This is a genomic window from Pseudomonas sp. GW823-FHT03E05 (assembly GCF_058796855.1).
Genome location: NZ_JBXAJB010000002.1, coordinates 967,166 through 1,024,836 on the forward strand (window position 1 = coordinate 967,166; position 57,671 = coordinate 1,024,836).

A 57,671-nucleotide genomic window follows, 5' to 3' on the forward strand; every position below is an offset into this window, starting at 1 on the left:
TGGCTGGGCACGCTGTACAGCTGCGACGCCATTGGCGGCAACAACTACTCCATGTGGTGCAACCCGCAGTACGACAAGCTGATCAAGCAGGCCAAGGTCGTCACCGACCGTGAACAGCGCAGCCTGCTGTACAAACAGGCCCAGCAACTGCTCAAGCAACAGGTCCCTATCACACCCGTGGCCCACTCGACGATCAACCAGCCGCTGAGCGCGAAAGTCGAAGGTTTCAAGGTCAGTCCTTTCGGCCGCAACGCCTTTTCGGGTGTCAGCCTAGCCCCATAACCGATGAGCCAAAACCCTGGGGGCGATTTTCGCCCTCACGCAGACGCTTTGCCTGAATTCGGCGATCAAGCCACATGCAAACGTTTGCGATGCCTTGAATGAGTTCCAAAAACCAGCCGGCCCAAAAAAACCGGCATTTAAAAAAGAAAACAAAGGAGCTTCACCCATGAAACTGAGCAGCAGCGCATTGTTAGCCTTGGCTATCAGTAGCATCACCGCCTCGGCCTATGCGGAGAACGTCAGCCAGGACTTCGTCCCGACTGAACTGAACGCCACCAGTGCCCAGGCTGAGACCAAGGGTTTTATCGAAGGGCAGAGCCTGTCGGGTACCACGCGCAACTGGTACGCCAACGAGCTGAAACGTCGTAACGACCGTTTTTCGTACAACCACAATGGTGTAGAGACCTCGACCCCGCGCCGTATCAACTGGGTCCAGGGCACCATCCTCAACTACACCTCGGGTTTCACTGAAGGCACCGTTGGCGTCAGCACGGAAGTCGCCGCCTACAACGCTATTGCTCTGGATCGTGACCGCAAGGATATCGCCGGCAAGAACAACCGCACCCTGACCCACTCCGACGGCGACGCCGTGGGCCAGTGGAGCAAGCTGGGCCTGGCCAACGTCAAGTTCCGCGTGTCCAACACCACCCTGACCGCCGGCCGGCAGAACTTCAGCACGCCGATCGTCGACGTCATCGGCAACCGTCCGCTGCCTTCGAGCTTTGAAGGGGTGAGTATCCACAGCGAAGAGTTCAACAACCTGTCGTTCGACGCCGGCAGCTTCGACCGGGTATCGCCACGGACCGAACAGAGCCTGTCCAAGTTCAGCTCCGAGTACAACAGCAACGGTGCCGAGACCGATCGCGTAAGCCTGGTCGGCGCCAACTACCAGCCGCTGAAAAGCCTGAAGACCAGCCTCTACGCCTCCAAGGTGGAAGACTTCTGGAACCAGTACTACTTCGGCGCCACCCACGAGCTGGGCGACAGCTCGGTGCTGAGCCTGACCACCGGCCTGAACTATTACAAGACCGTCGATACCGGCAAGAAGAAGATGGGCGAGATCGACAACGACACCTACTCGCTGTCCCTCGGACTGACCCACCAGGCCCACAGCCTGACCTTCTCTTACCAGGAAATTAACGGTAACGAGTACTTCGACTACCTGCACGAAACCAACGGCATCTACCTGGCCAACTCCCTGCTCTCGGACTTCAACGGCCCGAACGAGAAATCCTTCCAGATCGCCTACGGCCTGAACATGGCCGAGTACGGCGTGCCCGGCCTCAAGTTCAACATCTACCAGGCCCGTGGCTGGGGCATCGACGGTACCCACTACAACGGCACCGCCTACAGCGGCGTCAAGGCAGACGGTACGGTCTATGGCGTACGCACCATGGACGGCGAGCACCACTACGAATACGGCATCGGTGCTTCCTACGCCGTACAGAGCGGCCCGCTGAAAGCCACCGCGATCCGTGCCACCTACACCACGCACCGCGCCAGCGAGAACCAGGCCGACGGCAACATCAATGAATTCCGACTGGTTACCACCATTCCATTCAATATTCTCTAACCCACCAGTTGAAGGGCGGATTCATGACGAATCCGCCATTCAAGCTAATCTGGTTCAATCGATTGCAGAGGGTTCCTGATGAAAATGCTTCCCCTGAAAGCGGCCGTTGGCGCCGCCCTGCTGAGCGTCGCCCTGGGCGCCACAGCCAAACCCTTGGTGGTCTGTACCGAAGCCAGCCCGGAAGGTTTCGATATGGTCCAGTACACGACTGCAGTCACGGCCGACGCAGTGGCGGAAACCATCTTCAACCGCCTGGTGGACTTCAAGCCCGGCACCACTGACATCGAGCCGGCCCTGGCCGAATCCTGGGACATCAGCCCCGACGGCCTGCAATACACCTTCCATCTGCGCAAGGGCGTCAAATTCCACAGCACCGACTACTTCACCCCAACGCGCGAGATGAACGCCGACGACGTGCTCTGGAGCTTCCAGCGCCAGCTGGACCCGAAGCACCCCTGGCATGACAAGTCCAGCGTGGGCTTCCCCTATTTCGAAAGCATGGGCTTCAAGGAACTGCTGAAAAGCGTCGAGAAGATCGACGACCACACCGTGGTCTTCACCCTGACCCGCCGCGAAGCCCCTTTCCTCGCCGACGTGGCCATGGCCTTCTCGTCGATCTTCCCGGCCGAATACGCCGACAAGCTGCTCAAGGAAGGCAAGACCTCTGAGCTCAACAGCAAGCCCATCGGCACCGGCCCGTTCATCTTCACCCGCTATGCCAAGGACGCCCAGGTACGCTTCAAGGCCAACCCGGACTACTTCCGCGGCAAGCCGCCGGCCGACCCGCTGGTGCTGGCGATCACCACCGATAACAACGTGCGCCTGCAGAAACTCAAGGCCAACGAATGCCAGATCGCCCTGTACCCCAAGCCCGATGACATTCCCAGCATCAAGGCCGACGCCAACCTCAAGGTCGACGAGCTGGCCGCCATGACCACCGGCTACATCGCCATGAACACCACGCGCAAGTACATGAGCGACGTGCGAGTGCGCAAGGCCATCGACATCGCCTTCGACAAGGAAGCCTACGTCAACAGCCTGTACGGCAAGGGCAACGCCCTGGTGGCCAACGGCCCGTATCCGCCGACCCTGCTGGGCTTCAACAACAGCCTGAAGAACCCGCCCCGGGATCTGGACAAGGCCCGCGCGCTGCTCAAGGAAGCCGGCGTACCGGAGGGTACGGTTATCACCCTGTTCACCCGCAACGGCGGCGGCCCGACCAACCCCAACCCGATGCTCGGCGCACAGATGATGCAGGCCGACCTGGCCAAAGTGGGCCTCAAGCTCGACATCCGCGTGATGGAGTGGGGCGAGATGCTCAAGCGTGCGAAAAACGGCGAACACGATATGGTGTCGGCGGGCTGGGCCGGGGACAACGGCGATCCGGACAACTTCCTGACCCCGAACCTGAGTTGTGACGCGGCGAAAAACGGCGAAAACTACGCCCGCTGGTGCAACAAGACGTTCCAGGATCTGATCGACGAAGCACGCTCCGACGCTGAACCCGCCAAACGCGCCGAGCTCTATGAAAAGGCCATGCTGGTTTTCGAACAGGATCAACCGTGGATCCCCATGGCCTATCCGAAAATGTTCACCGCCATGCGCAAGAACGTCGAGGGTTATCACATTAGCCCCCTGACCACTAACAACTTCGCTACCACCCAAGTGAAGTAATAAGAAACGCCCGCCGTCCTTGACCCCAAGGATGGCGGGAACGCCTAACCGGCTGATTGAGGTACTTCAGAAGATGTTTAGTTTTATTGCCCGCCGTGTGGGGTTGCTGATACCCACATTCTTCGGCATCACCTTGCTGACCTTCGCCTTGATACGCATGATTCCCGGCGACCCCGTGGAAGTCATGATGGGCGAGCGTCGGGTCGACCCTGAGATGCATGCCCAGGCAATGGAACGCCTTGGATTGAACAAGCCGCTGTACGCCCAGTACCTGGACTACATCGGCAAGCTGGCCCACGGCGACCTGGGCGAGTCCCTGCGCACCCGCACCAGCGTCTGGAGCGAATTCACCTCGCTGTTCCCCGCGACCCTGGAACTGTCCATGGCCGCCCTGCTGTTCGCCGGTGTGCTCGGCCTGCTGGCCGGGGTGATCGCCGCCTTGAAGCGAGGGTCGCTGTTCGACCATGGGGTTATGGGGATCTCGCTGGCGGGGTATTCGATGCCGATCTTCTGGTGGGGCCTGATCCTGATCATGTTCTTCTCGGTAAGCCTGGGCTGGACCCCGGTTTCCGGGCGTATCGACCTGCTCTACGACATCGAGCCGAAAACCGGCTTCATGCTCATCGACACCCTGCTGGCCAAAGACACCGACGCCTTCTTCGACGCCCTGCAGCACCTGATCCTGCCCGCCATCGTGCTGGGCACCATTCCGCTGGCGGTGATCGCGCGGATGACCCGCTCCTCGATGCTCGAAGTGCTGCGTGAGGACTACATCCGTACCGCCAAGGCCAAGGGCCTGTCGCCGGCTCGGGTGGTGTTCGTCCACGGCCTGCGCAACGCGCTGATTCCGGTGCTGACCGTGGTCGGCCTGCAAGTCGGCACCCTGCTGGCCGGTGCGGTCCTGACCGAAACCATCTTTTCCTGGCCGGGCATCGGCAAGTGGCTGATCGAGGCCATCGGCGCCCGGGACTATCCCGTGGTGCAGAACGGCATCCTGCTGATCGCCTGCCTGGTGATCATGGTCAACTTCGTGGTGGACATCCTCTACGGCTTTGCCAACCCACGCATCCGTCATCAGCGCTGAGATCAAGACTAATGAGCACTCCAACTTCCTCAGTAGCAGTCGATCAAAGCCTGCTCTATCCGTCCGTCTACAAAGAATTCTGGCAGCACTTCTCCCGCAACAAGGGCGCGGTGGCCGGCCTGCTGTTCATGCTGCTGATCGTGTTCTGCGCACTGTTCGCGCCCTGGGTGGCGCCGCACAACCCCAGCGAGCAGTACCGCGACTTCCTGCTGACCCCTCCGGCCTGGCTCGAAGGCGGCCAGATGCAGTTCCTGCTGGGCACCGATGAACTGGGCCGCGACCTGCTCTCGCGCCTGATCCAGGGTTCGCGCCTGTCGCTGCTGATCGGCCTGTCGTCGGTGGTGATGTCGCTGATCCCGGGGATCCTCCTCGGGCTGTTCGCCGGCTTCTTCCCGCGTTTGCTGGGCCCGACCATCATGCGCCTGATGGACATCATGCTGGCCCTGCCATCGCTGCTGCTGGCCGTGGCCATCGTCGCCATCCTCGGCCCAGGCCTGATCAATACCGTGATCGCCATTGCCGTGGTGTCCCTGCCGTCCTATGTACGCCTGACCCGCGCAGCAGTGATGGGCGAACTCAACCGCGACTACGTGACCGCCGCGCGCCTGGCCGGTGCCGGCCTGCCACGCCTGATGTTCATCACCGTGCTGCCCAACTGCATGGCACCGCTGATCGTCCAGGCCACCCTGAGCTTCTCCTCGGCGATCCTCGACGCCGCCGCCCTGGGCTTCCTCGGCCTGGGCGTGCAACCGCCGACTCCGGAGTGGGGCACCATGCTGGCCTCGGCCCGGGACTACATCGAACGCGCCTGGTGGGTCGTGAGCCTGCCGGGCCTGACCATTTTGCTCAGCGTGCTGGCAATCAACCTGATGGGCGACGGCCTGCGCGATGCGCTGGATCCGAAACTCAAGAACGCCGCCTGAGGAGATTCCCATGTCACTGCTAGAAATCAAGAATCTCAATGTCCGTTTCGGCGACGCCACTGCGGTGCCGGTGGTCGATGGCCTCGACCTCAAGGTCGACAAGGGCGAAGTGCTGGCCATCGTCGGCGAGTCCGGCTCCGGCAAATCGGTGACCATGATGGCCCTGATGGGCCTGATCGAGCACCCCGGCATCGTCACCGCCGATGCCCTAAGCTTCGACGGCCGCGACATGCTCAAGCTCAGCGCGCGCCAGCGCCGGCAGATCGTCGGCAAGGACCTGGCCATGGTCTTCCAGGACCCGATGACCGCGTTGAACCCCAGCTACACCGTGGGCTTCCAGATCGAGGAAGTGCTGCGCCTGCACCTGAAGATGTCCAGCAAGGCCGCACGCAAGCGCGCCATCGAACTGCTGGAAAAGGTCGAGATCCCCGGCGCCGCCAGCCGCATGGACGCCTACCCGCACCAACTGTCCGGCGGCATGAGCCAGCGGGTGGCAATCGCCATGGCGATCGCCGGCGAGCCCAAGCTGCTGATCGCCGACGAACCCACCACCGCCCTGGACGTGACCATCCAGGCGCAGATCATGGACCTGCTGCTGAACCTGCAGAAAGAGCAGAACATGGGCCTGGTGCTGATCACCCACGACCTCGCCGTGGTCGCCGAAACCGCCCAGCGGGTGTGCGTGATGTACGCCGGCCAGGCGGTTGAGGTGGGCCAGGTACCGGAGCTGTTCGATATCCCCGCGCACCCCTACAGCGAAGCGCTGCTGGCGGCGATTCCCGAGCACAGCCTCGGCGCCACTCGCTTGTCGACCCTGCCGGGCATCGTCCCCGGGCGCTACGACCGGCCTCAAGGCTGCCTGCTGTCGCCGCGCTGCCCCTACGTGCAAGACAACTGCCGCGCCCAGCGCCCCAGCCTCGACCCGAAAGCCGCCAGCCTGGTGCGCTGCTTCTACCCGCTGAATCAGGAGGTGGCGTAATGGCCGTCGTTCTTACCGCCCGCGACCTCACCCGTCACTACGAAGTGTCCCGTGGCCTGTTCAAGGGCCACGCCACCGTGCGCGCACTCAACGGCGTGTCCTTCGAGCTGGAAGCCGGCAAGACCCTGGCTGTGGTGGGTGAATCCGGCTGTGGCAAATCCACCCTGGCGCGGGCCCTGACCCTGATCGAGGAACCGTCTTCCGGCTCGCTGAAAATCGCCGGCCAGGAAGTCGCCGGTGCCGACAAGGCCCAGCGCAAGCAACTGCGCAAAGACGTGCAGATGGTGTTCCAGAGCCCTTATGCCTCGCTCAACCCGCGGCAGAAGATCGGTGACCAGCTGGCCGAGCCGCTGCTGATCAACACCAAGCTGTCGGCCGCCGAACGCCGGGAAAAAGTCCAGGCGATGATGAAGCAGGTAGGCCTGCGCCCCGAACATTACCAGCGCTACCCGCACATGTTCTCCGGGGGGCAGCGCCAGCGTATCGCCCTGGCCCGGGCAATGATGCTGCAGCCCAAGGTGCTGGTGGCAGACGAACCGACCTCGGCGCTGGACGTATCGATCCAGGCCCAGGTATTGAACCTGTTCATGGACCTGCAGCAGGAATTCAACACCGCCTACGTGTTCATTTCCCACAACCTGGCAGTGGTGCGCCACGTGGCCGACCAGGTGCTGGTGATGTACCTCGGCCGGCCGGTGGAAATGGGCCCCAAGGAGGACATCTACACCCGCCCCCTGCACCCCTACACCCAGGCCCTGCTGTCGGCGACACCAACCATCCACCCGGACCCGGACAAGCCGAAGATCAAGATCGTCGGCGAGCTGCCCAACCCGCTGAACCCACCACCGGGCTGCGCCTTCCACAAGCGCTGCCCTTATGCCACCGAGCGTTGCAGCACTGAAGAGCCGGCCCTGCGCCAGCTCGACAGCCGCCAGGTGGCCTGCCACTACGCCGAGCAATTCGTGCTGTAGCGGCCATGAAAAAGGCGCTCCCGGATGCCTCCGGGAGCGCCTGAACCTTGTTCGACCCGCCCCCGGCGACAGATTGCGCATCAGTCCGTCGTCGGGGGTTTCTTTTAGCCCTGGCTGTCGCCGTCATCCTCGTCGGTGGTCTGGTCGTCATCGCCGGAACTGCCACCCTGACCTTCATCGCCCGGCTCCGATTCGGACTTGGCAAGCATCTGCACCGGTGCGCTCTGGCTCGAGGAGTAACCCGGCTCGCTCACCTGCATCAGGTTGTGGGCCCAGGCCGCCGAGGTTCCGAGCGACAGCATCACCAGCACTTTGATCAACAGCACAACGCGTTGGAAAATTCTCATAGCCGATTCCATCCTTTCATAGGTGAATCATCGATGGCTGCGCGCCAGCCTTGCGGCGGCCACAGCACTGTCTGAAACCTAGTCGTGATATCCCGGCTTTTCCAGATAGCTCCCTATCGATTCCCGAGCCGCCAAAGCCCTTCCGACTAACGGCGCTCCCTTAAGAACACCACAATCCGTAGGAGCCGGCTTGCCGGCGAAGAAACCCGCAAGCCAGGCACAACAGCGTCCGCCGCCTTCGCTGGCAAGCCAGCGCCTACGGGGTGGCGGCAGGCCAATCCTGCGCGCAAAAAAAAGCCCCGCTGTCTGCACAGAGGGGCTCGGGGGTGACCGGCGAACTTAGTGGTGTTCGCGGGTGGCGCGGAATTTCACGTCCGGCCAGCGCTCTTCCATCAGCGCCAGGTTGACCCGGGTCGGCGCCAGGTAGGTCAGGTGGCCGCCGCCATCCAGGGCCAGGTTTTCCACCGCCTTGTTGGAAAACTCTTCGAGCTTCTTCTTGTCGCTGCATTCGATCCAGCGGGCGGACCACACGGTGATCGGCTCGTAGGAGCACTCCACCTTGTATTCCTCCTTCAGGCGGCTGGCCACCACGTCGAACTGCAGCACACCCACGGCGCCGAGGATGATGTCGTTGCTGCGCTCGGGGAAGAACACCTGGGTCGCGCCTTCTTCGGCCAGCTGTTGCAGGCCCTGGCGCAGTTGCTTGGACTTGAGCGGGTCCTTCAGACGCACACGGCGGAACAGCTCCGGGGCGAAGTGCGGGATACCGGTGAAGCCCAGCGCCTCGCCTTCGGTGAAGGTGTCGCCGATCTGGATGGTGCCGTGGTTGTGCAGGCCGATGATGTCGCCGGCATAGGCCTCTTCCAGTTGCTCACGCTCGGAGGAGAAGAAGGTCAGGGCGTCGCCGATGCGCACGTCCTTGCCAGTGCGCACGTGGCGCATCTTCATGCCTTTCTCGTACTTGCCCGAGCAGATACGCATGAAGGCGATGCGGTCGCGGTGCTTGGGGTCCATGTTCGCCTGGATCTTGAAGATGAAGCCCGAGAACTTCTCTTCCTGGGGGGCCACGCTGCGCTCGTTGGCAACGCGGGCCAGCGGCAGCGGCGCCCAGTCCACCACGGCGTCGAGCACGTGGTCGACACCGAAGTTGCCCAGCGCGGTCCCGAAGAACACCGGCGTCAGCTGGCCATCGAGGAACTCCTGCTGGTTGAACTCGTGGCAGGCGCCCTGCACCAGTTCCAGCTGCTCGATGAAGCGCTCGTACTCGTCACCCAGGTGGGCCCGGGCTTCGGCGGAGTCGAGCTTTTCGATGATCTTGGTTTCGGTGCGCTCGTGGCCGTGGCCCGGGGTGTAGACGATGATGTAGTCGCCGGCCAGGTGGTACACGCCCTTGAAGTCGCGGTAGCAACCGATCGGCCAGGTGATGGGGGCAGCCTTGATCTTCAGGACCGCTTCGATTTCGTCCAGCAGTTCGATCGGGTCGCGAATGTCCCGGTCGAGTTTGTTGATGAAACTGACGATGGGCGTGTCGCGCAGGCGGCAGACGTCCATCAGGGCGATGGTCCGTGGCTCTACGCCCTTACCGCCGTCGAGCACCATCAGCGCCGAGTCCACCGCGGTCAGGGTGCGGTAGGTGTCTTCCGAGAAGTCTTCGTGGCCGGGGGTGTCCAGCAGGTTGATCATGTGTTCGCGATAGGGGAACTGCATGACCGACGTGGTAATGGAAATACCCCGCTGCTTCTCCATCTCCATCCAGTCGGAAGTGGCGTGGCGGTCGGACTTGCGCGATTTGACGGTACCCGCCACCGCAATGGCCTTGCCCATCAGCAACAGCTTCTCGGTGATGGTGGTCTTACCCGCATCCGGGTGGGAAATAATGGCGAAAGTGCGGCGTTTCGCGACTTCGGCGGCCTGTTGGGTCATGGGAAATCGCCTGGCGGTGATCAAAAAAGGGCGCAGATTATAGCCCAGACATAGCCTTGCGGGCCACAGCTCACCCCGTCGCCCGGGCGACCGGACGGCAGATTAACGGTGGCTAAATGCTGCCAATTATGGAACCTTTTAAAACGTGGAGACGTCCACTCCCCTGTCACGCACTGTCGTCAGGGGCTGAAATATCAGCAAGTTAGCTTGACGAAGCTGCGCTCATGGCCCGTTCACCCGCCGCTCTGCCGGCGCTCGACGAGCTGCTTTTCGCGCGTATTTTCCCGGCAGCCAGGAATGGCCCTGCCACACGGGAAAGTGCCCGCCGACCGACAAAAAGGAGTCCGCCTGTGGCTATTCGCTATGGCAAAGGGCTGATAGGAGGCGCTGCGGTAATCGCCCTCCTGGCCCTGCTGGTCCACTGGATCGGCATCACTACGATCGAACACTACCGCGACGATCTGTTGTTCTACCTGCAAGCCCATCTGTTCCTGGTCCTGGCTTCAATGCTAGCCGCGCTGGTGGTGGGGATCCCCGCCGGCATCGTCCTCAGCCGCCCGAGCATGGTCGGACGCGCCGAACGCTTCATGCAAGTGTTCAACATAGGTAACACCGTCCCTCCCCTGGCCGTCCTGGCCATCGCTCTGGGGATCCTCGGCATCGGCAGTGGCCCGGCCATTTTCGCGCTGTTCCTCGCCTCCCTGCTGCCCATCGTGCGCAACACCTATGAAGGCCTGAAGAACGTCCAGGGCTCCCTCAAGGAAGCTGCGGTCGGCATCGGTATGACGCCACGCCAGGTGCTGTGGAAAGTCGAATTGCCCAATGCCGTGCCGATCATCATCGGCGGTGTGCGGGTGGCCCTGGCGATCAACGTCGGCACCGCGCCCCTGGCCTTCCTGATCGGCGCCAACAGCCTGGGCAGCCTGATTTTCCCCGGCATCGCCCTGAACAATCAGCCGCAACTGCTGCTCGGCGCCGCCTGCACCGCGCTGCTGGCCTTGCTCCTCGATGGCCTGGTGACCCTGGCCAGCCGACTTTGGCTGGAACGTGGTCTGCGCCCGTCTTAAGCCCGTCAGAGCCAAGGAACCGACATGAAGAAATTAAGCCTGATACTCGGCTGCGCCCTGCTTTTCAGCACATTGGCCCACGCCGTGGAAAAACCGCTGATCCGCATCGGCGCCCGGGTCTTCACCGAACAGACCCTGCTGGCGGAGATCACCTCCCAGTACTTGCGCAGCAAGGGCTACGACACCCGCGTCACCGGGGGCCTGGGCAGCAACCTGGCCCGCAGTGCCCAGGAAAGTGGCCAGTTGGACCTGATCTGGGAATACACCGGAGTCTCGCTGGTGGCCTACAACCACATCGACGAGAAACTCGACAGCGAACAGTCCTACGCCCGGGTGAAAGAACTCGATGCGAAAAAAGGCCTGGTCTGGCTGTCACCGTCCAAGTTCAGCAATACCTATGCCCTGGCGCTGCCAGAGAACGTGGCCAAGGAACATCCGCAGATCAATAGCATCAGCGACCTGACCCAGGCCCTGGCCGAAAACACCAAGGAAAACCGCCTGGTGGCCCTGGACACCGAGTTCGCCAACCGCTCCGACGGCATGGCCGGGATGGTCAAGCTCTATGACATGGCCCTGACCCGCAAGAACACCCGGCAGATGGACGCCGGCCTGGTCTACACCGCCCTGCGCAACGGCCAGGTGTTCGCCGGCCTGGTGTACACCACCGACGGGCGCCTCAATGCCTTCAAGCTCAAACTGCTGGAAGACGACAAGCACTACTTCCCGGACTACACCGCCGCGCCGGTGGTACGCCAGGCCTACCTCGACGCCCACCCGCAACTGGCCGCCGAGCTCAAGCCGCTGGCGGCGCTGTTCGACGACGAAACCATGCGCCAGCTGAACGCGCGGGTCGACGTCGACCATGAAAGCCCATCCGCCGTGGCCGCAGATTTCCTGCGCCAGCACCCGATCAACTAAAGAGGAGAAGACATGGAATTCCTGAACGCCTTTTCCCATCTCGATTGGGCCCAGGTCCTGCACCTGACCTGGCAGCACATCACCCTGGTGGGCATCGCCGTCACCCTGGCCATCGTCTTCGGCGTGCCCCTGGGCGTGCTGATGACCCGCTTCCCGACCCTTGCCGGCCCACTGCAGGCCAGCGCCACCGTGCTGCTGACCATTCCGTCCATCGCCCTGTTCGGCCTGCTGCTGCCGTTCTACTCCAAGTTCGGCCAGGGCCTGGGCCCGCTACCGGCTATCACCGCGGTGTTCCTCTATTCCCTGCTGCCGATCATGCGCAACACCTACCTGGCGCTGACCGGCGTCGAACCGGGCATTCGTGAAGCCGCCCGCGGCATCGGCATGACCTTCGGCCAGCGCCTGCGCATGGTCGAGTTGCCGATCGCGGTGCCGGTGATCCTCGCCGGGGTACGCACCGCCGTGGTGATGAACATCGGCGTCATGACCATCGCCGCCACCATCGGCGCCGGCGGCCTGGGCGTACTCATTCTTGCTTCCATCAGCCGCAGCGACATGTCGATGCTGATCGTCGGCGCCGTGCTGGTCAGTCTCCTGGCCATCTTCGCCGACCTGCTTCTGCAATGGCTGCAACGCTCGCTGACTCCAAAAGGACTCCTGAAATGATCGAACTTCAAAACCTGACCAAGACCTTTCGCAGCAACGGCAAGGATGTCAAAGCCGTCGACTCGGTAAGCCTGACCGTCAATGAAGGCGAGATCTGCGTGTTCCTCGGGCCCTCCGGCTGCGGCAAGAGCACCACGCTGAAAATGATCAACCGCCTGATCATGCCCACCTCGGGCAAGGTGCTGATCAATGGCGAGGACACCACCGATCTCGACGAAGTGACCCTGCGCCGCAACATCGGCTACGTGATCCAGCAGATCGGCCTGTTCCCCAACATGACCATCGAGGAAAACATCGTGGTGGTGCCACGCCTGCTGGGCTGGGACAAGCAGAAATGCCACGACCGGGCCCGCGAGCTGATGAGCATGATCAAGCTCGAACCCAAGCAGTACCTGCATCGCTACCCACGGGAACTGTCCGGTGGCCAGCAACAGCGCATCGGGGTGATCCGCGCCCTGGCGGCGGACGCCCCGCTGCTGCTGATGGACGAGCCCTTCGGCGCGGTGGACCCGATCAACCGCGAGATGATCCAGAACGAATTCTTCGAGATGCAGCGGGCGCTGAACAAGACCGTGATCATGGTCAGCCATGACATCGACGAAGCCATCAAGCTGGGGGACAAGATCGCCATCTTCCGTGCCGGCAAGCTGCTGCAGATCGATCACCCCGACACCCTGCTGGCGCACCCGGCGGACGACTTCGTCAGCAACTTCGTCGGCCAGGACAGCACCTTGAAACGCCTGTTGCTGGTCAAGGCCGAAGACGCCGCGGACAACGCCCCGTCGGTCAGCCCGGAAACCCCGGTAGCCGACGCCCTGGAACTGATGGACGAACACGACCGGCGCTACGTGGTGGTGACCTGTGCCGAGAACAAGGCTCTGGGTTATGTACGTCGTCGCGACCTGCACCGTCAGACCGGCACCTGCGCCCAGTTCCTGCGAGAGTTCAACGCTACAGCCGCCTACGACGAACACCTGCGGATTCTTCTGTCGCGCATGTACGAGTTCAACCGCTCGTGGCTGCCGGTGATGGATGCCGAGCGGGTGTTCCTGGGCGAGGTGACTCAGGAATCCATCGCCGCCTACCTGAGCTCCGGGCGTTCGCGGGGGATGAAGACCAATATCGTCTCGCCGGCTGAAACAGTGCTCGCCTGATCAATAAATAGCCAATAACCAACCTGTGGCGAGGGCGCTTGCTCCCGCGGGACCGTGAAGCGGCCCCTCTTTGCAAAAAGAATGGGGCTGCTGCGCATCCGGCGCGAGCAAGCGCCCTCGCCACCGGGTATTTTTGGCCCACCCACACGCCGGAAAAAAATATCAACAGCCGCCCCGGTCAGAGCTGTCCGGCGGCCTCCTCCGAAACAGCCAAAATCCCCCTCAAACCGCCCTCTCGCCGCTAACGTCGCCGATGTTGACGCTTTCATACTTCCCAGCTACTTGGCACGCAAAAGCGTCGAACGTGCAGGTATTTTTAACACTCGAGAACTCTTCGGGAACATCTGTCCGTCATCTGTGTCGGCTACAAAGAGAGGTGTCGCTAACGCACGTCAGACAAGTGCAAAAACGCGACATTTTTTGTTGATCTCAGCCCCCTCACCGCCTAAAGTTCGCGCCGAACGTCCATGCTGGAAACGATCCATCCGGCTCAAGTACTGACGACGAGACAGCAAGGCCAAGGGCAGATTTCCCATGGCCTTTTTGCTTTCGGCGACATGCCTTGGGAAGTAGGCGAACCAAAGTGGGGATACGGAGGACGTTCACAAGGCACTGTCATCAATGACATGTCCTTAAACCCATTGATTACCAACGTTTGCCAGTAGGAGTTCCCAACGCATGTCGATTAACGTCGAAGACTATTTCGCGCGCGAAACCTTTCAGAAAATGAAGTCTTTCGCCGACCAGCAAGAAACCCCGTTCGTGGTCATCGACACCCAGATGATCTCCCAGGCCTACGACGACCTGCGCGCCGGTTTCGAATTCGCCAAGGTCTACTACGCGGTCAAGGCCAACCCGGCCGTCGAGATCATCGACCTGCTGCACGAAAAAGGCTCCAGCTTCGACATCGCTTCGATCTACGAGCTGGACAAGGTGCTGGGCCGCGGCGTCAACCCGGCCAACATCAGCTACGGCAACACCATCAAGAAGTCCAAGGACATCCGCTACTTCTATGACAAGGGCGTGCGCCTGTACGCCACCGACTCCGAGGCCGACCTGCGCAACATCGCCAAGGCCGCACCGGGTTCGAAAGTCTACGTGCGCATTCTCACCGAAGGCTCCACCACCGCCGACTGGCCGCTGTCGCGCAAGTTCGGCTGCCAGACCGACATGGCCATGGACCTGCTGATCCTCGCTCGCGACCTGGGCCTGGTGCCTTACGGTGTGTCGTTCCACGTGGGTTCGCAACAGCGCGACATCAGCGTCTGGGACGCCGCCATTGCCAAGGTCAAGGTGATCTTCGAGCGCCTCAAGGAAGAAGACGGTATCGAGCTGAAGCTGATCAACATGGGTGGCGGCTTCCCGGCCAACTACATCACCCGCACCAACAGCCTGGAAACCTATGCCGAGGAAATCATCCGCTTCCTCAAGGAAGACTTCGGCGACGACCTGCCGGAAATCATCCTCGAGCCAGGCCGTTCGCTGATCGCCAACGCCGGCATCCTGGTCAGCGAAGTGGTGCTGGTGGCGCGCAAATCCCGTACCGCCGTCGAGCGCTGGGTGTACACCGACGTGGGCAAGTTCTCCGGCCTGATCGAAACCATGGACGAGTCCATCAAGTTCCCGATCTGGACCGAGAAGAAAGGTGAAGTGGAAGAAGTGGTGATCGCCGGCCCGACCTGCGACAGCGCCGACATCATGTACGAGAACTACAAGTACGGCCTGCCACTGAACCTGGCCATCGGCGACCGCCTGTACTGGCTGTCCACCGGCGCCTACACCACCAGCTACAGCGCGGTGGAATTCAACGGCTTCCCGCCGCTGAAGGCCTTCTACGTTTAAAGACGGCAGCTAGCTGCAAGAAAAAGCCCATGACTTGTCATGGGCTTTTTTGTGCGCGCGGTTCAGTGATTCAACGATCTTCCCGGACATGCCAAATACTCAGGATGGACAAGGCCATGCCTTGAATCTCATAACGCATCTCGTAATGCCCCACCAGCAATCGTCGAACATCCCTCGGCTTGAATTCCTCCAACTGCTCTCCCAATCGTGGGTTAGATAGAAGAGCATCTGGAGCCTGCACCAGCGATTGCACGGTCCGAGCAGCAGTAGAACGATTGGCCTGGGCGAGAAACTCAAAAAGCCGAGCCAGATCGGATAGGGCCTTGCTCGTCCATTTCAGCTGTCTCATTTTGGTAAGGGCAGAGGGTTGTCGCCAGACAGACTCTGCGCCCAAGCCAACACTGACTGATGATCGACAACCCTTCCAGCATCGACATCTGCCAAGGCCTCAAGCGTCAGTCGACGGCGCTCTTCTTCCTGGTCAACCCAGGCCACCAACGCCTGCTTCACGACCCAGGCCCGGGAGCGTTCCAGGCGAGAAGCAAGTTGATCGACCTTATCAGCCAGGTCCAAGGGAAGGTGAGCGGTCAGTACTTTTGTCGCGGGCATGAGGCAAGACCTGCATCAGAATGATTAAAAGCGATTAGCTTTGAATCATAGTGATTTAAGACAACACAGCAAGCCGCTCTCCATCCCGTCCGTCACCCAATTGCGCCGCCCGCCGCTGATAGGCCTGGGCCAGGTCGCGAATCTCGGGGTGCGTGGCCTTGAGCAGCGCGGCGCATGCCACCCGGAGGAAATTCAGGTTGCCACCGGCCAGAGCCCGTTGCAGCCACGCCACGGCTTCGTCGATACGCCCGGCATCGGCCAGCACCGCCGCATGGCTGAACTGCCCGCGAAAATCCCCGCCTTCGGCCGAGCGCCGGTACCAGTCCCGCGCCGCTTCAAGGTCGGCCTGGCACACCAGCCCCTCCTCCAGGTAGCGCCCCAGCAGGTTCATCGATTTGGCATGGCCAAGGTCCGCCGCACGACGGTAACAGGCCAGGGCCAAGGCATGGTTCTGCACCACGCCGCGACCGGTGGCCAACAGGTTGGCGTAGTTGTACAGCCCCCAGTCCAACCCCGCCTCGGCAGCCAGGCGATAGTGCCCGGCCGCGCGGGCGGCATCCGCCGGGCAACCCCAGCCGTGCTCATGGCAGCGCCCCAGCATGTTGCGCGCCATCAGGTGCCCACGTTGTGCGGCGATCTCGAACCAGCGCACCGCCAGGGGTTGATCCTGCTGGATGCCGCGACCGTCGAGGAGGATCTGCCCCAGCAGCGCCTGGGCGTCCAGCAGCCCCTCGGAAGCAGCGGCCAGCACCGCCTGGGCGGCGCGGGCCGGGCTCTCCTCAAGCATGGCGCTCAGTTGCGCGCCGTCGAGGAGCTCCTCGCGACGAAGTTGAAAAGTCACGGCTTACACCTCGACCCAGCGACGCAGAAGGTTGTGGTAGGTGCCGGTCAGGCGGACCAGCGAAGGATGGTCGGGCACGTCCCGGGTCAGCTCCTGGATCGCGCCGTCCATCTCGAACAGCAAGGCGCGCTGGCTATCTTCGCGCACCAGGCTCTGGGTCCAGAAGAATGAGGCGTAGCGAGCGCCCCGGGTCACCGGGTTGACCTTGTGCAGGCTGGTGCCTGGATACAGCACCATGTCCCCCGCCGGCAGCTTGACCCGCTGCAGGCCGAAGGTGTCCTGGATCTCCAGCTCGCCGCCTTCGTAATCCTCGGGGTCGCTGAAGAACAGGGTCGACGACAGGTCCGTACGCACCCGCTCCGGGCTGCCCTTGGGCTGGCGCACCGCGTTGTCGATATGAAAATCGAAACTGCCGCCGGCGGTGTAGCAGTTGATCAGCGGCGGAAACACCTTGTGCGGCAAGGCGGCGGACATGAACAGCGGGTTCTGCCACAGGCGATCGAGCATCGCCGCGCCGATCTCCTGGGCCAGCGGGTGGCCTTCCGGCAGTTGCAGGTTGTGCTTGGCCTTGGCCGACTGGTAACCGGCGGTGATCTTGCCGTCCGCCCAGTCCGCCTGTTCCAGGGCTTCACGGATGCGCCCGACCTCGTCACGGGTGAACACGCCAGGGATGTGCAGCAACATGGCCAGGTACCTGCAGAGCGAAAGGCCGTCAATGATATTGATTCTTATTGACTGTGTAAAACCCCGGGACGCATGAGAACGTAAAAACCGTAAAGGCAAATTGTAAAGAATGTAAATTAAGTGCGAATAGCAATATTTCGCAATTGATAACAAATGTTTCTTTCCCCTATATTCCGCCGCCTCAAATCCTTGGGGAGGGGAAAAACATGTCACGCCAACAACCACCATCCGCTGTCAGTTCACCACGCCTTCTGGCGTCTGCAATTGGCGTGGCGATCACCGCCGGCTCCGCAGGCCATATGGTCCAGGCGGCTGAAGAGACTCAGCAGAAGACTTCGGGCAAAGCCATTGCCCTGGAAGCCACCAGCATTACCGGTGAGGCCCAGGACAACACCTCCTACCAAGTGGAAAAAGCTTCCTCGCAGAAATACACCGCGCCACTGGTGGATACCCCACGCTCGGTCACGGTGATTCCCCAGCAGGTACTCAAGGACACCGCAGCAACGTCCCTGCAAGACGCGCTGCGCACGGTGCCAGGCATCACCTTCGGCGCTGGCGAAGGCGGCAACCCCCAGGGCGATCGCCCGTTCATCCGTGGTTTTGACGCCCAGGGCGACACTTACCTGGATGGTGTACGCGATACCGGCGGCCAAAGCCGCGAAATCTTCGACATCGAATCGGTCGAGGTCAGCAAAGGCCCGAACTCCTCCTTCGGCGGGCGCGGCTCGGCGGGCGGCAGCCTGAACCTGGTCAGCAAGCAGCCGAAACAGCAGGACTTCCTCAACGGTGGCTTCACCTACGGTTCCGACCAGACCCGTCGCTACACCCTGGACGTCAACCGCCAGTTCCTCGAAGGTGCAGCTTTCCGCCTGAACCTGATGAGCCACGAGCAGAACGTGGCCGGACGCGACGCCGTCAATTACGACCGCTGGGGCGTAGCGCCGTCGCTGACCTTCGGCATGGGCACTCCGACCCGGGTCAACGTCAGCTACTACCACATGGAAAGCGACGACCTGCCGGATTCGGGCATCCCCTATGGCTACAGTTCGAACGGCGCTAAAGCCGCGCACATCCATGACAAACCCACCGACGGTGGCGACAGCAACAACTTCTATGGCCTGAAGGACCGCGACTTCCGCAAGACCCGGGCGGACATCAGCACCTTCTCCGTCGAACATGACCTGAATGACAATATGACGCTGAAAAACACCCTGCGTCATGGCAACACCGGCCAGGACTACATCCTTACCCAGCCGGACGACAGCCAGCACAACGTCAACCAGTTCGGCACCGTGTGGCGTCGGGCCAACTCGCGAGTGTCCACCACCGAGACCACCACCAACCAGACCGATCTGTTTGGCGAGTTCCACGCATTGGGCTTCAAGAACAACTACTCCACCGGCCTTGAGTTCACCGGTGAAGAGACCCGGGTCAGCAGCTACACTGTCACACCTAACAGCAACCCGACCTGCACCGTTGGCAAGGTCGGCAACAGCGGTGGCAGCTGCACATCCCTGGGCAATCCGAACCCGGACGATGCCTGGACCGGTAGCGCCGTACGCAACTACTACGGCACCAACACCAAAGCCACGACCCGTGCCGCCTACGCCTTCGACACCATCGAACTGGATCCAAAATGGCTGTTGAACCTCGGGGTGCGCTACGACACCTTCGATACCGTGGCCAATACCAACGCCGCCACTGGCCGTTCCAAACTCAAGAGCGACAGCCAGTTCTGGAACTGGCAGGCCGGCCTGGTCTGGAAGCCGGCCGAGAACGGCAGCATCTACGCCTCCTATGCGACATCGGCCAACCCCGCGGGCGGCGTGCTGGATGGTGCTGCCGACAACCCATTGTCGGCAGGCCTGGCCACCAGCGACCTGAAACCGGAGGAAACCGTCAACTACGAGCTGGGCACCAAGTGGGACGTGTTCAACAACCGCCTGTCGCTGACCGGAGCCGTGTTCCGCACCGAGAAGAAGAACACCCGCATTCTGGTTGACTCGCTGACCTACCAGAACGCTGGTGAATCTCGGGTCGACGGGATCGAATTGGGCGCCAGCGGCAAGATCACCGACAAATGGCAAGTCTTCGCCGGTTACAGCTACCTGAAAAGCGAACTGGTGGACGCGGGCCTCAACGGTCGCAATGGCGTAGTCAGCGCCGGCTCCAACAAAGGCAACCAGATGCCGAACACACCGAAAAACACCTTCAGCCTGTGGAGCACCTACGACATCACCTCGAAGCTGACCGTAGGTGGCGGAGCGTTCTACGTTGACGAAGTCTATGGCGATGCGGCCAACACCGTGTACGTGCCGTCCTACACCCGCTACGACGCCATGGCCAGCTACAAGCTGACCAAGAACGTCGACCTGCAGTTGAACGTGCAGAACCTGACCGACAAGACCTACTACGACAAGGCCTACGCGGCGCACTTCGCCAACCAGGCGGCCGGTCGTACCGCGCTGATGAGTGCCAACTTCCACTTCTGATCCAGCGCAAGACCTTCCTGTGGCCACGGCCACAGGCGCCCAAGCCCCACGCATTTCAATGCCTGGGGCTTTTGCATGTAAAAACGAATGCTTCTCGACAACACACGGCATAATGCGCGCCGTGTTTCCTCTCTCTGGACGAACAAGGCGAGTGACGTGTTGAAGAAAACCCTGTTCCAGCTGCACTGGTTCTTCGGCATCAGCGCGGGGCTGATCCTGGCCCTGATGGGCATCACCGGGGCGACCGTGTCGTTCCAGGACGAAATCCTGCGCGCCCTCAATCCATCGGTGCTGCAAGTCGACAAGCTCCCCGCCGGGGTGCTGCCGCCCGCCGAACTGGTGGAAAAAATCCAGGCCGCCGAAGGCAAGACGGTGTCCATGCTCTGGGTCGAGACCGACAGCGGCAACGCCGCGCGGGTGTTCTTCACCCCGCCGCCGGGGGAACGCCGTGGCCAGATGCGCTACTTCGACCCCTATACCGGCGAGTTCATGGGCGACGCCGTCGGCCAGGACTTCTTCGGCTTCATGCTGCAATTGCACCGTTTCCTGGCCATCGGCGACACCGGCCGGCAGATCACCGGCGCCTGCACCCTGATCCTGATCTTCTTCTGCCTGTCCGGGCTGTACCTGCGCTGGCCGCGCCAGGTCGGCAACTGGCGGGTGTGGCTGACCCTGGACTGGGCCAAGAAAGGCCGCGGCTTCAACTGGGACCTGCACGCGGTGTTCGGCACCTGGTGCCTGCTGTTCTACCTGCTGTTCGCCCTCACCGGCCTGTACTGGTCCTACGATTGGTACCGGGAGGGCCTGACCAAGCTGCTCTCCGATGCGCCACACAGCGAACGCCAGCGTGGCGGCCGCGGTGGCCCGCCGCCCAAGGGCCCGGCCCCGGTGGCGGACTACAACGCCATGTGGAGCAGCATCTACAGCGCCGCCGGCAAGGACCTCAATGCCTACAACATCCGTATGCCTGCCGTGGCCGGGCAGCCGGCGACTGTGTTTTACCTGCTCAAGAGCTCCCCCCACGAACGGGCGCTGAACCAACTGACCCTGGACCCGGCCACCGGGGTGATCAGCCGTCATGACCGCTACGCCGACAAGAGCCTCAAGTCGCAGTTGCTCACCAGCGTCTACGCACTGCACGTGGGCAGCTACTTCGGCCTGGTGGGGCGCATCCTGCTGACCCTGGCCTCCTTGACCATGCCGCTGTTCTTCGTCACCGGCTGGCTGCTGTACCTGGATCGCCGACGCAAGAAGCGCCAGATCAAGCAGGCCCGCCAGGGCCTGGAAAGTACCGCCCCCGACGGCTCGGCGTGGCTGATCGGCTTCGCCAGCCAGAGCGGTTTCGCCGAGCAACTGGCCTGGCAGACCGCCGGGCAATTGCAGGCTGCCGGGGTGGCGACCAAGGTCCAGCCGCTGAGCAATCTCAGCGAACAGGACCTGCGTGACGCTCAGCGCGCGCTGTTCGTGGTCAGCACCTTTGGCGACGGCGAAGCACCGGACAGCGCCCGCGGCTTCGAGCGCAAGCTGCTGGGCCGCGAGCTGTCACTGCAAGGCCTGCAATACGCCGTGCTCGGCCTGGGCGACCGCCAGTACCAGCACTTCTGCGGCTTTGCCCGACGCCTGCACGACTGGCTGTCGAACCAGGGCGGCAGCACCCTGTTCGCCCCCATCGAGGTGGACAGCGGCGACAGCTACGCCCTGCGCCACTGGCAGCAGCAACTGGGCCAGCTCACCGGCCATGCCCCGGTAGACCTGTGGCAGGCCCCGGCCTTCGACAACTGGACCCTGAAGAGCCGCACCCTGCTCAACCCCGACAGCAGCGGCTCCGGGGTCTACCTGCTGCAACTACTGGCCCCCAGCGCCAGCAGCTGGCTGGCTGGCGACCTGGTGGAAGTCATGCCGCGCAACAGCTCGTGGATGGTCGAATACTTCCTCGACGGCCTGGGGCTTTCCGGCGAGGCCAGGGTCCAGCTCGACGGCCTGGAAGAGAGCCTGGAACAAGCCCTGGGCAGCCGCCAGCTACCAGAAAACCGCACCCACCTGGTGGGCCTGCACGCCCAGGCCCTGGTGGATGCCCTGGTGCCCCTGAGCATGCGCGAATACTCCATCGCCTCGATTGCCGCCGACGGTTGCCTGGAGCTGCTGGTACGCCAGGAACGCCACGCCGACGGCAGCCTGGGGATCGGTTCCGGCTGGCTCACCGAGCATGCTGCGGTGGGTTCGAGCATCAGCCTGCGGGTACGGCGCAACAGCGGCTTCCACCTGCCGGCCGAACCTTGCCCGCTGATTCTGCTGGGCAACGGCACCGGGCTGGCGGGCTTGCGCAGCCTGCTCAAGGCCCGCATCGCCGAGGGCCAGCAACGCAACTGGCTGATCTTTGGCGAGCGCAATGCCGAGCATGATTTCTACTTCAAGGATGAACTGCAGGAATGGCGCACCCGGGGCGACCTGAGCCGCCTGGACCTGGCGTTCTCCCGGGACCAGGCCGAGAAGATCTACGTCCAGGACCGCCTGCGCCAGGCGGCGGACGAGCTGAAAAAATGGCTGGACGATGGCGCCGCGCTCTACATCTGCGGCAGCTTGCAGGGCATGGCGTCGGGAGTGGATCAGGTGCTCATCGAGGTACTGGGCGCAGACCACGTCGAACGCCTGATTGAACAGGGGCGCTACCGCCGCGACGTTTACTGAGGCGTCAGACGCTTCGCCGGCAAGCCGGCTCCTACATCAATCGTGCTGCACCTTCCGTAGGAGCTGGCTTGCCAGCGAAGGCGCCCGTCAGAACGGCGCAAGGCTCAAGGCCCTCTTCGCCGGCAAGCCGGCTCCTACACCAATCCTGCTACCCCCTCCGTAGGAGCTGGCTTGCCAGCGAAGGCGCCCGTCTGAACAGCGCAAGGCTCATGGGCCCTATTCGCCGGCAAGCCGGCTCCTACGGGACGGGGCGTTGGCGGGGATGGTTACGCCGGTTGCAGGTTGTGCTCGTACACCGCCACGCCATCCAGGTCCCGCAGGATCACCTTCAGCTCTGCCGTTTGCCCATCGATCTGCACTTCGCCAAAGAACTGGAAGCCGGCAAAGGGTGAAGTGTTCTGCGCTGGCGGCGCCTTCTGGAACACCACTTCCGGGCCGAAGGTCTTGTCCAGCACATTGGGCCCGAAACTCCCGGCGTTCAGGGGGCCGGCGACAAACTCCCAGAACGGCTCGAAATCCTGGAACGCCGCCCGATCCGGGTGGTAGTGGTGGGCCGCGCAGTAGTGCACGTCCGCCGTCAGCCACACATGGTTGCGCACCTGATGCTTGCGCAAATACGCCAGCAGCTCGGCAATCTCCAGCTCGCGGCCCTGGGCCGGGCCCGGGTCGCCGTTGGCGATCGCCTCCCAGCGCGCCACCCCGGGGCTGACTTCGCCATCGGGCACGCCCAGGCCAATGGGCATGTCCGCCGCCACCACTTTCCACTGGGCCGAGGAGTCCTTGAGCTCACGCTTCAGCCAATCCAGTTGCTCGCGGCCGAGGAAGGGTTTCTCACCGCCGAGGTTGTCATCGTTGGGGCCGCGATAGCTGCGCATGTCCAGCACGAACACATCCAGCAACGGCCCATAGCTGAGCTTGCGATAGATGCGCCCGCCGCCATCGGCGCTCTGCCGGCGCATGGGCGAATACTCCAGCCAGGCCTGGCGCGCGCGGCCCACCAGGGTCTGGATGTCCTTGACCACGTAACGTTCGTCCAGCTGCTTGCTCGGCGACCAGTTATTGACCACCTCATGGTCGTCCCACTGCCAGATCTGCGGCACCTCGGCGTTGAAGCGGCGCAGGTTTTCGTCCATCAGGTTGTAGCGGTAGTTGCCCCGGTATTCGTCGAGGGTCTCGGCCACTTTGCTCTTGGCCTCGGTGGTGAGGTTGCGCCAGATGCGCCCGTCTTCCACGGTCAACTGCGCCGGCACCGGGCCGTCGGCGTAGATGGTGTCGCCGCTGTGGATAAAGAAGTCCGGCAGGCGCAGGCGCATTGCCTCGTAGATGCGCATGCCGCCGATATCCGGGTTGATGCCGAAGCCCTGCCCTACCGTGTCGCCGCCCCAGACAAAACGGATGTCCCGGCGTTGCGAAGGCGCACTGCGCAAGTGGCCGAACCAGGGTTCGCTGGCCACGCCGGACTGGGCATCCTCGAAGGTCACCCGATAGAAGATCGCCTGGTTGGCCGGCAGCCCGGTCAACTCCACCCGCGCCGTGAAGTCGGTGCGGGCATCGGCCAGGGGCGAAACAGAGCGCCGGGGGTTGCTGAACATGCTTCGCGTGTCCCACTCCACCACCATCCGCGCCGGACGATCGCTGCGGCTCCAGATCATCGCCTTATCCCCCAGCAGATCCCCGGACTGCACCCCGTCGGTGAGCTGCGGCCGATCCTTGACCGAAGCGATCACCGCCGGCGCCAGGCTCGGCATCAACAGCCCCGCCCCGGCGATTTGCATGATCCGACGACGGCCGAGGTTGAACTCGCTCATGGTGACTCCCTGACAATGGTCAAAAAGCACACCTTAGACAGTGGGGATGAAGGGGGTGTGACAAGGAGCTGAAGGCCGTAATGCAGATAGGTCGTTCTCAACCTGCGGCAGCGGCTACACGAAGCCAGGTAATCCCTGTAGCCGCTGCTGAGCCTGCGAAGCTGCGAAAAGGACCGAAGGGCCTTGCTTGGCGATTTCCCGACGAACCTCGGGCAGGTTTGGAATCGCTGCGTCTCCTGCGACGGAGTGCCGCCCAGAGCGTTCGCAGCCTGCGGCAGCGGCTACAACGGGTGCCGTTGCGGGATTGCGCCGCAACGGATGTGCCGTGGAGGTCAGGCCGCCTTGGCCGGTTCCAGGGCCAGTTCGACGGTCTCTGGTCGTTTCACCATCGCATAGACCACCGCCGTCAGCAGGCTGCCTGCGACAATCGCCAGCAGGTACAGCAACGCATGGTTGATGGCATTCGGGATCAGCATGACGAACAAGCCGCCGTGGGGCGCCATCAGTTTGCAGCCGAAGTACATCGACAAAGCCCCGGTCAGGGCGCCACCGGCGATGCTCGCCGGAATCACCCGCAGCGGGTCCTTGGCGGCAAACGGAATCGCCCCTTCGGAGATAAAGCACAGGCCCAATACCAGCGCCGCCTTGCCGGCCTCACGTTCGGTCTGGGCAAATTTGCGTCGGGCAATGAAGGTGGCAATGCCCAGGCCAATGGGCGGTACCATGCCCGCGGCCATGGTCGCGGCCATCGGTGCATAGCTCTGGGAGGCCAGCAGCCCTACCGAGAACGCATAGGCCGCCTTGTTGATCGGCCCGCCCAGGTCGACACACATCATGCCGCCCAGCAGTACCCCCAGCAGAATCGCGTTGGTGGTGCCCATGCTGTCGAGGAAGTGGGTCAGGGCTTCGAGCATGCCCGCCACGGGTTTGCCCACCACGTAGATCATCACCAGCCCGGTGAACAGGCTGGCCAGCAGCGGGATGATCAGGATAGGTTTCAGCGCCTCCAGGCTTTGCGGCAAGCGCGCATATTTATTGATCGCCTTGGCCGCATAGCCGGCGAGAAAACCGGCGACGATGCCGCCGATAAAACCCGCACCCAGGGTGCTGGCGAGCATGCCGCCGATCATTCCCGGCGCCAGGCCTGGGCGGTCGGCGATGGAGTAGGCGATGTAACCCGCCAGCAGCGGCACCATCAGCTTGAAGGCGGTCTCGCCGCCGATCTGCATCAACGCCGCGGCCAGGGTGCCCTCCTCCTTGAACGCGGTGATGCCGAAGACGAAGGACAGGGCAATCATCAGGCCACCCGCCACCACCATCGGCAGCATGAACGACACCCCGGTCAGCAAGTGTTTGTAGACCCCGGTCTTTTCCTGTTTGGCCGGTGCCTGGGCGCCTGCTGCGGAGGACTCCAGCTGGCCCTCGGCCAGGGCCTTGTTCAGAGTCGCTTCGGACTGTTTCAGGGCCACGCCGGTGCCGCAGCGATAAATGCGCTTGCCGGCAAAACGTTCGGTGGGTACTTCGATGTCCGCCGCCAGCAGCACCACGTCGGCCTCTGCAATGGCTTGGGCGCTCAGCGGATTGCGCGCGCCCACCGAGCCCTGGGTTTCCACTTGCAGGTCGTAGCCCAGGCGCTTGGCGGTTTGCTGCAGGGCCTCGGCGGCCATGAAGGTGTGAGCCACGCCAGTCGGGCAGGCAGTGATCGCCACCAGCCGCGGGGCGCGTTTGCCTGTTTCGAGCACCGGCTCGGCACGGGCCTCGGTGGCGACGTGGACCTGGGCCTCTTCGGCACCGCGACGCAGCACTGCATCGACATCCTGCAGGGCCTGGGACGGGCTGCTGCGGTACACCCGCTTGCCGACAAAACGCGACATATCCACAGGCCCGGTGCTGACCACCAGCACCCACTCGGCGGCCTCAATGGTGGCCGCCGAGAGTTGGCGTTCCGGGTGCGCTTCATCGTGCACTTCGACGCTGGTGCTCCAGCCCTGGCGCTGCGCCGCGGCGTCCAGCAGGCGGGCGCAGAGCACGCTGGTGACCATGCCGTTGGGGCAGGCGGTAACTATGGCTAACTTCATGGGCAACCCTCTTATTGTTCTAGGAGGGGATGCACGCGCACCCCCTGCTCCAGCCGGGCCAGTTGCACCCTGTCGCTGATGCCGAAACCGATCTGGGTCACGGCCATGGCGGCAATCGCCGTGGCGGTGCGCAGGGTCTGTTCAAACGGCTGGGCGCTGAGCAGGCCGTGGAGCATGCCCGCCAGCAGCGAGTCGCCGGCGCCTACGGTGCTGACCACGCGGACCTTGGGCGGCAAGGCCTGCAAGGACGGTGCAGCACTGAACCAGTTGACCCCCTCGGCGCCGTGGGACACCACCACATGCTCGACGCCCTGGGCGCGCAACTGGCGCGCAGCCTCGGCCTGCCCGGCCACTGAAACCACCGGGCTGCCCAAGGCGTCCGCCAGCTCTTCGGTGTTGGGCTTGACCAGCCAGGGGCCTGCCGCCAGGCCGGCGCGCAAGGCAGCGCCGCTGGTGTCGAGGGCGACTTTAAGACCGAGGTTTTTCAAACGCAGCAGCAGGGCCTGGAACCATTCGGGGCTGACCCCACGCGGCAGGCTGCCGGCCACCACCACCGCGTCATGCCCGGGAGCGATCTGTTCCAGGCGTTCAAGCAGGGCCTGTTGCGCAGCTTCGCTAACCTCGGGCCCAGGGCCGTTGATGTCGGTAATGCGCCCGTCACTTTCGGCCAGCTTGATGTTGCTGCGAGTGTCCCCGGGCACACGGATAAAGGCGTCGACAAACCCGCGCTGGGCAAACAACGCGTCAAACGCCTGTGGATTGTTTTCCCCGAGAAAACCGCTGACGGTCAGTTGATGGCCGAGGTCGGCCAGCACCTGGGCCACGTTCACGCCCTTGCCGGCGGCGTGGGTGTACATGGCGTCGCTGCGGTTGACCTGCCCTGCGTCCAGGCGCGCCAGCTGCACCGTCAGGTCCAGCGCCGGGTTGAGGGTCAGGGTAAGAATCTTCGCCATTACATGGCCTCCACTAGGGCGCGCACTTCGTTGGCGCTGCCGACGGCCAGGGCCTGTTGAGCAAGGGTTTGTGCCTGGGCCAGGCGCAGTTCGCGGATCCGCGCCTTGACCTCGGCGATGCTGCGTCCGGAGACGCTGAGTTCATCCACCCCCAGGCCCACCAGCACCGGCACCGCCAGCGGGTCGGCCGCCAGCTCGCCGCAGACCCCGACCCACTTGCCGTGGGCGTGGGCGGCACGCACGGTGATGTCGATCAGTTGCAGCACCGCCGGGTGCAGGCCGTCGGCCTGGGCGGAAAGGGTCGGGTGGCCACGATCGATGGCCAGGGTGTACTGGGTCAGGTCGTTGGTGCCGATGCTGAAGAAGTCCACTTCCTTGGCCAGCACCGGCGCCAGCAGGGCGGCGGACGGCACTTCGATCATGATCCCCAGTTGCAGGTCGGCCACCGGGATTTCCCGGCGCAGGCGCTCGGTCATGTCCCGGGCCTGGCGCCACTCTTCGACGCTGCCGACCATGGGGAACATGATCCGCAGCGGGCGGTTGTCCGCCGAGCGCAGCAAGGCGCGCAATTGCGCTTCCATGATCAGTGGCCGCTGCAGGGTCAGGCGGATGCCGCGCACGCCGAGGAAGGGGTTTTCTTCCTTGGCGATGGGCCAGTAAGGCAGCGGTTTGTCACCGCCCACATCCAGGGTGCGCACCACCAGCGGACGCCCGGCGAGGCCGTCGAGTACACGGCGGTATTCGGCTTCCTGGGTGGCTTCGTCCGGGGCCTGGGGATGGGCCATGAAGATCAGTTCGGTGCGCAGCAGGCCGATGCCCTCGGCGCCGTTTTCCACGGCGGCGGCGGCACCGGCGCTTTCACCGATATTGGCGAACACCTCGACCGCGTGACCATCGGTGGTATGGGCCGCCTGATGGCGCTGTTCGGCGGCCGCCTTGAGCCGTTGCTCGCGGTTGTCGCGCTCCTCGGCGGCCCGCTGCAGGGTGTGGCTATCGGCGTCGACATGCAGGCGCCCGCGTTGGCCGTCCAGCAACAAGGGCGTACCGGACTTGATCAGCAGCACGCTGGCCCCCGCGCCCACCAGGGCCGGAATCCCCAGGGCCCGGGCGACGATGGCGCTGTGGGCGGTGGCGCCGCCGCGGGCGGTGAGAATACCGGCGACCCGGGTCGGATCGAGGCGCGCGACGTCCGAAGGGCCGACTTCATCCATCACCAGGATGTAGGGCTGGTCCGGCTCGGCCGGGGTTTCAATGCCGCACAGTTGCGCCAGCACCCGGCGGCCGATGTCCCGCAGGTCGGCGGCGCGCTCGGCGAGCAAGGCGTCCTGCAGGGCTTCCTGCTGTTTGGCGGCGCTTTCGATCACGGTCATCCACGCCGCTTCGGCGCTTTCGCCCTGCTTGAGGCGGGTGTCCACTTCATCGCTCAGTTCGGGGTCGTCGAGCATTTCCTGATGGGTGATGAAGATTTCGCGGATGGCCTTGGCCTGGCTGCGCTGGATCAGCCCCTGGATGTCCTCGCGGACCTCGGCCAGGGCCTGCTGCAAGCGCTGGCGCTCGATGGCGGTGGACTCGCCCCGCAGTGGGTAATCGATACTTTGCTGGACCTGGATATGGGCCGGGCCGATGGCGATGCCGGGCGCAGCGGCGATGGCCTGGATCAGGCTGCCGGAGGCCGGGGCGCTGAGCGGCTCGACGACCTCTTGTGGCTCTTGCCGAGGCGTGCTGACAGCCGGCAATGGCTCGACCTCTTCGCCCAGGCCCTCTTCGATGGCTGCCAGTAACGCGGGCAAGGCATCGGCGGCAATGCTGGGTTCAGCGATCAGTTCCAGTACCTGGCCACGCCGGGCCCCGAGGCTCAGCAGCTTGCTCAGGCTTTTGACCGAGACCGCAGAATCCTTGCCATCGACGATGCGGATGCGGATCTCGCCTTCAAAGTTTTTTGCCAGTTGCGCCAGCACCTTGGCCGGGCGCGCATGCAGGCCGTGGGCGTTGGCCAGGGCGATGCGGGCGCTGGGCCAGTCCGCCGGCAACTCGCCGCCAAGCACTTCCAGGACTGCGCGGCTGCTGGTGGCGCGGCCCAATTCCTGGCCACGGCCTTCGATCAGCAGCGCACACAGGCGCTCCAGCAGGGCCTGGTGGGCTTCCCCCAGGCTGGCCAGGCAGAACAGGCCGCTGAGGGGCTGGCCCAGGTAGCGGATAGGCTTGTCCGGGGTGACGAACGCCAGCCCCGGGCGCAGCACGGTCTGCTCGCTGTGCAGCCACCACAGGCCGTCACCCAGGGGCAGCGCCTCCACCTGTTGCAGCACCGCGGCAAAGCCGTTGCTCACACACTCGGCCTGGCGCAGCAGGCGAGCGCCGCGCCAGACCAGCTCTTCGAAATCTTCCGCCGCCACACCGAGGCCGATCATCTGTGCGTCCAGCGCCAGTTCCTGGGGTGCGCCCTGCAACAGCTTGAGCAGGGCCTGGGGAGAGCTGGCGCGACGCAGGGCCTGGCCCAGGTCGGTTTCACCCAGGGCGCGGGTCAGGAGTTGCAGGAGTCGCAAGTGCTCGTCGGATTTGGCCGCGATGCCGATGGCCAGGTAGACAATCTGCCCGTCGCCCCAATGCACGCCGTCGGGAAACTGCAGCAGGCGCACGCCGGTGGCAAAGACCTGGTCGCGGGTTTCCGGGGTGCCGTGGGGAATGGCGATGCCTTGGCCAAGAAAGGTCGAGCCCTGGGCTTCGCGGGCCTGGAGGCCAGCCAGGTAACCCTCGGCCACCAGGCCGTCCGCCACCAGTTTGTCGGCCAGCAAGTGCAGCGCCGCGGACTTATCCACAGCCGACTGGCCCATGGATATCTGCTCTACAGTGAGCTCGAGCATGGCTTCTCCTATTTAGCGCGGCAGGGGGCGGCGCTAGGTATTGTTTTAAGTAAGCAGCGTAGGCGTCTTTACTGCCACAAACGGGACTCGGTGCCTGGCAGGGGCGTTTTCCGTTCGGGCTTCGGCCTAGAAAATACGCTTGCTGAAACGTTTAATCTAGCAAGTTTGGTACGTTACTCCATAATCTCGAGCGCTTGAAGTCCTTCTGGTCGATTGCCGGTTCCGACGTTGGTCGCCTGCCCAGATCAGGTAGGATTGGCGAAAATATCGGGGCAAGCACCAAAAACAAGGAAATCCCGGGTTGAAACTCAGTGATATCGCTCGCCTGGCCGGTGTGTCTGTGACCACCGCCAGTTACGTCATCAACGGCAAGGCCGAACAACAACGCATCAGCAACGCCACCGTGGAACGGGTGCGGGCGGTGGTGGAAGAACACGGCTTTACGCCCAACCCCCAGGCGGCCGGCTTGCGCAGCCGGCACACCCGTACCTTGGGTTTCATTCTCCCGGACCTGGAGAACCCCAGCTACGCACGCATCGCCAAGCTGCTGGAGCAAGGCGCCCGGGCCCGAGGGTATCAGCTGCTGATCGCCAGTTCCGACGACGCTCCGGACAGCGAGCGACAATTGCTCCAGCTGTTCCGCGCCCGGCGTTGCGACGCGCTATTCGTCGCCAGCTGCCTGCCGCCGGAAGACGACAGCTACCAGCAGTTGCAGGCCCAGGGCCTGCCGATCATCGCCATCGACCGGGTGATGCCGCCCGAGCTGTTCTGCTCGGTGATCAGCGATGACCTGCAAGCCAGCCTGCACCTGACCCAGAGCCTGCTTGAGCCTGAGCCCAAGCAGATCGTGCTGATCGGCGCGCGCCCGGAACTGAGCATCAGCCAGGAGCGGGCCGCCGGTTTCCGCCAGGCCCTCGAGGGTTTCGGCGGCGAGGTGCTGATCGAGCACGGCGAAGCCTTCAGTCGCGATTGCGGCCGCCAGCTGATGGAGGAATTGCTGCAGCGCCTGGGCCATCTGCCAGACGCCCTGGTGACCACCTCCTATGTCCTGCTGCAAGGGGTATTCGATGCCTTGCACGACTTCCCGCTGAAATCCCGGCCTCTGCGCCTGGGCACCTTTGGCGATACCCAGTTGCTGGATTTCCTGCCGCTGCCGGTCAATGCCATGGCCCAGCAGCATCAACTGATCGCCGAAAAAGCCCTGCAACTGGCCCTGGCTGCCATTGAAGAGGCGCATTACCAGCCCGGCGTGCAGGCCATCGCGCGGACCTTCAAACAGCGCATCCAACAGGGCTGAACCGTGGAGCTGATCGACAGCCACACCCACCTGGACTTCGCGGATTTCGATGCCGATCGCGGGGCGCTGCTGGCAGACAGCCGCGCCCTGGGCGTCTCGCGAATGGTGGTGCTGGGGGTCTATCAGGCCAATTGGCAGCGGCTCTGGGATCTGGTGCAAAGCGACTCGCAGTTGTACGCGGCCTTTGGCCTGCACCCGGTGTACCTGGACGATCACCGCCCGGAACATCTCCAGCAACTGGGTGACTGGCTGACCCGGCTGGCAGGGCACCCGCAAGTGTGCGCGGTGGGCGAGATCGGCCTGGACTACTTTCTTGCGCACCTGGATCGCGAGCGCCAACAGGCACTCTTCGAAGCGCAATTGCAGCTGGCGGCAGATTTCCAGTTGCCCGCCCTGCTTCATGTCCGGCGCAGCCACGCGGCGGTGATCGCCAGCCTGAAGCGCTTCAAGCTCAAGCGTGGCGGCATTATCCACGCCTTCGCCGGCAGCCGCGAGGAAGCCCGGGAATACCTCAAGCTGGGGTTCAAGCTGGGTCTGGGGGGCGCCGCGACCTGGCCCCAGGCCCTGCGCCTGCGCAAGGTGATCGCCGAGCTGCCGCTGCACGCCCTGGTGCTGGAAACCGACTCGCCGGACATGGCGCCTGCCATGTTTCCCGGCCAGCGCAACAGCCCGCAGCACCTGCCGGCCATCTGCGCCGCCCTGGCGCAGATCATCGGCATCACGCCCGAGCAACTGGCCAGCGCCAGCACCCGCAACGCCTGCGAGCTGTTCGGCTGGCCTTCAGCCGGCCTGTAGCTGCAACGGTCGGCGCTGGCGCCGGCGGGCAGCCATCATCACCAACAGGTAGCTCACCAGCATCAATGCCGAAACGCTCAGTTGCTGAGCCAGGCTTACCAGCCCGACCCACTCCAGCACCAGCGTCACCAATATCACCGTGGCACAGAGCACGATCATGGTCGCGCGCAGGGTGGCCAGCGAACCCAGGGACCTGAGGCGCTTGATCTGTTCGGGGCAATTGAGCTTCAGCGGTTTGTGGCAATGGTTGCAGTTGAAGGCTTCCTGCAACGCCATGGCATTGAGTTGCCAGGGTTCGAGTTCAAGGAGGGTCTGGCAATGGGCGCAACGGCCCTGGATTCCAGAAGTGGCAGTCATCAACGTATTTCCTCAGGGCCATGCAAGGCACATGGCCAACTGGTCGAACAGCCTGCGGGATCACCGGGGCTGAAAAATCAGACGCGCAGGAAAACAGGAAACACGCGACAAACAAAGCATTCATTTACTACCGATTGTATGCAAAGCAGCGAAGCCCCTGGTTTCCGGGGCCTCGCCGAGAGCCGGTGCACGTTGCTCAGACGCGGAAAGCGCCGATCAATTGCTTCAGTTGCACCACCTGGGCCGACAACTGCCGGCTGGCATCTTCGGTCTGGTGCGCGCCCTCGGCAGTGCGCTCACCGGCACGATTGATCTCGACGATGTTCTGGTCGATGTCGTGGGCCACCGCGGTCTGCTGCTCCACGGCCGCGGCGATTTGCTGGTTCTGATCGACGATCATGCCTACCGCCCCAAGGATATTTTCCAGCGCCTGCTGGACCTTTTCCGACTGGTCCACCGTACCGTTGGCCATGGCGTGGCTGCTGCCCATGGCCTTGACCGCCGCGCTGACGCCACCGTGGAGCTTGCCGATCATGTCCTCGATCTCCTCGGTGGACTGCTGGGTGCGTTTGGCCAGGGTCCGCACTTCATCGGCCACCACCGCAAAGCCCCGCCCCTGCTCACCGGCGCGCGCCGCCTCGATGGCCGCGTTGAGGGCCAGCAGGTTGGTCTGCTCGGCGATGCTCTTGATCACCTCCAGGACCCGGCTGATGGACTGGCTGTCGCTGGCCAGCTGGTTGATCACCAGCACCGACTGGTCGATCTCGCTGGCCAGCCGGGCGATGCTGCCCTGCTGGGATTCCACCAGCCCGCGGCCGCTGATGGTTTCGTCATTCACGCTGTGGGCGCTGCTGACCGCCGCCGCGGCGCTGCGAGCCACTTCCTGGGAGGTGGCGGACATCTGGTTCATCGCCGTGGCCACTTGCTCGATCTGGGTGCGCTGGCCAGCCACGGCCTGATTGCTCTGGGCCGATACACTCTGCACTTGCCCGGCCTGGCGCTCCACCTCACTGACGGTGTGGCCAACCCGCTCGATCAGGTCGTGGATTTTCAGCACGGTGCCGTTGAACACACTGCCCAGTTCCCCCAGTTCGTCGCGGCTGTGGGCGGTGAAGCTGACGGTCATGTCCCCCGCCGCCACCTTGTCCATCATCGCCCCCAGGCGCCGCAGAGTGGTGCGGGTGGAAGCGTAGAAACCGCCGTACAGGTAGACGATGGAGAGAAACACCAGGGCCAGGGCCGCCACCAGCAGCACCATGTGGCGACGGTTCTGCTCCAGGCGCTTTTGCAACTCGACATCCAGGAATTTCAAGGTGCCTTCATTGAGCTGGTAGGTCTGCGCCATCAGCCCGCTGACCTGGTCGTAGAAGGCCTGCCAGGGCGCATCCAGGGTATCGGCCATCACCACCTGCTCCTCGAACAGCTCGCTGGCCTGCTTGAGGCTGCCCTTGCTGGTCGTGGCCAGCGTGTCGAGAGCATCGTGGGCAGCGCGGCTGGCCCCCAGGGCATCCTGCAACTTGAGCCCGTATTCGGCCTGGAGCTTTTCGATTTGCACCAGCAATTCGTCGAAACGCGTGCTGGACGAGGAATTGAGGAACCCCTGGCCCAGGGAGTAGGCGCCCATGGCCCGGCCTTCACCAAGGAGCTGGGTAACCTGCGGGGTGACGCTGGTGATCAGCTCGCTGAGCTGGCGAATGTCACCCTGGCCATCGCGGCTCAGGCCCGACTGGCTGGCGATGATCTGGCTGAACAACTGCGCGCTGCCCAGCAATTTGCCGATCAGGCCGCTTTTGTTCAGCAGCGAGCTTTCCACTTGCTGGGTCTTGAAGGCGGCAATCAGCTCATCGCGCTTGGCGTTGAAGACCTCCACCTGCTGTGGGTCCGTGGTTACCGCCTGCAAGGCCTGCAGGCGTTCCAGCACGGATTTCTCCAGGGCCACGATCTTGCCTTCCAGGTCCCCTGCCTTGCCGGACTGACCGAGGCTGGCGTTGATCTGCACCAGGTTATTGAGGGTTTCCAGGTCTCGGCGCAGGGCCAGGCTGCTGCCCAGCAGGTCGAGGCTTTGCAGTTCGACCCGGGTGCCCTGGAATTCGCGGTAGGAGTCGCGCACCAGATAGAAGTTGGTCACCAGCATGGGTAGAAAGAACAGCACGCTGATCAGGCTGAACTTCATGCCGAAGCTCAGGCGGTTCATCAGCGCGACAGCGGGATAGAGCAAGCTCTTCACAAAGAAGTCTCCCTTTTCTTTTATTGTTATTGGCAGGCAGGCGAAGGCAGCAGATAGCCACTATTCGGCGCTCCGTCTGTATAGCTCAATTTCGTGGGAGGTTTTGTAACTTAAAGTTAACCGCCAGCGCGGCATCCAGGGGACAGCTCGCGGGCTGTGGCGAGGGAGCTTGCTGCCGATCGACGGCGCAGCCGTCGCACTCTCTGCGATGCGCTGCGCCAGAAAACCCTCGGTGGGCGGTTGGGGCCAGCCCTTGGTCACCTCAGGCCAGGACGGTCCACAGGGCAAAGCCGGCGTACCAGAGCACCGCCGCCCGCAACAACAGCTCCCAGATACGATCCAGGCTGTTGATACCTTCGGGCCCGACTTCCGGCGGCGGGATTTCCGCGGCCACCAGGCCGACCTTTTCCACCAACTGCGCGGCACCGATATGCCAGTTGAGCAACTCGTGGAGCATCACCCGGCCGACTGCGACAAAGTTGCCCACCAGGGCAAAACTCGCCGCCAGCAGGCGCACCGGCAACCAGTCGAAGGCATGTCGCAACTGCCCCGCGCGTTCGACCAGGGCGGGGTTCTTGCCATGTTCGGCGGCGAGAGCCAACAGGCGATAGCTCAGGGCCGCTACCGGCCCCAGCAGGAAGTACCAGAAGATCACCGCGAAGAAACTCTGGAAGGCCTGCCACAGCAGGTGGCCCTGCACTCGCTCCAACAGTTGTTCGCCATTTTCGGCGCAGATGCCCAAGTCACGTTCTGCGACATGGGCTGCCGCTTGCAGATCCTCACGCCGCCAGGCGTCACGGAACGGGCCCAGTTCACCCAGCAGGTCGCCGCGACCCAGGGCGTAGATCACCACCAGCAGGTGCACCGGCAGCGCCAGCAAGCCATAGGCGATGGGCTCCAGCACCAGCAGCAACAGCCCGAGCAGCGCCACCGGCAGCAACACCATGACGATCAGCAGCCACCACGGATGCCCGGCCATACGCGGGCTCGACTCCAGACGCGCCAATTCCCCCAGCCACCAGCCATCACGCTGTACCCGCTGGCGCAGGGCCGAGAACTTCTCGATCCACACCGCCAACAGCAACACCAGAAAACTCATTGTCCTTCCCCCTTCTCCAAGGCGGCACGAAAGCGTGCCCAGTCGAATCCCGGGCCCGGGTCGGTCTTGCGCCCGGGCGCGATGTCGCTATGCCCGCAGATCCGTTGTGGCGTGATGTCGCTGAAGGCCCGCCGCAGTTGCCTGCTCAGGCTGATCAACGAGTGATATTGAGCATCGCTGAAAGGCTGATCATCGGTGCCTTCCAGTTCGATGCCCAGGGAAAAGTCGTTGCACGTCTCACGCCCCTGGAAACTCGAGACACCGGCATGCCAGGCCCGATCCAGGCAGGAAACGAATTGGGTGACGGCGCCGTCACGCTCGATCAGAAAATGCGCAGAAACACGCAGATCGGCGATCCCGGCAAAATAGGGATGCTCTGTGACATCAAGGCGATTCTGGAAGAATTCCTGCACCTTGCCGGTGCCGAACTGCCCTGGCGGCAGGCTGATGTTGTGAATCACCAGCAGGGAAATCTCGCCCGCCGGACGTTCATTGAAATTGGGTGACGGGCAATGCCGTACGCCATGACACCACCCCGTGGCAGGGTCCAGCCGCATACCGATTCCTTCAACTAAAGCCTTGGGTGGCCCAGTATGCCGCGTTATCCCCTCGGGTTGCGATCACTTGCCGTGATTGAGTCGCTGCAGGTTGCCGATCACCGATTCCAGGGCGCGGTCGAACAGCAGGGTGTCATCCAGGGCGCGCACTGCGCCACGCTGGAACTCCAGGGCCAGGCCCATGCGCGTACGCTCCAGCACTTTCATGCCGGTGCGGTTGACGAACACGTATTTGGCCACCGGATGGGGAACAATCGCCGCCAGTTTGCAGCGCAGGGTGTTGTCCTCGTCCTCCAGGAATTCGACCCAGGCCCCAAGCCGCAGTTGGTCCACCCATTGCACGCTGGGGTCGTTGGCCGGCAACGCCAGCGGCGCGACTTCCAGCGGGCCCTCTTCGGCACTGGGCAGGACAATCTCTTCGGCCACCACGATCATGTGTGCAGGGTCTGCTTCCAGGACGGCACCCTGCAGTTGCGGGGCCTGAGCCTCGCGCTCGAATGCCTGCAAGTGCAGGAGCTCCAGCTGGCTGAAGAACTCGCTGGTAGCGAAAGGATCGAAAGCCGCCGCGCTCAAACCATCGCGCAGGCCCTTGAGCAACCCCGGCACCAGCGCCAGCAGACGCATGGCAGTATCCGGCTGTTCATGGCGCTGCACGCTCCAGATCAGCTCCAGCAGGGTCTGCTCCGCAGTTTGCCACTCTGGCGAGTCGTCGCCGTGCTTGAGGCAACTGAGCAGCATCACCTGGCTCCAGGCTTCGCGGACAAAATCCACCACCTTCTGCGGCAACACCTTGCCCAGCAGGGCGTCATTCAGGGCCTGCTCTACCCGGCGCCGGGCCAGTTCGGCCCTGGCCCGCCCTTCCTCGGCGTCACGGGTACGCTGCTCCAGCAACTCGGCGCGACGCCGCTCGTCGGCAGTGAAGGCCAGGAAGTCCGCCAGCAGCTCGGAGAAGATCGCCGGGTCATCGCTGAACTCGCTGAGCAGGCGTTGCACCACTTGCTCGATCCGCAGGTACAGACTGTCGCGCTGGTGGTCATCGCAACCGCCCCAGCCCATGGCTGCAGCGGCGATCTCATTGAGCAGGCGCCGGGCCGGGTGATTGCCGCGGCTGAAGAAACTCTTGTCCAGCACCGCCACCTTGAGCATGGGAATCTGCAGGCGGCCAATCAGCGCCTTGAGCGAGTCCGGCAGGTTGCGGTCATCGAGAATGCATTCGAAGAGCATGGCGATCAGGTTGATCACGTCTTCATCGGCCACATCCACCACCCGGGATTTGCCGCTCTTGACGCTGACCCGGGTGAGCAATTGTTCCAACTGGTTGCGCAGGTCGAAATCGTCCTGGGCGCTGGGCGCCGGCACGTATTGCTGCAGGTGCGACAGCAGGCGCATGAGGTCGCGGGTGGAAATCGGCTGGGTTTCGGCGCTGGCTTCCAGGGTCGGCGCCACGCTGCCACGCACATGAAACAGCAGGGTCTGCAGGGCGGCGAAAACTTCCTGCACGCTCTCGTCGAGCTGCGACTGGCTGGACTTCGCCGTGCCCCCCTCGGTCGCTGACGCACGGGCCTCGGCCTGGGCTCGATCGGCCGCCCGGCGGGCCGGAGCAGGCATCAGTTCCGGCAGGATCCCGGTGGCGATCAGCAGCTGGTTGGCTTCGGCATAGAGTTGTTCGGCATCGCTGAGCACATAACGCTCGAACAACTTGAGGATGATCAGCTTGACCTTGATTTCCACCCCCAGGCTGCGCCCGGCCTGGAGGAAATACTCGCAGAGCAGCGCCGGCCCCAGGGGGTTGTCCCCATCCACCAGGCGCCGTCCCAGCAGCACACTCAGGCGCTCCGTCAACTGCCCCAGGGCGAAGCCATCACGGTTGAGCACCTTGGCCACCATGGCATCCACCGCGACGGTCTTTTCCAGGTCATCGTGGGACGGATCCAGTGATGGGTCGTAGACCACGGCATGGGGAATGGCCAGGGCCGGGTCATACTGCACCAGGCAGGCAAAAGCCTGGAAGAACGCCTCCAGGAAACCGCGCTCGATGCTCTTGCGCTTCAGCCGCAGGTCGCGCATGGCTTCGAAGAGGGTGTTTTGCTCGACGTTGTTGCGGGCCCGATCGGCCATTTCGAACAGGGTGTCATCAGCGTTATCGAACAGTTCCTGCAAGCCGTGGCGCAATTGCTGGGCGGCCTTGTCTCGGACCTGAAGCAGAATCACAGGCAGGCGGGCAAGCGGCGAAGCGGTCGCCTGATCTGTAGCGGCCTTGTGCAAAGGCACTACATTCCCGTCGTTGTGCATCCAAGCCTCCTGGAAAGGTGTTTCTTCGGTTCGAGATCAAGATTCAGTCGAGCCGACGACGCTCACAGCCGGCTCTCAGCGGAGGCGCATGCACTCCACTGCACTTCATTTAGGGGGAAGCCAAAGACACGTCAAAGCTATGACGTCAATTACAAGTCATATTATCTTGTAAAAGTCCCCTCTTGCGCCAGCAGACTCTGTGGCCTCCTCCGAAATAACCCCTAGCGACTCAAGAAAAGTCACTCCTATTCATCAGACAAAGCTATCCAGGACAGGTTCGCCAATGCCTTGCAGGCATTTGCCACCTTGGGTTCGCTGATCCCCTGGCCCTATAATCGGCGCACTTTGTTTGTGGAGCCCGTTATGCCGAATCTACGCCTCGCCGACCTGACCGCCGAAATCGAAGCCAACGTGCGCCGTGCGTTGCTGGAAGACATCGGCAGCGGCGACATCACCGCGCAACTGATCCCGGCCGAACGTCTGGCCAAGGCCACCATCATTACCCGCGAAGCCGCAGTAGTCGCCGGCACCGCCTGGGTCGATGCGGTCTTTCGCCAGCTGGACCCGCGGGTCGCTGTGCACTGGCAAGTGGCCGACGGTGAGCGGGTGGTGCCCAACCAGGTGCTTTTCCACCTCGAAGGCCCGGCCCGCTCGCTGCTCACCGGCGAGCGCAGTGCCCTGAACTTTCTGCAACTGCTGTCCGGCGTGGCCACCCGCGCGCGGTACCTGGCGGACTTTGTCGCCGATACCCAGGTCAAGCTGCTGGATACCCGCAAGACCCTGCCGGGGCTGCGCCTGGCACAGAAGTACGCGGTCACCTGCGGCGGTTGCCACAACCACCGCATCGGCCTGTATGACGCCTTCCTGATCAAGGAAAACCATATCGCTGCCTGCGGCGGTATCGCCCAGGCCATCAGCGCCGCCCACAGGATCGCCCCGGGCAAGCCGGTGGAAGTGGAAGTGGAAAGCCTGGAGGAACTGAAGGAGGCCCTGGCCGCCGGGGCCGACATCATCATGCTCGACGAACTGAGCCTGGACGACATGCGCGAGGCCGTGCGCTTGAACGCCGGCAAGGCCAAGCTGGAAGCCAGTGGCGGGATCAACGAAAGCACCTTGCGCCCGATCGCCGAGACCGGGGTGGATTACATTTCCATCGGTGCCATGACCAAGGACGTGAAAGCGCTGGACCTGTCCATGCGCTTGAGCCTCTGAGCCATGAAAAACGCCAGCCTGGTTCAGGCTGGCGTCGTGCTCAACCGTCGATCTCGTTGAGCTGCAGATAGTCCTCCAGGTCCATGCCCAGCGCTTCAGCAACTTCCTGATGCACCTCCAGGCGCATGGCCTTCAGTTCCTCCGGTGTTTCTGCCACCAGATCGAGCACCAGTTCCCATGGCTCTATGCCGCGGGATTCCGCCTCGTCCTCGAACGCCCATTGCGCCTGCTGCTTCTGCTCTTCCGGGCTCAGGGCGCTGATTTCCTCTTGCAAGGAAGGCGTGGCAGCCAGGTACCTTTCAAGCGCTACGTCGATTCTTGCCTCTTTAGGAATCATCTCGTTCTCTCTGATCGTGGGAATGGAAGATGGATCTGGATCGTTGGGATCTCTCTGCCGCAAAAAACCGTTGTGAACTTCGATTTATCTGGCCTTCAGAACCATTCTGGATCATCTGAAAACAGCATGCTGGTACTCAGACAGGGACCGAATATAGGACCTTTGGTCCACGATTTATATGACCTGATGCACCCATTGGAGAAAAACTCCGGGTTTTCCAAGCCACCGGCAGACGCCAGCCCGGCAGAACCCTCAGAGAACGAGATTTCGCAAATGCAGCCGCAGCGATATTTCATGCCGGTGTTTCACCAGGTTACGGAGCTAGGACCCCACAGCCGTAGCTGTTCCTTTTCTCAAGCAAGCTCCTGTCTGCCCGACATCGATAAGCCTTCTTAGATTATCGAGAATATCGAACTCCTTTACTTCTCCATCCTTGGCTATGAGGATCCCGGCTCTAGTCAGCCATAGATACCCTTCCTTGCTTTGATTAGGGATGACAGTGACTACGAAATTCAATGTCGGACTCTCTGGACGACTCTCCGGCACCTTGGTCTCAGTGAAATTGAAAGTCAGTTCATTATCATCGCCTGGTGAAACGCTTTGCGCGCTGACAACAGGCAGCCGAGCCCTTGAAGCAGCAGGAAACTCAGCGGAATACAACACACTTCCTCCCTGTACCTGCTTGGTTATTCTTAAGAAATATTGCTCCAGGTCTTTGGTATTCGTTGGCGTCGTGCAGTCTTCGCCTTCAGCGGCAAAATATTCCCCCTCAAACTCATAAGAGGGTCCTTTCTCACAGGCTGCAAGGGACAGCGACACTACGCCGGCCAAAGCCAACTTCCACTTCTTCACACCGGTCACTCCATGATTTGCGGGCGTCATTATGCGCAATGCCCCTGGCTGCTACCACCCGGTTCATGACCCGCACAGGTGTGAACAACTGGGCACTAACCTCGTCCAGACACAAAAACACCGACACCAGATAACCCCGAGCAAACCGCTGGAAACTCGGTACAGGATGCTGAGTACAGGCGTGGAAAGTCTTCGTTGATACAAGTCTCTCTGGCTGCTAAATCCGCATAAACAATGAGGCGCACGTCCACAAACAACTATAGGAGCGCTCAATTGAATAGCACCGGGAACCTCTGAAACTTCCACAGCACACTTTTGCGGGTGCTCCGTAATTTCCCGCCTTTCAAGGGCGCTTATTCAAAGCCTGGCGAACTTTGTTGGGAGGGTGGGTTTAGACAGCCATAAACTGCTCTCAACCCGAAATGTGGTGCCGGAGACAGGAATCGAACCTGCGACCTTCGCGTTACGAGTGCGCTGCTCTACCGACTGAGCTACACCGGCGTGGGCTAAAACCTAGCACCAGCGCCCCGGGCCGGCAACCGAGCGGCTTTTATCGCAGATAGCAAAACGCCCCGAACCAGTCGGGGCGTCTGCTTGTTCAGCGTAAGGCTAAAGGGTGATTAAACGCCCGAAGCCTTGGCTGCTGCCACGTCTTTGATGGACAGCTTGATACGGCCGCGGTTGTCCACGTCCAGTACCAGCACTTCCACTTCCTGGCCTTCTTTCAGGATGTCGGTGACTTTCTCAACGCGAGCGTCGCTCAGCATGGAGATGTGCACCAGACCATCCTTGCCCGGCAGGATGTTGACGAAAGCGCCGAAGTCGACGATGCGCTCAACCTTGCCGACGTAGATCTTGCCGATCTCGGCTTCCGCGGTGATGCCCAGAACGCGCTGACGCGCGGCCTCTGCAGCTTCCTTGGTTTCGCCGAAGATCTTGATCGAGCCGTCGTCTTCGATGTCGATCGAAGCCTTGGTTTCTTCACAGATCGCGCGGATGGTGGCGCCGCCTTTACCGATGACGTCACGGATCTTGTCGGTGTCGATCTTCATCGCGATCATGGTCGGAGCGTTGGCCGACAGCTCGGTACGGGACTGACCGATGATCTGGTTCATCTGACCGAGGATGTTCAGGCGAGCTTCCAGGGCCTGGCCCAAGGCGATCTCCATGATCTCTTCGGTGATGCCCTTGATCTTGATGTCCATCTGCAGCGCGGTGACGCCTTTGGCGGTACCGGCGACCTTGAAGTCCATGTCGCCCAGGTGGTCTTCGTCACCCAGGATGTCGGTCAGGACTGCGAACTTCTCGCCTTCCTTGACCAGGCCCATGGCGATACCGGCAACCGGCGCCTTCATTGGTACACCAGCGTCCATCAGCGCCAGGGAAGCACCGCACACGGAAGCCATGGAGCTGGAACCGTTGGACTCGGTGATTTCCGATACTACGCGGATGGTGTAAGGGAACACGTCGGCGGCTGGCAGCATGGCCTGGACCGAGCGACGGGCCAGACGGCCGTGACCGATTTCACGACGACCAGCGCCGCCCATGCGACCACACTCGCCCACCGAGAACGGAGGGAAGTTGTAGTGCAGCATGAAGGGGTCTTTCTTCTCGCCTTCCAGGGTGTCCAGCAGCTGTGCGTCACGGGCAGTACCCAGGGTCGCAACCACCAGGGCCTGGGTTTCGCCACGGGTGAACAGGGCCGAACCGTGAGTCTTGGGCAGTACGCCGACTTCGATGTTCAGCGGACGTACAGTGCGAGTGTCGCGGCCGTCGATACGTGGCTTGCCGTTGACGATGTTTTCGCGAACGGTGCGGTATTCGATCTCGCCGAAAGCGGCTTTGACGTCGGACGCCGAAGGCTGGCCTTCTTCACCGGAGAGCTTGGCGACGACCTGGTCTTTCAGCTCGCCCAGGCGAGCGTAACGGTCGGCCTTGACGGTGATGGTGTAAGCCTGGGAGATGGCTTCGCCGAACTCGGCACGGATAGCGCCCAGCAGTTCGGTGGCTTCTGGGGCAGCAGCCCAGTCCCAGGTAGGCTTGGCAGCTTCGGCGGCCAGCTCTTTGACAGCCTTGATCACCGACTGGAATTCGTCGTGGGCGAACAGTACAGCGCCCAGCATCTGGTCTTCGGTCAGCTCTTTGGCTTCCGATTCAACCATCAGTACGGCTTCTTCGGTACCGGCCACGACCATGTCCAGGCTCGAAGCAGCCAGTTGCTCGTAGGTCGGGTTCAGCAAGTAGCCGGTGCTTTCGTGGAAAGCCACACGAGCGGCGCCGATCGGGCCGTCGAAAGGAATGCCGGAGATCGCCAGGGCAGCCGAGGTACCGATCATCGCAGCGATGTCCGGATCGGTCTTCTTGCTGGTGGAAACCACGGTGCAGACAACCTGCACTTCGTTCATGAAGCCTTCTGGGAACAGAGGGCGGATCGGACGGTCGATCAGACGCGAGGTCAGGGTTTCTTTCTCGGAAGGACGGCCTTCGCGCTTGAAGAAACCGCCAGGGATCTTACCGGCAGCGTAAGTCTTTTCCTGGTAGTGAACAGACAGAGGGAAGAAGCCCTTGCCTGGATCGGCTTGCTTGGCGCCAACCACGGTCACCAATACGCTGACGTCGTCGTCAACGGTGACCAATACTGCGCCGGAGGCCTGACGGGCGATACGGCCAGTCTCGAGGGTTACGGTCGACTGACCGAACTGGAATTTTTTGATTACCGGGTTCACGGTGTCCTACCTTCTTTGTGGCTCTTGGGGAAACTTGCTTCTTGCGAAATTCTTGGGCAATGCGGGGAATCGGCCCAGCCTTTATTGTCCAGGTAAAACAGTGCAGCAGATAAAACTTGAGGCTGGAAGCCTGCCATACGCCGGCGGAAAAACCGCTGACGCATGGCAAACAACCAACCTCATAGCGCAATCGCTGATTAGCGACGCAGACCCAGACGACCGATCAGGGTGCTGTAACGGCTCAGGTCCTTGCCTTTCAGGTAGTCCAGCAGCTTACGACGCTGGTTTACCATGCGGATCAGGCCACGACGGGAGTGGTGGTCTTTACCGTTGGCTTTGAAGTGACCTTGCAGTTTGTTGATGTTGGCGGTCAGCAGTGCAACTTGCACTTCTGGCGAACCAGTGTCACCAACAGCTTGCTGGTAGTCGGTTACGATCTGAGCTTTTTCTTCAACGCTGAGTGCCATGTGGGCAATCCTTATATCAGGAAACTGTTCAAGAACAGTTTCAACAGGCCAGGGACAAATCCCTGTATCTATAAATGAGTAGTGACCGTGCCTGTTAACAGCCACCCTCGTCCGGTCATTCTGACCGAATCAGTCGACGCGGCGCGATGCGCCCGTCTTCGCTCACTTCACCGATACCGATGAAGCGACCGTTGTGATCCTGTACCCGCACCATGCCGAACTTCGGTGCATCCGGGGCACGTACCGGCTGGCCGTTGAGCCAGTAGAACGCGCTGTGCTCCGAGAACTGCAGCAGCGGCCAATCCAGCAGACCGCTGTCCGATGGCATCAGGAAGCGGTCTACCGCTTCGTTGCCGCCTTCGGCGTGCACTGCTTCAAGCTCTTCCAGGGTGACCGTCTGCGCCAGGCTGAAAGGTCCGGCCTGGGTCCGTCGCAGTTCTGCAACGTAGGCACCACAGCCGAGCTTTTCACCGATATCTTCCACCAGGGTGCGGATATAGGTGCCTTTGCTGCAGTCCACCGCCAGGCGAGCAGTGTCACCTTCGAAGGCGAGCAATTCCAAGCGCGCAATAGTAACAGAACGCGGTTCGCGCTCCACCACTTCCCCTGCACGAGCCAGTTTGTAGAGTGGCTGGCCATCGCGCTTGAGGGCCGAGTACATCGGCGGTATCTGCTTGATTTCGCCACGAAATTCCGGCAATACCGCCTCGATATCGGCACGACCAACGGTCACTTCGCGGGTCTGCAAAACTTCGCCTTCAGCGTCCGCGGTGGTGGTGGTCTTGCCCAACTGAGCCAGGGTTTCGTAACCCTTGTCGGAATCGAGCAGGTATTGCGAGAACTTGGTGGCCTCGCCAAAGCACAGCGGCAAAACGCCGGTGGCCAGGGGGTCGAGGCTACCGGTGTGGCCGGCCTTCTCGGCGTTGAGCAGCCAACGGACCTTCTGCAGCGCCGCGTTGGAGGTGAAGCCCAGCGGCTTGTCCAGGAGGATGATGCCGCTGACGTTACGACGGATACGCTTGACCTGAGCCACCGCTTACTCCTTGGCGTCTTCAGGGGCAGGCGCGTCGCCATGCTGGCTGTCTTCAGCCACGGCACGCTCGATCAGGGCCGACAGGTGCGCCCCGCGGGCGACGCTCTCGTCGTAATGGAAGTGCAGTTGCGGCACGCTACGCAGCTTCATTTCCTTGGCCAATTGCATGCGCAGGAAACCTGCCGCCGAGTTCAGCACCTTGATGCTCTGGGCGATTTGTTCGGCGTTCTCCTGGCCCATCACGGTGATGAAGATCTTCGCGTGGCCGACGTCGCGGCTGACTTCCACGGCGGTGATGGTCACCAGGCCGACGCGTGGATCCTTGACTTCACGACGGATCAGTTGCGCCAGTTCGCGCTGCATCTGATCACCGATACGTTGGGTACGGCTGTATTCTTTTGCCATGTCTTGTTACCTGTTACTGCCTCACGGTGAAACCCGTGTGGTCTGAAAGCGGCAAACGCCCGGCCTGGCAGAAGCCAGACCGGGCGTTGCGTTTAGAGGCCGCCGAGGGCGCCGTGCATTTGCATGCGAGCGGCCATCAGGGCTCTTGAAGTGCGCGAGTTAGAGGCTGCGAGCAACCTGGACCTTCTCGAAGACTTCGATCTTGTCGCCGACTTTGACGTCGTTGTAGCTCTTCACGCCGATACCGCATTCCATGCCGGCACGTACTTCAGAGGCGTCATCCTTGAAGCGGCGCAGGGATTCCAGCTCGCCTTCGAAGATAACGATGTCTTCACGCAGTACGCGGATTGGACGGTTACGGTGCACGACACCTTCGATGACCATGCAACCGGCGATCGCGCCAAACTTCGGCGAGCGGAACACGTCGCGAACTTCGGCAACACCCAGGATGTTCTCCCGAACGTCGCTGCCCAGCATACCGGTCAGGGCTTTCTTGACGTCTTCGATGATGTCGTAGATCACGTTGTAGTAACGCATATCCAGACCTTCCTGCTCGACGATCTTCCGTGCGCCGGCATCGGCACGCACGTTGAAGCCGAACAGTACAGCGTTGGAGGCCAGTGCCAGGTTGGCGTCGCTTTCGGTGATACCACCGACGCCGCCACCCACTACGCGCACTTGCACTTCGTCGTTGCCCAGGCCGTTCAGAGCGCCTTGCAGAGCTTCCAGCGAACCACGGACGTCGGATTTGAGGACGATGTTGAGCGTCTTCTTCTCTTCCTGGCCCATGCTTTCGAAGATGTTTTCCAGCTTGCCGGCGTGAGCACGGGCCAGCTTGACCTCGCGGAACTTGCCTTGACGGAACAGAGCCACTTCACGGGCTTTCTTCTCGTCGGCAACCACGCTCATCTCGTCGCCAGCGTCCGGAGTACCGTCCAGGCCGAGGATCTCGACCGGAATGGAAGGACCGGCTTCCTTGATTGGCTTGCCGTTCTCGTCGAGCATGGCGCGCACGCGGCCATAGTTCGAACCGACCAGCACCATGTCGCCTTGACGCAGCGTACCGTCCTGAACCAGCACGGTAGCTACCGGGCCGCGGCCCTTGTCGAGGCGGGACTCGACCACGACACCGCGGCCCGGGGCCGAAGGAGTCGCCTTGAGTTCCAGGACTTCGGCCTGCAGCAGAACAGCTTCCAGCAGGTCGTCGACACCGGTACCCATTTTCGCGGAGACCGGTACGAATGGAGTATCACCACCCCAATCTTCCGACGTCACGCCGTGAACCGAAAGCTCACTGCGGATACGGTCCAGGTCGGCGCCCGGCTTGTCGATCTTGTTCACCGCAACCACCAGCGGAACGCCGGCAGCTTGTGCGTGCTGAACGGCTTCAACGGTCTGCGGCATCACGCCGTCGTCCGCTGCAACCACCAGGATCACAATGTCGGTGGCCTTGGCACCACGGGCACGCATGGCGGTAAACGCGGCGTGACCAGGGGTGTCGAGGAAGGTGACCATGCCGCGCTCGGTTTCTACGTGGTAGGCACCGATGTGCTGGGTGATGCCGCCGGCCTCGCCCGCGGCCACTTTGGCGCGACGGATGTAGTCCAGCAACGAAGTCTTACCGTGGTCAACGTGGCCCATTACGGTCACGACCGGCGCACGGGCAACTGCTTCACCTTCGAACTTCAGGGACTCGGCCAGGGAATCTTCCAGGGCGGTGTCGCTGACCAGGGTCACTTTGTGGCCCAGTTCTTCAGCAACCAGCTGGGCAGTTTCCTGGTCCAGAACCTGGTTGATGGTGGCTGGAGTACCCAGCTTGAACATGAACTTGATGACTTCGGCAGCCTTGACCGACATCTGCTGGGCCAGTTCGCCCACAGTGATGGTCTCGCCGATCTGCACGTCACGTACCACTGGCCCGGTTGGGCTCTGGAAACCGTGAGCATTGCGCTTCTTCAGCTTGGCCTTGCCGCGACCACCACGACGGAAGCCATCGCTTTCTTCGTCGGTGGTACGTGGGGCAACGCGCGGAGCTGGCGCCTTTTCCTTGACCGAAGCACGATGCGGAGCATTTTTGCGCTCGCCATCGCCGCCACGACGGTTGTCGTCGTTGCGGGTCTTGTCCGGACGGCGCTGTTCGTCTTTCTTGCGCGCGTCAGCTGCTGGAGCCGCAGTGGCCACCGGAGCTTCCTGCACAGGCTCGACTACAGGCGCTGGAGCAGGAGCTGCTGCTTGCGCAGCAACCGGCTCGGCAACCGGAGCAGGCTGGCGACGCGCTTCTTCTTCGGCGCGACGCTTGGCTTCTTCTTCAGCCTTCTGACGAGCAGCATTTTCTACTGCGCGACGTTCTTCCAGTTCGCGTTGACGCTCGGCTTCGATTTCTTCCGGGCTGCGCTGTACGAAGACTTTCTTCTTGCGCACTTCAACGCTGATGCTCTTGCTGCCAGCAACCCGCAGGGTGCTGGTGGTCTTGCGCTGCAAAGTAATTTTGCGTGGTTCTTCCACTTTCGCCTTGTGGCTGCTTTTCAGGTGAGTCAGCAACGACTGCTTCTCACTGTCGCTCACATGTTCCTCGGCGGCGGTGTGCGGCAGACCTGCCTCACGCATCTGCTGCAGCAGGCGCTCTACCGGTGTTTTGACCTCATCGGCCAGTTGTTTCACCGTGACTTGCGTCATGCACTTCTCTCCTCAGGCCGCGCCTAATTACTCGAACCAGTGGGCTCGGGCGGCCATGATCAACTTGCCGGCACGATCATCGTCAATGCCGTCGATGTCGAGCAGGTCGTCAATAGACTGCTCGGCCAGGTCTTCGCGGGTAATTACGCCGCGCACCGCCAGTTCCATCGCCAAATCCTTGTCCATACCCTCAAGCGAGAGCAGGTCTTCGGCCGGATGGGCGTCTGCCAGCTTTTCCTCAGTAGCGATGGCTTTAGTCAACAAGCGATCCTTGGCCCGAGCGCGAAGCTCGTTGACGATATCTTCGTCAAAGCCGTCGATGTTGAGCATTTCTTCCAGCGGTACGTAGGCAATCTCTTCCAGGCTGGTGAAGCCTTCATCAACCAGAACCTGTGCCAGTTCTTCATCGACTTCCAGCTCGTCGATGAAATTGCGCAGGATGTCGCCGGTTTCTGCTTGCTGCTTGGCCTGGATGTCCGATTCGGTCATCACGTTCAGGGTCCAGCCAGTCAGTTGGCTGGCCAGACGCACGTTCTGACCACCACGACCGATGGCTTGAGCCAGATTGTCTGCGCCAACGGCGATGTCCATGGCATGGGCATCTTCGTCGACGATAATTGCCGCGACTTCGGCCGGCGACATGGCGTTGATCACGAACTGCGCCGGGTTCTCATCCCACAGGACGATATCCACACGCTCGCCACCCAACTCACCGGAAACGGCCTGGACGCGCGAACCGCGCATACCAATGCACGCGCCCTGCGGGTCGATGCGCTTGTCCTTGGAGCGAACTGCGATCTTGGCCCGCGAACCCGGATCACGGGAGGCGGCCATTACTTCGATCAGGCCTTCGGCAATTTCCGGCACTTCGATACGGAACAGCTCGATCAGCATTTCCGGCGCGGTACGCGACAGGATCAGCTGCGGGCCGCGGTTCTCGGTGCGGATTTCCTTGAGCAGCGCGCGCAGACGCACGCCAACCCGGAAAGTCTCACGGGAGATGATGTCTTCACGGGCCAGCAACGCCTCGGCGTTGTTACCCAGGTCGACGATCACGTTGTCACGTGTCACTTTTTTCACGGTGCCGGAGATGATTTCCCCCAGGCGCTCGCGATAGGCATCAACTACCTGTGCGCGCTCGGCTTCGCGAACCTTCTGCACGATGACCTGCTTGGCGGTCTGGGCAGCGATGCGGCCGAACTCGATGGATTCGATCTTTTCTTCGATCACATCACCGACTTTGGCGTCGGGATGGGTTTCGCGAGCCTTGCTCAACCAGGTCTCGACCGCTGGATCATCCAGGTCGGCTTCTTCGACCACCGTCCAGCGACGGAAAGTTTCGTAGGAACCGGTGTGGCGATTGATTTCCACACGCAGGTCTACTTCGTCCTCAAAACGCTTCTTGGTAGCAGTGGCCAGGGCCAGCTCCAGCGCTTCAAAAATTACGCTTGCCGGTACACCCTTTTCATTGGATACCGACTCAACAACCAGCAGTACTTCTTTGCTCATCGTACGCCTCGCCTTTCGCAAGCCATTGGATCCGCGGGATCCGCGTCTCAGTCAAAACTGGGAATTATGTTGGCCTTGTCGATCATATCGATCGGCAACAGGAACTCATGGTCATCCACTTGCACCACGACATCCTGTTCCTCCACCCCGCGGAGAAGGCCCTGAAAATTACGCCGACCTTCGAAGGGCGAGCGCAGCTTGATCTTCACTTGCTCACCGACATACTTGGCAAACTGTTCAAGAGTGAACAGTGGGCGTTCCATGCCAGGAGAGGAAACTTCAAGGGTGTATTCAACGGAGATCGGATCTTCTACGTCGAGAACACCACTGATCTGACGGCTGACGATGGCGCAATCGTCCACCAGCACGCCGCCTTCTTTATCGATATAAACTCGCAACAATGAGTGGCGACCCTGAGCCGAAAACTCAATACCCCAGCATTCATAGCCAAGGGCCACGACCACCGGGGCCAACAAGGCCTGCAACTGTTCTAGCTTGCTCGACACCTGAACCCCCTCGTGCATGCTTGTGCAAATAAAAAATGGGCGAAGCGCCCATCCCGGAAACGCCGTTGAATAGCGGCGTTGTAAAGTGTCCAGCTAACAAAAAGCCCCTGAAAAGGGGCTCCGCTAAAACTGGTTGCGGGGGCCGGATTTGAACCGACGACCTTCGGGTTATGAGCCCGACGAGCTACCAGACTGCTCCACCCCGCGACAAAGCTGGGGCGGAAGTATACGACTGATCCCTTTTTGGGTCAATGTAACCTTCCACCTACAAGAAAGCCCGCAACAGCGGGCTCTCCTGATAATTGGTACCGAGAAGGGGACTCGAACCCCTACACCCTATGGGCACAACCACCTCAAGGTTGCGTGTCTACCAATTCCACCACCTCGGCATAGACTACGTTACTGCGTGAAACTCTTCTTACTTCTGCTCTGGAGCTGGAGGTACGTCAGTCGCGCTGTTGGCCGACTTTTGCTCTTGGAGCACCGGGACATCATCAGAAGCCGGTTTTTGCTTTGGTACTTCAAGCACTGCTGGATCTGGCAAACCTACTTGAGTCAGCTGGTGAGCTTTCTCTTTAGCAAAGTAACCTAACCCCAAGCTGGTTATGAAGAAACCGGCGGCAAGTATAGCAGTAAACTTACTAAGAAAGGTAGAGGAACCTTGGCTTCCGAACACAGTATTTGAAGCACCTGCACCGAAAGACGCGCCAGCATCCGCACCTTTACCCTGCTGCAGCAAAACCAGAGCAACTACGCCCAGGGCACCCAGCAGATGAAAAACGACTACGACTGTTTCCAGCATTTTTTCAGTTTCCCGCGGCGCGACAGATCGCACCGAACTCATCTGCATTCAGGGAAGCTCCACCAATGAGCCCCCCATCGATATCCGGCATGCCGAACAGTTCGACCGCATTGGCCGCCTTCACGCTGCCGCCGTATAGAAGCCGCACACCTCGTGCCACTTCAGAATTTTCTGCCGCCAACTGCGCGCGGATAGCTGCGTGCACATCCTGCGCCTGTTGCGGTGTCGCAGTCAGCCCGGTACCAATGGCCCAGACCGGCTCGTAAGCGATAACAGCATTGGCGAACGCACCAACACCCAACTCTTCGATGATGCTGCCCAGCTGACGCCCGACAACCTCTAGAGTCTTCCCGGCTTCGCGCTGCTCGAGGGTCTCCCCTACACACAGAACCGGCTTCAAGCCACAGGCCTGCGCCGCTGCGAACTTGCGATTGAGAGTCGCGTCACGCTCACCCATGATCAGGCGGCGCTCGGAGTGCCCAACCAGCACCAGGGAACAACCTGCATCCACCAACTGACTCGGGGCGATCTCGCCCGTCAATGCACCTTGCATGGACTCCACCGCAGAGTTCTGCGCGCCGACCTGAATCGACTTACCCTTCAAGCCATCAATCACTTGATTGATATGCAAGCAAGGCGGGAATACCGCGACATCAACACCGCTTGGCAAGGCCAGATGACGAAGGCCGTTGATCAGCTCAGCGACGCTGGCGCGGGTACCGTGCATCTTCCAGTTACCAGCTACCATAGGGCGACGCATGCTGTACCTCGTCGGTCAAAGTGGGCGCAGATGTTACCCAACCAAAACAACACTGGCAAGCCGAAATCAGGCAGAAACTTCAGCAACCAGTTTCGCCAGCTCTTCGGCGTAAGCGCGAACCTGAGCTTCGTCGTCGCCTTCAACCATCACGCGCACCAGAGGCTCGGTACCCGACTTGCGCAACAGAACCCGACCACGCCCAGCCATAGCGGCCGTGACACGCTCGCAAGCCTCTTTCACCGCAGGATGCTCGACCGGGTTCTCACCGCCGCCAAAGCGCACATTGACCAGCACCTGAGGACACTTGCGCAGCCCCTGACGGGACTGGGCCAGGCTTTCACCACGAGCCTTGAGCGCCATCAGCACCTGCAGCGCGGCAATGATCGCATCCCCGGTAGTAGCATGACGGAAGCACACGATGTGCCCGGAGTTTTCGCCACCTACCAGCCAATTGCGCTCCAGCAGCTCGGCGATCACATAACGGTCACCGACGTTGGCCCGAACAAAGGGGATACCCAAGTCCGCCAGGGCCAGCTCCAGCCCCAGGTTGCTCATGAGCGTTCCGACCACGCCGCCTTGCAGCTTGTCACGCTCATGCAGGTCGCGAGCGATGATGAACAGCAGCTCATCACCATCCACGATCGCGCCAGTCTGATCGACCATCAGCACCCGGTCGCCGTCGCCATCAAAGGCAATACCCAGATCCGCGTGCTCGGCCAGGACCGCCGCTTGCAATTGCGACATATGAGTCGAACCGCAGTTCTCGTTGATGTTCAAGCCATTGGGTTGCGCGGACAGCACAGTGACCTGCGCCCCCAACTCGCGGAACACGCTTGGCGCCACCTTGTAGGTCGCACCATGAGCGCAGTCGAGAACAACTTTCAAACCAGCGAAGCTGGTGCTGGAAGGCACGCTGCTTTTGCAGAATTCGATATAACGCCCTGAAGCGTCGTTGATCCGCGAAACCTTGCCGAGCTTGCTCGACTCGACCACGGTCATCGGCGCATCCAGCAACTCCTCGATCATCAGCTCGACCTCGTCAGGCAGTTTGGTGCCTTCGCCCGAGAAGAACTTGATGCCGTTGTCATCATGAGGATTGTGCGAGGCACTGATAACGATGCCCGCCTCCGCATGGAAGGTACGCGTCAGGTAAGCAATGGCCGGAGTCGGCATCGGTCCCAGGAGCATCACATCAGCACCGGCTGCAGACAACCCGGCCTCCAGTGCAGACTCGAACATGTACCCGGAGATACGCGTGTCCTTGCCCACCAGCACGCGGCAGGCGCCCATGCTGCGAAATGCCATGCCGGCGGCCCAGCCGAGCTTGAGCATGAAATCAGGAGTGATAGGGAATTCGCCTACACGGCCGCGGATACCGTCGGTGCCAAAGTATTTTTTAGTCATAAGTACTCCATCATTCTTATTCGGCGGATTCCACTGCCGCAATCATTCGCACCACATCCACGGTCTCGGCGACATCATGGACACGGATAATTTTCGCGCCCTTGGCCACTGCCAGGGCCGCTAGCGCCAGACTGCCGTGCAATCGCTCACCTACGGGGCGATTCAAGGCCTGGCCAATCATGCTCTTGCGCGACACCCCAACCAACAACGGGCACCCAAGTGCATGCAAGGCATCCATATGCTTGAACAGGCTCAGGTTGTGTTGCAGGGTCTTGGCAAAGCCAAAGCCCGGATCGAGCACAATCCGCTCTGGACCGATGCCCACTGACGCACACTGGGCCATGCGCTCAACCAGGAACTCGGCAACCTCTCGGGTCACGTCCTGATAATGCGGGTTGTCCTGCATATCACCGGGCTCACCCAGCATGTGCATCAGACACACCGGCAAGCCAGTGGCCGCCGCCGCATCCAGGGCACCCTCCCGGCGCAATGAACGAACGTCATTGATCAGCCCTGCGCCGAGGCGAGCGGTTTCACGCATCACCGCCGGTGTCGAGGTATCAACAGAAATGATCACATCCAACTCACGGTGGATGCGCTCGACCACAGGCGCGACTCGCTCCAACTCCTCCAGCGGCGATACCGCACGGGCACCCGGGCGAGTGGATTCGCCACCGACATCAATCAGCGTAGCACCGGCCGCAACCATGGCCTCGGCATGCCGCAAAGCCAGATCAAGCTGGCTGAAGCGACCACCATCAGAGAAGGAGTCGGGAGTTACATTCAAGATGCCCATGACATGCGCACGGGCCAAATCAAGAACCCGGTTGCCGCAAGGCAACCGGGTGGAGGAAGGAACAGAAGTCATTTAAAACCTTAGTGGTCGGCTGCTGGGCCGCCAATGGGTGTTTCCGGACGCTCATTCTGCACTACTGGAGGAGGAGTACCCGAGCCGCCCTCCCAATCACGAGGTTCGCGTGGAGTACGCCCTGCCATGATGTCGTCGATCTGATCGGCGTCGATGGTTTCGTACTTCATCAGGGCGTCTGCCATGGCGTCCAGCTTGTCGCGGTTGTCCGTCAGGATCTGCTTGGCGGTGCCGTAGCACTGATCGATGATGCTGCGCACCTCGGAGTCGATCAGTTTCGCCGTTTCCGCAGACAGGCTCGCATGCTGGCTACCCGCGCTGCGCCCCAGGAACACCTCACCCTCTTCTTCGGCATACATCAGCGGACCAAGCTTCTCGGAAAGACCCCATTTGGTCACCATGTTCCGCGCGATCTGGCTGGCACGCATGATGTCGTTGGAGGCGCCGGTGGTCACGCCGTCGAAGCCAAGGGTCATTTCTTCGGCGATACGACCGCCGTAGAGCGAGCAGATCTGGCTGATCAAGGCACGCTTGGAGAGGCTGTAACGATCTTCTTCCGGCAGGAACATGGTGACACCCAAGGCCCGGCCGCGAGGAATGATCGACACCTTGTAGACCGGGTCATGCTCCGGCACGACACGACCAACAATGGCGTGGCCAGCTTCGTGATAAGCCGTGTTCTGCTTCTCTTTTTCGGACATGACCATGGATTTGCGCTCCGCGCCCATCATGATCTTGTCCTTGGCCAGTTCGAATTCCTTCATTTCAACGATGCGCTTGCCGGTACGCGCCGCAAACAGCGAGGCCTCGTTGACCAGGTTCGCCAGGTCGGCACCGGAGAAACCCGGGGTACCGCGGGCGATTACCGCAGGTGCGACGTCGTCGCCCATTGGCACTTTACGCATGTGCACCTTGAGAATCTGTTCGCGACCGCGAATGTCAGGCAGGCCAACCACGACCTGACGGTCGAAACGGCCCGGACGCAGCAAGGCCGGGTCCAGTACGTCAGGACGGTTGGTCGCGGCGATCACGATGATGCCGTCGTTCATTTCGAAGCCATCCATCTCAACCAGCAACTGGTTGAGGGTCTGCTCACGCTCATCATGACCGCCGCCCATGCCGGCGCCACGGTGACGACCGACGGCGTCGATCTCGTCGATGAAGATGATGCAAGGAGCATGCTTCTTGGCTTGCTCGAACATGTCACGGACGCGGCTGGCACCCACCCCGACGAACATCTCGACGAAGTCGGAACCGGAAATGGTGAAGAAAGGCACCTTGGCTTCACCAGCGATGGCTTTGGCCAGCAACGTCTTACCGGTACCTGGTGGGCCCACCATCAACACGCCGCGAGGAATACGACCGCCCAGACGCTGGAACTTGCCTGGATCACGGAGGAATTCAACCAACTCACCTACTTCTTCCTTGGCCTCGTCGCAACCGGCAACGTCAGCCAAGGTAGTTTTCACCTGATCTTCAGACAGCAAGCGCGCCTTGCTCTTGCCGAAACTCATCGGTCCGCCCTTGCCTCCGGCACCACCCTGCATCTGGCGCATGAAGAACATGAACACCGCGATGATCACCAGGATCGGGAAGCTGGCCACCAGCAGTTGAGTCCAGATGCTTTGCTGTTCAGGCTGCTTGCCTTCGACCACCACGTGGTTGTCCACCAGGTCGCCGATCAGGCCATTGTCCTGAATGGCAGGACGAATGGTCTTGAAGCTGTCACCATCGTTGCGCTTGCCGGTAATCACGTAGCCATCAACCGCTACGCGCTCGACCTTGCCATCCTTAACTTGCTGGATGAAGTCGGAATAGTTGAGGGTCTGCGGCTCGTTAGGGCTGGAGAAGTTGTTCATCACCGTCACCAGGACGGCGGCGATGATCAACCACAGGATCAGATTCTTTGCCATGTCGTTCAATTAACTACCCTCTGAAGCAAGCTCCGCTACTGGCGCGCGCTTCGCATGATATTCACCGGCCTAACTTACTACATTACCTACAGCTCTGGCAGGCGCTGTCTGTAACCCTATGTGAAACTTAGACTACACAATATGCGCTTAATCTGACGGGGCGAAATACGAAAATCCTATCACCCCAGTCAAAACTCTTACTTACTCACTACGACCACGGAAGCCGCGCCCCAGCAAGTATTGCTCCCGAGAACGGTCACGGGATGATGACGGTTTGCGCATCTGCACTTTCTCGAACATCTGCCGCACGCTCTTGTGGTACTCATCGAAGCCTTCACCCTGGAAGATCTTGATCAGAAAATCACCACCTGGACGCAAGACCCGACCAGCAAGATCCAGCGCCAACTCGCACAGGAACATCGCTCGCGGCATATCCACGGCTGCTAACCCACTCATATTGGGGGCCATATCGGAAATCACAAGGTCAACTTCAGAATTTCCGACCGCCTCGAGGATCTGCGCCAGTACTGCATCCTCAGTGAAGTCCCCTTGAATAAAGGTCACATCGGGAATGCTGTCCATTTCCAGGATGTCCGAGGCAATCAGGCGCCCCTGGCCACCAATCAGACGACTGGTCACCTGCGACCAGCCACCCGGGGCGGCCCCCAGGTCGATAACACTCATGCCAGGACGGATAAGGCGGTCCTTTTCCTGAATCTCCAGCAGTTTGTAGCTGGCACGGGAACGGTACCCATCTTTTTGCGCCATTTTGACGAATGGGTCGTTGAAGTGCTCTTTCAGCCAGTTATGGCTAGTTTTGGAACGGGCCACGGGCCACCTCAAAATAAAACGGGTCGTGATTAACTGGGCGGTCCCGGACTCGCTCGGGTAAACTGGCCGCCGCTTTTTACAAGATCAGACGCAGGGGTCAGATTATGCCGCTCACTCAAGAGCAGAAGAAACAGTACAAATCCATTGGCCACCATCTGAAACCAGTATTGACTGTGGCTGACAACGGTTTGACCGAAGGTGTATTAGCCGAACTTGAACGCGCCTTGAGCGATCACGAGCTGATCAAGATCAAGCTCAACATCCTCGAGCGCGAGTCGCGCCTGGAAGCCATTGCCCAATTGTGCAAGGCCGGCAAAGCGGATCTGGTG

General features: G+C 61.8%; 48 protein-coding genes, 3 tRNA genes and 1 pseudogene (2 of these 52 running past the window's edge). 18 read left to right on the forward strand and 34 right to left on the reverse strand.

Annotation, left to right across the window (positions count from 1 at the left end; all coding sequences use genetic code 11):
* The 7 genes from AC1RCO_RS12195 to AC1RCO_RS12225 form a co-directional block, all read left to right on the forward strand.
* On the forward strand, positions 1–282 hold the 3' portion of the coding sequence (locus tag AC1RCO_RS12195; RefSeq protein ID WP_011059236.1) for an ABC transporter substrate-binding protein. 1,320 nt of this gene lie to the left of the window's left edge; only the last 282 of its 1,602 coding nucleotides appear in the window; its start codon lies beyond the left edge, outside the window; the stop codon is at positions 280–282.
* Positions 283–448: 166 nt separating this feature from the next.
* Entirely contained in the window at positions 449–1,855 is a 1,407-nt protein-coding gene (locus AC1RCO_RS12200) for an OprD family porin (protein WP_011059235.1), read from the forward strand.
* A 78-nt stretch (positions 1,856–1,933) separates the two neighbouring features.
* The gene (locus tag AC1RCO_RS12205) at positions 1,934–3,529 is read left to right on the forward strand and encodes an ABC transporter substrate-binding protein (RefSeq protein WP_492617730.1); all 1,596 of its coding nucleotides are present in this window, start codon (positions 1,934–1,936) and stop codon (positions 3,527–3,529) included.
* Between the two features lie 73 nt (positions 3,530–3,602).
* Positions 3,603–4,613 carry an ABC transporter permease subunit gene (locus AC1RCO_RS12210; RefSeq protein ID WP_011059233.1) on the forward strand — a complete coding sequence of 337 codons (1,011 nt, stop codon included), beginning with the start codon at positions 3,603–3,605 and terminating at the stop codon, positions 4,611–4,613.
* An 11-nt stretch (positions 4,614–4,624) separates the two neighbouring features.
* A complete protein-coding gene (locus AC1RCO_RS12215; RefSeq protein ID WP_011059232.1) occupies positions 4,625–5,536 on the forward strand; it encodes an ABC transporter permease subunit in 912 nt (303 codons plus the stop codon).
* A 10-nt stretch (positions 5,537–5,546) separates the two neighbouring features.
* On the forward strand, positions 5,547–6,515 hold the full coding sequence (locus AC1RCO_RS12220; protein WP_011059231.1) for an ABC transporter ATP-binding protein: 969 nt from the start codon (positions 5,547–5,549) through the stop codon (positions 6,513–6,515).
* On the forward strand, positions 6,515–7,486 hold the full coding sequence (locus AC1RCO_RS12225; RefSeq protein ID WP_011059230.1) for a peptide ABC transporter ATP-binding protein: 972 nt from the start codon (positions 6,515–6,517) through the stop codon (positions 7,484–7,486). The genes AC1RCO_RS12220 and AC1RCO_RS12225 overlap by 1 nt, the downstream gene beginning before the upstream one ends.
* 104 nt (positions 7,487–7,590) lie before the next feature.
* Here AC1RCO_RS12225 and AC1RCO_RS12230 read toward each other — a convergent pair whose 3' ends face one another.
* Both AC1RCO_RS12230 and AC1RCO_RS12235 read right to left on the reverse strand, forming a co-directional pair.
* Complete coding sequence (locus tag AC1RCO_RS12230) at positions 7,591–7,833, reverse strand: hypothetical protein (protein ID WP_015634142.1); 243 nt, start codon at positions 7,831–7,833, stop codon at positions 7,591–7,593.
* 339 nt (positions 7,834–8,172) lie between these two features.
* Positions 8,173–9,756, reverse strand: coding sequence for a peptide chain release factor 3 (locus AC1RCO_RS12235; RefSeq protein ID WP_011059228.1), 1,584 nt, complete (start codon positions 9,754–9,756; stop codon positions 8,173–8,175).
* A gap of 350 nt (positions 9,757–10,106) precedes the next feature.
* Here AC1RCO_RS12235 and AC1RCO_RS12240 point away from each other — a divergent pair, with 350 nt between their 5' ends.
* The 5 genes from AC1RCO_RS12240 (at position 10,107) to AC1RCO_RS12260 (ending at position 15,403) form a co-directional block, all read left to right on the forward strand.
* Positions 10,107–10,823 carry an ABC transporter permease gene (locus tag AC1RCO_RS12240; protein ID WP_011059227.1) on the forward strand — a complete coding sequence of 239 codons (717 nt, stop codon included), beginning with the start codon at positions 10,107–10,109 and terminating at the stop codon, positions 10,821–10,823.
* Between the two features lie 24 nt (positions 10,824–10,847).
* Complete coding sequence (locus AC1RCO_RS12245) at positions 10,848–11,741, forward strand: glycine betaine ABC transporter substrate-binding protein (protein WP_015634139.1); 894 nt, start codon at positions 10,848–10,850, stop codon at positions 11,739–11,741.
* Between the two features lie 12 nt (positions 11,742–11,753).
* Positions 11,754–12,407 (forward strand): ABC transporter permease, encoded by a 654-nt coding sequence (locus AC1RCO_RS12250; protein WP_011059225.1) that lies wholly within the window; start codon positions 11,754–11,756, stop codon positions 12,405–12,407.
* On the forward strand, positions 12,404–13,561 hold the full coding sequence (locus AC1RCO_RS12255; protein ID WP_492617731.1) for an osmoprotectant ABC transporter ATP-binding protein OsmV: 1,158 nt from the start codon (positions 12,404–12,406) through the stop codon (positions 13,559–13,561). Before AC1RCO_RS12250 ends, AC1RCO_RS12255 begins: the two co-directional genes overlap by 4 nt.
* 678 nt (positions 13,562–14,239) lie before the next feature.
* Positions 14,240–15,403 (forward strand): type III PLP-dependent enzyme, encoded by a 1,164-nt coding sequence (locus AC1RCO_RS12260; protein ID WP_015634137.1) that lies wholly within the window; start codon positions 14,240–14,242, stop codon positions 15,401–15,403.
* A gap of 70 nt (positions 15,404–15,473) precedes the next feature.
* Here AC1RCO_RS12260 and AC1RCO_RS12265 read toward each other — a convergent pair whose 3' ends face one another.
* Genes AC1RCO_RS12265 through AC1RCO_RS12280 form a run of 4 tightly spaced genes read right to left on the reverse strand, consistent with a single transcriptional unit; the run spans position 15,474 to position 17,537 of the window.
* Positions 15,474–15,752 carry a type II toxin-antitoxin system RelE/ParE family toxin gene (locus tag AC1RCO_RS12265; protein ID WP_220223703.1) on the reverse strand — a complete coding sequence of 93 codons (279 nt, stop codon included), beginning with the start codon at positions 15,750–15,752 and terminating at the stop codon, positions 15,474–15,476.
* Positions 15,749–16,012, reverse strand: coding sequence for a CopG family ribbon-helix-helix protein (locus tag AC1RCO_RS12270; protein WP_019095656.1), 264 nt, complete (start codon positions 16,010–16,012; stop codon positions 15,749–15,751). Before AC1RCO_RS12270 ends, AC1RCO_RS12265 begins: the two co-directional genes overlap by 4 nt.
* 55 nt (positions 16,013–16,067) lie before the next feature.
* Positions 16,068–16,853, reverse strand: coding sequence for a tetratricopeptide repeat protein (locus AC1RCO_RS12275; RefSeq protein ID WP_492617732.1), 786 nt, complete (start codon positions 16,851–16,853; stop codon positions 16,068–16,070).
* 3 nt (positions 16,854–16,856) lie between these two features.
* Positions 16,857–17,537 (reverse strand): Fe2+-dependent dioxygenase, encoded by a 681-nt coding sequence (locus AC1RCO_RS12280; RefSeq protein WP_011059221.1) that lies wholly within the window; start codon positions 17,535–17,537, stop codon positions 16,857–16,859.
* 206 nt (positions 17,538–17,743) lie between these two features.
* Here AC1RCO_RS12280 and AC1RCO_RS12285 point away from each other — a divergent pair, with 206 nt between their 5' ends.
* Positions 17,744–20,029, forward strand: coding sequence for a TonB-dependent receptor (locus AC1RCO_RS12285; protein ID WP_053149024.1), 2,286 nt, complete (start codon positions 17,744–17,746; stop codon positions 20,027–20,029).
* 156 nt (positions 20,030–20,185) lie between these two features.
* Entirely contained in the window at positions 20,186–22,717 is a 2,532-nt protein-coding gene (locus AC1RCO_RS12290) for a PepSY domain-containing protein (protein ID WP_492617733.1), read from the forward strand.
* A gap of 266 nt (positions 22,718–22,983) precedes the next feature.
* Here AC1RCO_RS12290 and AC1RCO_RS12295 read toward each other — a convergent pair whose 3' ends face one another.
* The 4 genes from AC1RCO_RS12295 to ptsP all read right to left on the reverse strand — a co-directional run bounded on the left by AC1RCO_RS12295 (position 22,984) and on the right by ptsP (position 30,417).
* Positions 22,984–24,525: an alkaline phosphatase D family protein gene (locus AC1RCO_RS12295; protein ID WP_492617734.1), complete on the reverse strand. Its 1,542-nt coding sequence runs from the start codon at positions 24,523–24,525 to the stop codon at positions 22,984–22,986.
* A gap of 332 nt (positions 24,526–24,857) precedes the next feature.
* Positions 24,858–26,603 (reverse strand): PTS fructose-like transporter subunit IIB, encoded by a 1,746-nt coding sequence (locus tag AC1RCO_RS12300; RefSeq protein WP_492617735.1) that lies wholly within the window; start codon positions 26,601–26,603, stop codon positions 24,858–24,860.
* 11 nt (positions 26,604–26,614) lie between these two features.
* Positions 26,615–27,556, reverse strand: coding sequence for a 1-phosphofructokinase (gene pfkB, locus AC1RCO_RS12305; protein ID WP_401155885.1), 942 nt, complete (start codon positions 27,554–27,556; stop codon positions 26,615–26,617).
* Positions 27,556–30,417 (reverse strand): phosphoenolpyruvate--protein phosphotransferase, encoded by a 2,862-nt coding sequence (ptsP, locus tag AC1RCO_RS12310; RefSeq protein ID WP_492617736.1) that lies wholly within the window; start codon positions 30,415–30,417, stop codon positions 27,556–27,558. The genes pfkB and ptsP overlap by 1 nt, the downstream gene beginning before the upstream one ends.
* A 301-nt stretch (positions 30,418–30,718) precedes the next feature.
* On the opposite strand from ptsP, the gene cra reads away from it, so the two are divergent.
* Together cra and AC1RCO_RS12320 are read left to right on the forward strand one after the other, a co-directional pair.
* Entirely contained in the window at positions 30,719–31,714 is a 996-nt protein-coding gene (gene cra / locus AC1RCO_RS12315; protein WP_011059214.1) for a catabolite repressor/activator, read from the forward strand.
* Positions 31,715–31,717: 3 nt separating this feature from the next.
* Positions 31,718–32,509: a TatD family hydrolase gene (locus AC1RCO_RS12320; protein WP_011059213.1), complete on the forward strand. Its 792-nt coding sequence runs from the start codon at positions 31,718–31,720 to the stop codon at positions 32,507–32,509.
* On the opposite strand, the gene AC1RCO_RS12325 is transcribed toward AC1RCO_RS12320, so the two are convergent.
* The 6 genes and pseudogenes from AC1RCO_RS12325 to AC1RCO_RS12350 all read right to left on the reverse strand — a co-directional run bounded on the left by AC1RCO_RS12325 (position 32,495) and on the right by AC1RCO_RS12350 (position 39,041).
* Positions 32,495–32,866, reverse strand: coding sequence for a hypothetical protein (locus tag AC1RCO_RS12325; protein WP_492584334.1), 372 nt, complete (start codon positions 32,864–32,866; stop codon positions 32,495–32,497). The two genes, AC1RCO_RS12320 and AC1RCO_RS12325, sit on opposite strands and share 15 nt — an antisense overlap.
* A 196-nt stretch (positions 32,867–33,062) precedes the next feature.
* Positions 33,063–33,776 carry a methyl-accepting chemotaxis protein gene (locus tag AC1RCO_RS12330; protein WP_404944722.1) on the reverse strand — a complete coding sequence of 238 codons (714 nt, stop codon included), beginning with the start codon at positions 33,774–33,776 and terminating at the stop codon, positions 33,063–33,065.
* A gap of 144 nt (positions 33,777–33,920) precedes the next feature.
* Positions 33,921–35,060: pseudogene (locus AC1RCO_RS12335) on the reverse strand (HAMP domain-containing protein); the annotation flags it as partial.
* A 295-nt stretch (positions 35,061–35,355) separates the two neighbouring features.
* Positions 35,356–36,192, reverse strand: a complete 837-nt coding sequence (gene ampE / locus AC1RCO_RS12340) for a regulatory signaling modulator protein AmpE (protein WP_011059211.1) — start codon at positions 36,190–36,192, stop codon at positions 35,356–35,358.
* On the reverse strand, positions 36,189–36,749 hold the full coding sequence (gene ampD, locus AC1RCO_RS12345) for a 1,6-anhydro-N-acetylmuramyl-L-alanine amidase AmpD (protein WP_011059210.1): 561 nt from the start codon (positions 36,747–36,749) through the stop codon (positions 36,189–36,191). The genes ampE and ampD overlap by 4 nt, the downstream gene beginning before the upstream one ends.
* A gap of 63 nt (positions 36,750–36,812) precedes the next feature.
* The gene (locus AC1RCO_RS12350; protein ID WP_492617737.1) at positions 36,813–39,041 is read right to left on the reverse strand and encodes a DUF1631 domain-containing protein; all 2,229 of its coding nucleotides are present in this window, start codon (positions 39,039–39,041) and stop codon (positions 36,813–36,815) included.
* A 363-nt stretch (positions 39,042–39,404) separates the two neighbouring features.
* Here AC1RCO_RS12350 and nadC point away from each other — a divergent pair, with 363 nt between their 5' ends.
* Complete coding sequence (nadC, locus tag AC1RCO_RS12355; protein WP_015634124.1) at positions 39,405–40,253, forward strand: carboxylating nicotinate-nucleotide diphosphorylase; 849 nt, start codon at positions 39,405–39,407, stop codon at positions 40,251–40,253.
* A 40-nt stretch (positions 40,254–40,293) separates the two neighbouring features.
* On the opposite strand, the gene AC1RCO_RS12360 is transcribed toward nadC, so the two are convergent.
* The 18 genes from AC1RCO_RS12360 to rlmE all read right to left on the reverse strand — a co-directional run bounded on the left by AC1RCO_RS12360 (position 40,294) and on the right by rlmE (position 57,342).
* Positions 40,294–40,590, reverse strand: coding sequence for a DUF6388 family protein (locus AC1RCO_RS12360; RefSeq protein ID WP_015634123.1), 297 nt, complete (start codon positions 40,588–40,590; stop codon positions 40,294–40,296).
* Between the two features lie 321 nt (positions 40,591–40,911).
* Positions 40,912–41,442 (reverse strand): hypothetical protein, encoded by a 531-nt coding sequence (locus AC1RCO_RS12365; protein WP_065364627.1) that lies wholly within the window; start codon positions 41,440–41,442, stop codon positions 40,912–40,914.
* A 425-nt stretch (positions 41,443–41,867) separates the two neighbouring features.
* Positions 41,868–41,943, reverse strand: a tRNA-Thr gene (locus AC1RCO_RS12370).
* Positions 41,944–42,062: 119 nt separating this feature from the next.
* A complete protein-coding gene (gene pnp / locus AC1RCO_RS12375; protein ID WP_015634122.1) occupies positions 42,063–44,168 on the reverse strand; it encodes a polyribonucleotide nucleotidyltransferase in 2,106 nt (701 codons plus the stop codon).
* 197 nt (positions 44,169–44,365) lie between these two features.
* Positions 44,366–44,635, reverse strand: coding sequence for a 30S ribosomal protein S15 (rpsO, locus tag AC1RCO_RS12380; RefSeq protein WP_011059205.1), 270 nt, complete (start codon positions 44,633–44,635; stop codon positions 44,366–44,368).
* 115 nt (positions 44,636–44,750) lie between these two features.
* Positions 44,751–45,668 carry a tRNA pseudouridine(55) synthase TruB gene (truB, locus tag AC1RCO_RS12385; RefSeq protein ID WP_011059204.1) on the reverse strand — a complete coding sequence of 306 codons (918 nt, stop codon included), beginning with the start codon at positions 45,666–45,668 and terminating at the stop codon, positions 44,751–44,753.
* A gap of 3 nt (positions 45,669–45,671) precedes the next feature.
* A complete protein-coding gene (gene rbfA, locus AC1RCO_RS12390) occupies positions 45,672–46,073 on the reverse strand; it encodes a 30S ribosome-binding factor RbfA (protein WP_011059203.1) in 402 nt (133 codons plus the stop codon).
* A 159-nt stretch (positions 46,074–46,232) separates the two neighbouring features.
* A complete protein-coding gene (gene infB, locus AC1RCO_RS12395; protein WP_011059202.1) occupies positions 46,233–48,749 on the reverse strand; it encodes a translation initiation factor IF-2 in 2,517 nt (838 codons plus the stop codon).
* 27 nt (positions 48,750–48,776) lie between these two features.
* Positions 48,777–50,258: a transcription termination factor NusA gene (nusA, locus tag AC1RCO_RS12400; RefSeq protein ID WP_011059201.1), complete on the reverse strand. Its 1,482-nt coding sequence runs from the start codon at positions 50,256–50,258 to the stop codon at positions 48,777–48,779.
* A gap of 47 nt (positions 50,259–50,305) precedes the next feature.
* The gene (rimP, locus tag AC1RCO_RS12405; RefSeq protein ID WP_041120545.1) at positions 50,306–50,764 is read right to left on the reverse strand and encodes a ribosome maturation factor RimP; all 459 of its coding nucleotides are present in this window, start codon (positions 50,762–50,764) and stop codon (positions 50,306–50,308) included.
* Between the two features lie 130 nt (positions 50,765–50,894).
* A tRNA-Met gene (locus tag AC1RCO_RS12410) sits at positions 50,895–50,971 on the reverse strand.
* Between the two features lie 96 nt (positions 50,972–51,067).
* Positions 51,068–51,153: transfer RNA gene (locus AC1RCO_RS12415), tRNA-Leu, on the reverse strand.
* Between the two features lie 29 nt (positions 51,154–51,182).
* Positions 51,183–51,566 (reverse strand): preprotein translocase subunit SecG, encoded by a 384-nt coding sequence (secG, locus tag AC1RCO_RS12420; RefSeq protein ID WP_015634120.1) that lies wholly within the window; start codon positions 51,564–51,566, stop codon positions 51,183–51,185.
* 4 nt (positions 51,567–51,570) lie between these two features.
* Positions 51,571–52,326 (reverse strand): triose-phosphate isomerase, encoded by a 756-nt coding sequence (gene tpiA, locus AC1RCO_RS12425; protein ID WP_015634119.1) that lies wholly within the window; start codon positions 52,324–52,326, stop codon positions 51,571–51,573.
* Between the two features lie 66 nt (positions 52,327–52,392).
* Complete coding sequence (gene glmM / locus AC1RCO_RS12430) at positions 52,393–53,730, reverse strand: phosphoglucosamine mutase (protein ID WP_011059199.1); 1,338 nt, start codon at positions 53,728–53,730, stop codon at positions 52,393–52,395.
* 16 nt (positions 53,731–53,746) lie between these two features.
* Complete coding sequence (gene folP, locus AC1RCO_RS12435) at positions 53,747–54,598, reverse strand: dihydropteroate synthase (protein ID WP_220223695.1); 852 nt, start codon at positions 54,596–54,598, stop codon at positions 53,747–53,749.
* A gap of 8 nt (positions 54,599–54,606) precedes the next feature.
* Positions 54,607–56,511 (reverse strand): ATP-dependent zinc metalloprotease FtsH, encoded by a 1,905-nt coding sequence (gene ftsH / locus AC1RCO_RS12440; RefSeq protein WP_011059197.1) that lies wholly within the window; start codon positions 56,509–56,511, stop codon positions 54,607–54,609.
* Between the two features lie 201 nt (positions 56,512–56,712).
* Positions 56,713–57,342 (reverse strand): 23S rRNA (uridine(2552)-2'-O)-methyltransferase RlmE, encoded by a 630-nt coding sequence (gene rlmE / locus AC1RCO_RS12445; RefSeq protein ID WP_011059196.1) that lies wholly within the window; start codon positions 57,340–57,342, stop codon positions 56,713–56,715.
* 104 nt (positions 57,343–57,446) lie between these two features.
* Here rlmE and AC1RCO_RS12450 point away from each other — a divergent pair, with 104 nt between their 5' ends.
* Positions 57,447–57,671 carry the 5' portion of a YhbY family RNA-binding protein gene (locus AC1RCO_RS12450; protein WP_015634115.1) on the forward strand. 84 nt of this gene lie beyond the right edge of the window, so the window shows 225 of its 309 coding nt (coding positions 1–225); it begins with the start codon at positions 57,447–57,449; its stop codon lies beyond the right edge, outside the window.

Excerpts from the sequence above, each read along its gene's own strand:
- AC1RCO_RS12205 (WP_492617730.1), top strand. The coding sequence starts at position 1,934 with ATGAAAATGCTTCCCCTGAAAGCGGCCGTTGGCGCCGCCCTGCTGAGC.
- ampD (WP_011059210.1), bottom strand. The coding sequence starts at position 36,749 with ATGCGGCTGGACCCTGCCACGGGGTGGTGTCATGGCGTACGGCATTGC.
- AC1RCO_RS12220 (WP_011059231.1), top strand. The coding sequence starts at position 5,547 with ATGTCACTGCTAGAAATCAAGAATCTCAATGTCCGTTTCGGCGACGCC.
- infB (WP_011059202.1), bottom strand. The coding sequence starts at position 48,749 with ATGACGCAAGTCACGGTGAAACAACTGGCCGATGAGGTCAAAACACCG.
- AC1RCO_RS12215 (WP_011059232.1), top strand. The coding sequence starts at position 4,625 with ATGAGCACTCCAACTTCCTCAGTAGCAGTCGATCAAAGCCTGCTCTAT.
- ftsH (WP_011059197.1), bottom strand. The coding sequence starts at position 56,511 with ATGGCAAAGAATCTGATCCTGTGGTTGATCATCGCCGCCGTCCTGGTG.
- AC1RCO_RS12330 (WP_404944722.1), bottom strand. The coding sequence starts at position 33,776 with ATGAACCAGATGTCCGCCACCTCCCAGGAAGTGGCTCGCAGCGCCGCG.
- glmM (WP_011059199.1), bottom strand. The coding sequence starts at position 53,730 with ATGACTAAAAAATACTTTGGCACCGACGGTATCCGCGGCCGTGTAGGC.
- AC1RCO_RS12300 (WP_492617735.1), bottom strand. The coding sequence starts at position 26,603 with ATGAAGTTAGCCATAGTTACCGCCTGCCCCAACGGCATGGTCACCAGC.
- AC1RCO_RS12225 (WP_011059230.1), top strand. The coding sequence starts at position 6,515 with ATGGCCGTCGTTCTTACCGCCCGCGACCTCACCCGTCACTACGAAGTG.
- ptsP (WP_492617736.1), bottom strand. The coding sequence starts at position 30,417 with ATGCTCGAGCTCACTGTAGAGCAGATATCCATGGGCCAGTCGGCTGTG.
- AC1RCO_RS12350 (WP_492617737.1), bottom strand. The coding sequence starts at position 39,041 with ATGCACAACGACGGGAATGTAGTGCCTTTGCACAAGGCCGCTACAGAT.
- rbfA (WP_011059203.1), bottom strand. The coding sequence starts at position 46,073 with ATGGCAAAAGAATACAGCCGTACCCAACGTATCGGTGATCAGATGCAG.
- AC1RCO_RS12235 (WP_011059228.1), bottom strand. The coding sequence starts at position 9,756 with ATGACCCAACAGGCCGCCGAAGTCGCGAAACGCCGCACTTTCGCCATT.
- AC1RCO_RS12325 (WP_492584334.1), bottom strand. The coding sequence starts at position 32,866 with ATGACTGCCACTTCTGGAATCCAGGGCCGTTGCGCCCATTGCCAGACC.
- AC1RCO_RS12230 (WP_015634142.1), bottom strand. The coding sequence starts at position 7,833 with ATGAGAATTTTCCAACGCGTTGTGCTGTTGATCAAAGTGCTGGTGATG.
- ampE (WP_011059211.1), bottom strand. The coding sequence starts at position 36,192 with ATGAGTTTTCTGGTGTTGCTGTTGGCGGTGTGGATCGAGAAGTTCTCG.
- tpiA (WP_015634119.1), bottom strand. The coding sequence starts at position 52,326 with ATGCGTCGCCCTATGGTAGCTGGTAACTGGAAGATGCACGGTACCCGC.
- nadC (WP_015634124.1), top strand. The coding sequence starts at position 39,405 with ATGCCGAATCTACGCCTCGCCGACCTGACCGCCGAAATCGAAGCCAAC.
- AC1RCO_RS12360 (WP_015634123.1), bottom strand. The coding sequence starts at position 40,590 with ATGATTCCTAAAGAGGCAAGAATCGACGTAGCGCTTGAAAGGTACCTG.
- AC1RCO_RS12200 (WP_011059235.1), top strand. The coding sequence starts at position 449 with ATGAAACTGAGCAGCAGCGCATTGTTAGCCTTGGCTATCAGTAGCATC.
- secG (WP_015634120.1), bottom strand. The coding sequence starts at position 51,566 with ATGCTGGAAACAGTCGTAGTCGTTTTTCATCTGCTGGGTGCCCTGGGC.
- AC1RCO_RS12210 (WP_011059233.1), top strand. The coding sequence starts at position 3,603 with ATGTTTAGTTTTATTGCCCGCCGTGTGGGGTTGCTGATACCCACATTC.
- AC1RCO_RS12270 (WP_019095656.1), bottom strand. The coding sequence starts at position 16,012 with ATGCCCGCGACAAAAGTACTGACCGCTCACCTTCCCTTGGACCTGGCT.
- AC1RCO_RS12245 (WP_015634139.1), top strand. The coding sequence starts at position 10,848 with ATGAAGAAATTAAGCCTGATACTCGGCTGCGCCCTGCTTTTCAGCACA.
- AC1RCO_RS12255 (WP_492617731.1), top strand. The coding sequence starts at position 12,404 with ATGATCGAACTTCAAAACCTGACCAAGACCTTTCGCAGCAACGGCAAG.
- AC1RCO_RS12280 (WP_011059221.1), bottom strand. The coding sequence starts at position 17,537 with ATGTTGCTGCACATCCCTGGCGTGTTCACCCGTGACGAGGTCGGGCGC.
- AC1RCO_RS12295 (WP_492617734.1), bottom strand. The coding sequence starts at position 24,525 with ATGAGCGAGTTCAACCTCGGCCGTCGTCGGATCATGCAAATCGCCGGG.
- AC1RCO_RS12250 (WP_011059225.1), top strand. The coding sequence starts at position 11,754 with ATGGAATTCCTGAACGCCTTTTCCCATCTCGATTGGGCCCAGGTCCTG.
- pfkB (WP_401155885.1), bottom strand. The coding sequence starts at position 27,556 with ATGGCGAAGATTCTTACCCTGACCCTCAACCCGGCGCTGGACCTGACG.
- AC1RCO_RS12285 (WP_053149024.1), top strand. The coding sequence starts at position 17,744 with ATGTCACGCCAACAACCACCATCCGCTGTCAGTTCACCACGCCTTCTG.
- nusA (WP_011059201.1), bottom strand. The coding sequence starts at position 50,258 with ATGAGCAAAGAAGTACTGCTGGTTGTTGAGTCGGTATCCAATGAAAAG.
- AC1RCO_RS12265 (WP_220223703.1), bottom strand. The coding sequence starts at position 15,752 with ATGAGACAGCTGAAATGGACGAGCAAGGCCCTATCCGATCTGGCTCGG.
- folP (WP_220223695.1), bottom strand. The coding sequence starts at position 54,598 with ATGACTTCTGTTCCTTCCTCCACCCGGTTGCCTTGCGGCAACCGGGTT.
- rpsO (WP_011059205.1), bottom strand. The coding sequence starts at position 44,635 with ATGGCACTCAGCGTTGAAGAAAAAGCTCAGATCGTAACCGACTACCAG.
- AC1RCO_RS12260 (WP_015634137.1), top strand. The coding sequence starts at position 14,240 with ATGTCGATTAACGTCGAAGACTATTTCGCGCGCGAAACCTTTCAGAAA.